A 55921-nucleotide genomic window follows, 5' to 3' on the forward strand; every position below is an offset into this window, starting at 1 on the left:
TGAGTATTTTATTTAATGACTGAATTTAAACCGTTTAATTGGATAAAAATATAGAATTATAAATAATGTTTACATAATATGTTTTCTTCTTTTATTTATGTTTTTGATTTTTTATTAATATGTTTTTAATTTATTTTGAAATTTTTATTTACATTTTAAATAGCATACCAAGTTTCAGTCAATAAAAATTAAAACAATGGGATGGGTTGGTTTTTTTTGGCTGTCTGTTATTTTATTATTCTGTTTGGGTTATTTTAATTTTATATGTGGTTTAATGGGTTTTAATTTGTATTGAGTTTAATTTTATGAAGCAGAGAGTGTGAAAATAATATGGGTTAATAGGGAAGGTTAAGTTCATGAAAATAGTAGTAATTAATATAGGATTATGTTTTTTATTTTGCTTGAATAATGCCTATGCAACGTCCGATGAATGGAGTACGCGTTGGAAAGCTTCTACAGTACGTTCTACAGAGAATTTAGTCCAAGCGAATTTAATTGAGCTCATGGACTCAGATTATTATGAAGGTCTTGGAAAAACCACAATTTATAGCACATCGACCAGCTCAATTGGGACCGTAAATTCATCTACCAGTAACGTTAATGTGAATGGTTCTGAGAACAGCGTTGATATTTCTAGTGATGCTGTGAATGAAGCAGCAGTGAATTCAACCACAAATCAAAATAATCCAGCATGCCCTAATTTGAGCACCCAACAGGGGGTCTCATTATGCTGAGTTTTCAAATCAATAGAAGATTAATATCTTCAGCGAGCGTGTTGGTCGCCTTAAGTCAAGTGCTAACAGGTTGTACGGGACTCGCAGTATCTAATAAACAGCCTGTCACTTTAGTACAAGGTCCTCCAATTACAGATATCTTTACCCCTTTTGATATGGCTTTGTCTTGTTTAAAAGGACAATTACGCACCGATGTTAATTTTTCTGTAGGGGCCATTTTAGACCAGACAGGGAAAGACGTGGTCACCAATGGCGGAAGTGGAAAAATGGTGACCCAAGGCGCAGGGGATATGGTGCAATCAGCCCTGTTCCAAGCTGGTGTTAGCCTGTTAAACCGACGTGATCCGCGGATTATTGAAAGTGAAGCAAAGTGGGGGATTCGAGATCCTCGAAATATTCACGCTTCAGATTATTACGTCACAGGGAGTATCAATAGTTTGGATTTTATTCCTGGCGGGGGTTTTGACATGCAAGTCGGTGGTGTTGGGCCTAGCTATAGCCAAACCCGAATAATGGTTGGTCTGGACTTGTCTCTTACCGATACCCGTAGCAGTCGAGTGGTTGCAAACGTCTCTCTGCAAAAGCAAATCGTTTCACAGGATTATGGTCTGAATGCAGGTCGATTTGCTGGACACACTTTACTGAATATTCAAGTCGGCAAAGGTGAGCGTGAGGCAACAAATTTTGCATTACGCCAAATGCTGAATTTGGCAACCTTTGAGCTGTTAAGCCAGGTCATTCCCCCGAGTACATTTGAGAGTTGCAGAGTGGCGATTCCCCCTGAATTTGGCAGTCTCAATTTAACGCGCAGTTCGGTTGCACTGCATAAATATAAAGAAAGTCAGCAAAACAGCACGATTGAAAACCCCAATAAGAGTCTATTGGATGCCCAACCATACAAGGGGGCAGCGCCCAATGAAAAAAATAAATTAACGGATACACCCAGTAAAGATACACGTCCTCCGAAACAAAGAGAGTCTGAGTTGATTCAGGATCCTGATGCAGAACCAGAAATGAGCAAGCAGGATTTAATTAAATATATCAGCAAGAAAAAAGCTATGCCGTCTAAGTCTGTAGAGAAAGACGATGTGAAAACAGAGGAACCTGCACAACTGCTTTGGGATATCAATCCAGCAGTCACTGAAAATTATTGGTCAACAACGAATCGAGATTAACTGAATTGAAAAGATAGGCTCGCTCCTATTATATAAAAAAGAAGTACTTAGCGAGGAGTACTTTAGAGTGTATAAGGAAATAACGATGAATAAGACTATCAAAACAATTGCCTTATCTGTATCTGTAGCTTTCTTATCAAGTGCTGCATTGGCTGGAGGAGGACACCATGTACAGGTGGATACTGGTTTACAAGACACCCTAGCACTTTTAGCTCAAAATGCTGAAAATGGAAGTGCGTTAAATTTAGCTATTAATACCAATAGCATAGACGCAACGGTGAATACGGCGGGTGGAATCAATGACGTGGGCACAATTGAAACCTCAGCAATTGGTGCTGTAAATACGGGTGAGATCACCCTTGAACAAGGTAGTGTGTATCAAGTGAGTTCTGGTGCATTTAGTGGTGATCTGGAGGCCTCCATGAGTGCTTGGAAAAACATGGATGGTCATCATTATCAACAATTAGACTCAGGTGTTGAAGCTTCTGTGGCAGCAGGTGTGGATACTGAATATTATCAAGAGCTGAATAGCACATTGAGCAATTACGCTGCTGCAAATTTAGCCTTTAATTCAGGTTCTGTTGATGCTTCAGTCAATACCAAAGGCTTCAAAAACACTGTTGAAAGTATCAAAACCTCAGCGATTGGTGCTGCCAATACTGGCAGTATTACGGTCACTGTAAAGTAAGCTCATTCCACGACTTAAATAAAAAATCCAACTATCATCAGATAGTTGGATTTTTTTAATTTTGATGAAGGTCATCTGATGTTATGCAATGCATTTACAAGATGACATCTTCAATTTTAAGCTTAGTAATCAAAGCTAAAGTGTTCAGTTGCCAAGGAAGTCATGGTTTTTGAAGGATTGACCATTGCTTCAGCATGACCTTGGGTACGTGGAAGCATACGCTCAAAGTAGAAGTCAGCCACTTTGATTTTAGCTTTATAAAATTCAGCTGTTTCTTGGCCTTCACCTGATGCCAATTTCGCAGAAGCTACAGCTGCTTGTTGAGCCCAGAAATAAGCCATCATCACATAGCCAGAGAACATCAAGAAGTCTACAGATGCAGAAGACACGATGTCACGGTCTTTACGTGCTGCCAGCATAATACGAACAGTTAAAGCATTCCATTGTGCGCAAAGCTTAGTTAAGTCCCAAGCAAAACGGCGCATGTATTTGTTGCGAGCATGTTGACCACAGAATTTCAGGATTTCAGCGGTGTAGTCACGAATGACTTTACCTTTAGAGGTCAGCAGTACTTTACGACCGATTAAGTCAAGTGCTTGAACACCTGTTGTACCTTCATACAGTGTCGCAATACGTGCATCACGTGCAATTTGCTCCATACCCCATTCTTTAATGTAGCCATGACCACCATAAACTTGCATACCGTGGTTTGCAGCTTCCAAGCCTAATTCAGTTAAGAAGCCTTTTAAAATTGGAGTATAGAAACCTAAGTGATCATCATGTGCTTCAAATGCTGCAGTGTCGCCACGCTCTAAGGCATCGGCCATTTTGTCTGCAATTTGCGCTGCATAATAAATCATTGAACGACCACCTTCAGCAATCGCTTTTTGAGTCAACAACATACGACGAACATCGGCATGGTGAATGATGGCATCAGCGACTTTTTCAGGGTCTTTCTTGCCAGAAAGTGCACGCATTGACATACGTTCTTTGGCATATGGAAGTGCACCTTGGAAAGAAAGCTCAGCATGTGCAATGCCTTGAATTGCTGTACCGATACGTGCGGTGTTCATGAAAGTGAACATGGCATGTAAACCTTTGTTTGGTTCACCAATCAAGTAACCGATAGCATTGTCAAAGTTGAGAACGGCTGTTGCAGAAGCACGAATACCCATTTTATGTTCAATTGAACCACAGGTCACAGGGTTACGTTCACCGAGGCTACTGTCTGCATTGACCAAGAATTTAGGCACAATGAACAGTGAAATTCCTTTGGTGCCTGCAGGTGCATCTGGAAGACGCGCAAGTACGATGTGAATGATGTTTTCAGTTAAATCTTGTTCACCTGCTGAGATGAAAATTTTAGTGCCTGAGATGTTATACGTGCCATCAGCATTCGGTTCGGCTTTGGTTTTGACTTGACCTAAGTCGGTACCACACTGTGGTTCAGTCAAACACATAGTGCCTGACCATGTACCAGCCACTAAGTTCGGCATATATAGATTTTTTTGTTCGTCTGTACCAAACTGCAAAATGGTGTTCATACAGCCGATGCTTAAACCTGGGTACATTTGGAAAGACCAGTTTGCTGTACCCATCATTTCCGATTTAATCAGGTTTAATGATTGTGGCAGGTTCTGACCGCCAAATTCTTCAGGGAAAGACAAACCTTGCCAGCCACCTTGGACAAACTGGTCATAAGCGTCTTTAAAGCCTTTTGGTGTTTTTACTTCACCATTGTCGAAGGTACAACCTTCTTCATCACCCGATTGGTTTAAAGGAGATAAAATATTTTCACAAAAATCTGCTGCACCTTCTAAGATCATATCTACCGTGTCAGCGTCGGCAGCTTCACCATTCGATAGGGTTTGATAATGTGCAGGATAGTCCAGCACTTCATTCATTAAGAAGCGAATATCATGTAAGGGAGCTTTATATGCAGGCATGTGTGTAATCCTAATTTAGAAATAGTATTGGATTATTTAAAACGATCATTTCATTATTCATACATCGTATCAAAATACATTGATAAATCAGACCTAAAAAAATGTCAGAAAGGCGAATTGGTAGATAAAATCATCAATCTAAAAAGACAGTTCTGTTACACTGACTCGATGGTCTTTTGATCATGTACTTTTTTAATAAACTATAATTAACTCAGGTTTTCAGCAAGTATTATGCGCTTAAAATATATAACACTTTGTTTATTGGGTTTGAGTATCAGTGGGTGTACTCAGCATGTCATTAAATCCAATGCTTCTTTAGATCAGCAGTTGGGGCAACAAGCCACGCATGGTCTAAATGCCATGTTTGAAAATGCCAGTTATGATTTTAAAGGGCAGTTCTCGATTCAGTCGGATTTTAATTTTAATGAGTCAAAGCCTAGGGCTCAGTCAAATTCCAAGTCCAATGCTCAATCAAATGCAACGAACTTAGATCCAGAGTTGAAAAAGCAATTAGATCAATTATTAAAAAATCAAAAGATTCCATTTACAGCTAAAGAGAAGCAGGCCTTGTATGATGCGCTTGCGCGTGAACAAAATCCGTATGCATCGCTGTATAGCACGGGTGAGTCACGTTCAGCTCGCACGCAAATTGCAGAATCATTGGTGAATTTACTCAATGATTTGCAGTTTAGTTACAACGGTTCCGTACATTTTCGTCAAAAACTGGCTGCACTGACGTTGCAGTTGAGTTATCAAAAGCCAACCTTACAAGTGCAAGCACAGTTGCCGATGGTGGTTGATTTTAATGACTATAAGTTTTACACCAACTATTTTGCCTTTATGCCATTCATGGTGAACCGTGAAAGTCAGGATCGTTTTGCATACATTGACTTTTCCAAGCATAAAGATGCATTTGGCCATATTGATTTTAAGAAATTTGCAGAATATTTAAAGCAAATGAATGCCTTGCCTTATGCATTGGCAGAGCCAAATCAGGTACATAGTGTGGGTTTGAGTAAACAAGAAAAAGATGCAGGATTGAGTAAGAAAATTCGCTATATCGGCGACTTAGAAACAGCACAAGTACAATTGGGCTTATTTGAATACGTCAACAAACTGCACTATACCCAGCAGATACAAGCTTTTGATGCCGAGCGTCTGATTCAAGACGCTGAAAAAACGCCAAGCGCAGCAGATGATGCGATGCAAGCAGCGAAAGAAGCAGAGATGGCTGCCGCAGGTGTAGCAACTGAAGACCCTGCTTATGCCTCACTTGAGCGTGTCACGAGTTTAGTGAATCAGCAAATACATCATTTAGGTTCACATGATGGGGATGAGCAGGGCATCGCGGTAGATGCTGTCAGTGATGCGGTTACAGATGCGGCTGCTGATGTTGCCTATGCAGAGGATGAGACAGAGGATACAGAAGAAGTCTCTGCTTCTGCATCATCTAATACTCTCTCTGAAGAAGCTTGTGATGCGCTCATCAACACTAAGAATATTCCTATCGGCAAAGTGACGGCATGTCGGGACTATCAAGATATTGATGTGCTTGCGCCTAAAGCCGTGACTCAATCGGTAGATACAGAGAGTTTTGGTCAAGCCGCGATCAATGTTTTGGAAGAGCTAAAACCACTCTTTACGGCATATCAAACTGAGCAACTGGTCGATGCGCAAGGTTTTAAACAACTTTGGCAAAAACATCAGGCTGAAATTACACCGATCATGGCACAATTGGGAACAGAGCGTTCACCATTTGTGATGGATGTTGCACTCGACCAAAAAGGCCGTGCGCAAAATATGGATTACAACATTGTAATCAGCGATGAGCAAATTGGTAAGCTACAAATTAAGAGTACCAATCAGGTGTTTAATTATGGCAATGCCACAGCGATTGACCGTCAAGCTTTAAAAAACGCCAAATCTATTGAGGAAGTGTCTAAAGGTTCATTACTGGAAAACGTAGTGAAAGGCATGCTTGGACCATTAGGTGCAGACGCTAGCGCATCTCAAAGTGTTGAGACAACATTGTCAGATACGGCAGAGCAACCTAAAGACATTTCTGATTATTACCAGCAAGTTTCCAAACAAAGCTATGCACGTCATCATTCAGAGTTAAAAGCATATCAAGCAACCTTTGCCTTGGTATTCGCTGCGCAACGTCCAGAATATATTCGTTATTATAGCCCAGCGACCATCAATGAAATTTCAGAAGTGTATGCCTATGAGTTCATGGATATTGCAGAGCCGAAAGGTTCAGCACTGAAACGTTTGAATCAGTTACGTCAAAAACATGTCCTACAGCACCAACAAGACTTTGACGAATTGGGCGAACGTGTCGCGAATATTGTTGAAGATGCCTTAGACGAAGCACAAGAAAGTCAGCAATGGAAAGACTTGGTTAAAAAATACAAGACCAAGCAGGCACTCTTTGCACATGTCTATCAAGAAAAATTTACCGATAGCTATGAGATTGAGCCAGAGCAAAAAGCAGACTTAGCGCAGGCGGCACAAATTTTTGCTAAAGCATTTGCCGATGACTTAAAAGGTCAATTGACAGAAAAATCATTGCAAGGTTTGAAGCTTGAACATGATGACTTCTTTAGTGAGTCGACTTATTATGAGACGTATAAATCCGTACAAAAGCAGATGAAGTAATGTGAAAAAAGAACCTCTGCGGAGGTTCTTTTTTATTGAGTTTTATAAAAAATCTTTCAGGTTAGGTTTGACGCCATTCCAAATAGAAAAAGATTCAATCGCCTGACCAACAAGCATGCCATAGCCTTCTGAGGTGAGTACGCCACGTGCTTTGGCTTGGTCTAAAAAGGTCGAAGGTTTGCCATAGGCCATTTCATAGGCATGTTGAAACAGGAGTGTCTCGGGCAGAACGAGGGCGTCACCACTTAGGCTGGCGGAGGTTGCGTTAATCACTAGATCAAACTGACCATCGAGTGCATCTAAGCCGATAGCTTGGAGTTCAGCTTGAGGGACAGCTGTTTTTAAGTCACTCACCAGTTGCTCTGCACGTGCAAGGGTACGATTGGCAATCACAATTTTTTTTACCCCTGCTTGTACCAGTGGGTAGATAACGCCGCGAGTTGCACCACCTGCACCGATGATCAGCACATCAGTCTGGTCTAAGTTCCAGTCCAAAGCATGAATAGCATCAACTAGCCCTTGACCATCGGTGTTGTCTCCATGCAGTTGACCATCGACCATCCATAAAGTATTCACTGCTTTTGCGATTTTGGCGCGTTCAGTGAGGACTGCGCAGGCAGCAAAAGCTTGCTCTTTAAATGGAACTGTGACGTTTAGACCTATGCCACCGTGGGCGAAAAATTCTTGGATGTTGGCGAGGAAGCCATCGAGCGGTGCAAGACGTTTACTATAGTTGAGGTCGAGCCCCATTTTTTGTGCAAACGCATGATGCAGTTCAGGTGAGCGAGACTGCTCAATCGGGTTGCCAATGACAGCGAATTGTTTGCTCATCGCACCAAGTCCATGTGAGAAATGCCGTTCAATATACGGCAAATTAGACTCAGGCTAAAGCGTTAGACTATTTTTTCTGAAGCAGAAGGGCTTATGGATTACAGATGTTGTGAATCGTATCAAACAATAGCTTTGCCGCAGTCAGGGTTAAGCCGATACCTGCAAATACGGTGATGCTGATGGAAGCATTATCATTGAATGCACTTTCAGAAAAAATAGTGGTACTGATCGAGCTTAGCAACACTATAGCAAAGCAGAAAAGAACCATGGTGGTCGAGCTAACTCTTTTTGCGAACATGTTTGGGACCTCAGAGAACAGCAAAGGAGGATACTAAATGTTGATGTCATTAAAATGAATACATTGAAAATGACTTAATTTAGCTTACGGTTTTTGCGAACTCAAAAGAACCCAATTGCTGTTTTAAACCTGTGACAATGCTTTAATAAATGCAAAGAAATGACGCTTTGTGTAGTGGTCATTCTACGGGGAATTGATCGGGAAATATATAAAATTTAATGTATAAGCTGCCCTAATCTAGTGAAAAGGGCATGCGTAGAGGGTATAGAATTGTAAGCCTGTGTGTCTATTTGAGCAGGTTGAGCCAATCTTGGGGTTTGAGGTAATAATCGGTGAGTTTTTTCTCAGCGGAATCAAGCTCCCATTCAGGTCGATATGACCAACCCGCCAAATTCGGCAAGCTCACTAAAATCGACTCAATCCGTCCCCCTGTTTGTAGACCAAAAAGCGTACCACGGTCATAGACCAGATTATATTCGACATAACGACCGCGACGATAGATTTGAAAGTCGCGTTGTGCTTCGCTATATGGCTTGTCTTGGTTGCGCTGGAAGATTGGAAGAATGGCATTCAGATAGCCATTGCCCACAGCTTGAATATATTGGAAACAGGTTTCAAAGTCCCATTGATTAAGATCGTCAAAGAACAGTCCGCCGACACCGCGCTGTTCATCACGATGTTTTAAGTAAAAATAGTCATCGCACCATTGTTTATGTTCGGCATAGACTTCAGCGCCAAAGGGAGCACATAAGTCATGCGCCGTCTGATGCCATGACAGTACATCTTCATCGTTGGGATAAAATGGGGTGAGGTCAAAACCACCCCCAAACCACCAAATGGGGTCTTGCCCTTCTTTTTCAGCCACGAATAAGCGCACATTGGCATGTGAAGTCGGGACATTCGGGTTTTTCGGATGGATCACCAAGGACACACCCATGGCTTGTGCTTTGGCACCTGCAATTTGCGGATGGCGTTCAGTCGCTGAAGCGGGGAGTTTAGAAATGTTGATGTGTGAGAACATCACCCCGCCTTTTTCAATCACTGTGCCATTTTGTAAAACGCGTGAACGCCCCCCACCGCCTTCAGGACGTTCCCAGTCATCTATTTCAAATTGCGCTGTTCCACCGCCAGCACACTCTTGTTGTTCAAGTGCAGAGCAAATACGTGCTTGTAAATCGAGGAGAAATTCGCGAACGCGTTGGATATCCGCAGACGTTGGGTGCTGCATGAAAAGCCTCAAGGGAAGAGATGAAAACTGCCTACATCAAAACATAAAATAGCAAAAAGATTAAGAATATTTTCCTGAGAGGCTTACAGCAGATTGAGTCGTCTCGAAGTAATTTAAAAATGAAATGCTACCATGTGAAAAATAATCTGACTAATTCGCTAGGTTGAATTCTGATTCCAAGCTCAGCAGAATAACCCAAATACAGACCCGAGTTTGATGATGCAGAATGGGCTGCATCTTCTGAATGCGGAAGAACTGATGGTAAATATGCGCGATTCATTGATTCAAAAATACAATGTTCCTGGTCCACGTTATACCAGTTATCCAACGGTGCCGTATTGGGAAGAGGCGCAGTTTTCTTTAGAGCAATGGAAACAGACGCTGAAAACATCGTTTGCTGAATCGAATTCGACTGAAGGCATCAGTCTGTATATTCATCTGCCTTTTTGCGAAAGCCTCTGTACTTTTTGTGGCTGCCACAAACGTGTGACTAAAAAGCATGAGATGGAGCAGCCCTATATTCGGGCGGTTTTAAAGGAATGGTCACTGTATTGTGACTTGCTTGAAGAAAAACCCCGCATTAAAGAAATTCACTTGGGTGGCGGAACGCCAACTTTCTTTTCGCCAATGCATTTAACTCAATTGATTGAAGGTATTCTTGCGCAAGCAGAGATTGCTGAACAGTATGAGTTTAGCTTTGAAGGGCATCCCAACAATACCACACGGGCGCATTTACAAGCCTTGTATGACCTAGGCTTTCGCCGTGTCAGTTATGGGGTGCAGGATTATAATGAAACGGTTCAAAAAGCCATTCATCGGATACAGCCTTTCGAACATGTTGAGCAAGTGACGCAGTGGGCACGTGAAATAGGCTATAGCTCAATTTCACATGATTTGGTCTTTGGTCTGCCTTTTCAGAACCTAGATGATGTCCTTAATACCATTAATCAAACCAATCGTTTACGCCCAGACCGTTTGGCATTTTATAGTTATGCGCATGTGCCTTGGATTAAGGGCAATGGACAGCGTGGTTTTAAAGACCATGATGTGCCGAAAGATGAAATAAAACGCCAGTGCTATGAGGAAGGAAAGAATAAATTACTGGCACAGGGATATCATGAAATTGGCATGGATCACTTTGCTTTAGAAAGTGATGCGATGTACCAATCATTTCAGGCAGGCACTCTGCATCGCAATTTTATGGGCTACACCGCTTCGAAAACCCAAGTGATGATTGGTTTAGGGCTTTCCTCAATCAGCGACAGTTGGTATAGCTTTGCGCAAAATGAAAAAAAACTCGAAGATTATTATGCGCGACTCGAAAACAATGAAATTCCTGTCTATCGTGGGCATATTTTAAGTGCCGAAGATTTGATGATTCGTCGTCATATTTTAAATTTGATGTGTGGCTTTCAAACGTCGTGGGCAGAACCAGAGATGCAATTTCCAGAATTGGTTGAGGTCTTGGGACAACTGGAAGAAATGCAGGACGATGGTTTATTAGAGATTAAGCCACAAAGTATACGGGTGACTGAGCAAGGCAAAGCCTTTGTACGCAATATTTGTATGGCGTTTGATTTGCATTTAAAACGCCGCCGACCCGAGAGTCGTATTTTCTCCATGACCATCTAATATGATTGGAGTGCTCTAAGTCGCCCTTTAAAAAAGCAGGCTTAGAGCATGTTTTCAAAGTTTAAAAATCATCTTTCTTGTACAAGTGCGCCATGCGCTCATGTTTGGTCTTTAAATATTCTTCATTGAAGGGATTTAAACCAACCGTCAATGGTACACGATCCACTACATTGATCCCTTGCTCTTGCAGTGCTGCAATCTTCAGTGGATTATTGGTAATCAAGCGCACCTGTTGAATCTTCAGATGATTCAACATAATGCTGACCATGTCATAACGACGTGCATCGGCAGGTAAGTTGAGCATCAAGTTGGCATCAACGGTGTCATGCCCTTGGTCTTGCAGCGCATAAGCACGAATTTTATTGGTGAGACCAATGCCACGACCTTCTTGACGCAAATACAGAATCACCCCTTGTCCAGCTTCATTAATCAGTTTTTGCGTGGCCTGTAATTGTGGGCCACAGTCACACTTTAAGGACGCAAAGGCATCGCCTGTGAGACATTCTGAATGAACACGGACTAAAACGGGTTCTGTGATCGGCTGATCGAGACCTTTTGAGAGTGCAACATGTTCTTCACCGGTCTTAGGATCTTGAAATACGGTGATGTTAAACTCACCAAAAGCAGTCGGTAAACGGGATGTAGCAACAAATTCAATCGGCACAGCTAAACCTGTAAATAGTTCAGAAATTGGCTAAAGTATAGCGTAATGCATCGACATTGGTAGAATTGCATCCATGAATTTATGCAGAAGATTTTCTTTTTTGTATAAAGCGAACGATAATAGTTGATAAATAGTAAGATTATTCAGGATAATCACATCCACTAAACGAACACCCAGTGAGAGCACTGCTCAAAACTGCATCGCTAGAAATATGGCTGATTGAAGGTGATAGCATTCGACGATATGATCGAATTACCCATTTGACCTAGCTAGATTTGCCAGGCTTTAGAAGGCTTTGCCATATTATGTTGTATACAGAAATACCAGCTCATCGCCCTGTAACACCGTTGTTGGATACGATTGATCATCCTCAACAACTTCGCTTGCTTGAGCAAAGTCAATTAGCACAAGTGGCAGACGAGCTACGTCAATTTATTCTGTATGCCGCAGGACAAAGTGGGGGACACTTTGGTGCAAACCTTGGGGTGGTCGAGCTCACCGTGGCATTGCATTATTGTTTTAACACGCCAAATGACCGCTTAATTTGGGATGTTGGTCATCAAGCTTATCCGCATAAAGCCTTGACTGGTCGCCGTGAACAGCTCACCACGATTCGCGCCAAAGATGGTTTAGCTGCCTTTCCTGCACGTGATGAATCGGTATTTGATACCTTTGGAGTTGGACATTCTTCGACTGCGATTTCAGCAGGTTTGGGGATGGCGCTGGCACGTCGTTATCAAAACAATCCTTGTGAAGTGGTCGCAATCATTGGCGATGGGGCGATGACTGCAGGTATGGCCTTTGAAGCCATGAACGATGCAGTTGCGCATGATGCGGACCTGATGGTGGTACTGAATGACAACGATATGTCGATTTCATGTAGTACTGGTGGTTTTGCAAAACATCTGGCTTCAATTTGGGAAAGTGGACAGTCCATTAATATTTCAGATGATGGCGAAGCCTATGTGCAGCCACATCCTGAATGGACTTATAACTCGCGCTTACATAGTGCAGCCACAGATGCGGCCGACAACGTTTTTAAAGCGATTGGTTTTGATTACTTTGGGCCTTTCGATGGGCACGATGTCGAGCAGTTGACACAAGTCTTTACCGCATTGAAAAAACGTAAAGGGCCACGTTTAATTCATGTCTATACCAAAAAAGGCAAAGGCTTTGCCCCAGCTGAAGCTGACCAAATTAAATATCATGCAATTACAAAAATAAATGCTACAGCATCTAGCAATACTGCACCGAAGTACTCAGATGTCTTTGGTCAATGGTTATGTGATGAAGCCGCACAAGATGAGCGTTTGTTAGCGATCACCCCTGCCATGTGTGAAGGCTCAGGTATGGTGGGTTTTGCCAAACAGTACCCACAGCGCTTTTTTGATGTCGCGATTGCAGAACAGCATGCGGTGACTTTGGCAGCGGGTATGGCGTGTGAAGGCTTAAAACCTGTGGTTGCAATCTACTCGACTTTCTTGCAACGTGGCTATGATCAATTGATTCATGATGTGGCCCTACAGAACCTAGATGTTACCTTTGGTATCGACCGTGCAGGCTTAGTGGGTGAAGATGGACCGACTCATGCTGGAGCCTATGACTATGCTTTCATGCGCACCGTACCGAATTTGGTGATTATGGCGCCAAAAGACGAAAATGAATGTCGTCAAATGTTGCATACTGCTTATTTATACAATGGTCCTGCCGCAGTGCGTTACCCGCGTGGCAATGGTCTCGGAGTTGAGATTCAACAACAGATGACTCCGATGGAAATTGGTCAGGCTGAAATTGTCGCGAGTTTTAATGATGCCCAAGATGACGTTATTAGCATTCTTGCCTTTGGTAGTCGTGTTCAGGCCGCAGTAGAAGCAGCACAGAAATTGGCTGAACAAGATTTGGCGGTTCGTGTGGTAAATATGCGCTTTGTGAAGCCGCTTGATGAAAAAATGATTACGACTTTAGCGCCCTCAACGGCTTTATTTGTGACGGTTGAAGAACATGCGGTGATGGCGGGTGCGGGTAGTGCAGTGAATGAATATTTGGCACAGGCTCAAATCGTGAAACCGATGTTAAATCTTGGTTTAGCAGATACCTTTATGCATCAAGCCACGCATGCGCAAATGTTGCATCAGGCCGGACTAGATGCCGAAGGCATTGAACGTTCAGTACGCCAAGCATGGTTAAAACTTGTACATATGGTGTAAACGCCGTTTTTAAATTTTAGAAACATTTTTTCCCTAAAAGCCCCGATCTTTGCTAAGATATGCGGGCTTTTATGCATTATTCTTTATCAATATCTTCAGATTGTAGTGGGTGTTCAATGGAACCTATGGTGGTGATGGCTGCGCGTGCGGCTCAATTAGTCGGTCAAGAGCTTTTAAAAGCGCATCAAAATCGTCATAAGCTCGATCTACAAGTCGAAGAAAAAGGAATTGATGGTCCTGTAACGCGTGTAGACCGTTATTTGGAACAATTGGCGATAGATACCCTACGTAAAAGTTATAAAAATCACAGCTTCCTTGGTGAAGAGTTTGGTCTTCAAGAAGGTAAAGGTCACGACGCAGATTGGTGTTGGATCATTGACCCACTTGATGGCACGCTAAACTTCATTAACGGTGTTCCTCACTTCTGTATCTCTATTGCAGTTCAACATAAAGGCATTACTCAACACGGCGTGATTTACGACCCTGTGAAAGATGAGTTGTTCTCTGCAAGTCGTGGCCGTGGTGCCATGATGAATCAACGCCGTATTCGCGTAAACGTGAAAGACAGTCTTGAAAATACATTCATGTCTGTGGGTCATGCTTACCGTGCAAAACGTAATGGTGAAGTGATTTCTTATGCAAAAAATCATTTTGAGTCATTATTAAATGTGACTGAAGCTGGCGCGCAATACCGTCGTACAGGTTCAGCAGCATTAGATTTGGCGTATGTGGCAGCAGGTCGTTTCGATGCGTATTTCGAACTCGGCTTAAAGCCTTGGGACATCGCAGCTGGCGAGTTGATCGTGAAAGAAGCGGGCGGAACAGTGGTTGATGCACGTGGTGGTAGCGAATCTATGGAAAATGGCCAAGTACTGGCATGTTCTATGAAGCTGTTGAAACCTCTAATGAAAGCAGTTGTACCTGCTTGGGGTGAAGCTGCTAAGTAATAGCATGTAGATCGTGTTTAAGACATTGAAAAAGCCCTCACAAGAGGGCTTTTTCTTTAAGGCTTAAACAACAGATCATTTTAGATCCTTATACTTTTTTTATTTTTGTCATCATTAGACAAGCAATACTGTATTCAAGAAATTGTGAAACGACAAATAGGACGCAGTTATTTAAAGGCAAATAAAGAAAAAGAGAGCATTAAAATCAATAAGCGTATAGATCACTATTTAAGTTTGCCGTGTAGGACCGTCATCACCGATCAATTGCCGTGTCAAATCGTGGCAGCATTAGAGCAAGAGCTAGTACAATTAATTGCGTTTTATGGCTGATAGTGGAGGGGGAGAACGAAGAATGCTATTTAATTTTTTCCTAGATGGTCAAAAAAATTGAAGTGAAAACCTGTATTTATTCAATGTTTGATAAAAATATTGTATCAATTTTAAGAAAAGAGGTGACTTTTGAAAATATCCTGCTATACTCCGCCCACGCACTAAATTTCGTTCATTACCTGAACATTCTCTTCTATCATTGTGTATGCGCGTCCGGTCCAAAGAGAGGACATTATTTCGCGCCCCACCCAATCGCTTAAGCGATTCCTTCAGGTTGCGGCTGTAATCAAATGTGCGTTATACGCATCGTCGTTCTCGGATCGCCGCTGATTCTATATTTTCAGCGATTATTGCTGTGCCGCTTTTTGCCGATGTCCATCTGATTTTATTTTTAATGGAGCACCCATTTTTCGGGTGAAATACTCTATGAGCAAGACTTTTGCTGAATTTCCTTTACACGAATCGTTACAACAAGCTCTACAAAGCCTAGGATTTACGTCTCCTACGCCAGTTCAGGAACAATCTATTCCTGCAGCTTTAGACGGTAAAGACCTTTTAGTATCGAGCCAAACTGGTTCAGGTAAAACTGCAGCGTTTTTATTACCAACGTTAAACGCACTTGCAGGCCAAGAAACTTTCGTTCCGTTCAAAGAACGTATGAAAGCAATTACTCAACCGAATATCTTAGTTCTTTGCCCAACACGTGAGTTGGCGCAACAGGTGAGCCAAGACGCAATTGCATTTGTTCGCCACATGAAAGGTGCACGTATTGCTGCAATCATGGGTGGTATGCCATTTGGTAAACAAATCCAACAGTTAAAAGGTGCGCAAGTTGTTGTTGCAACACCAGGTCGTTTACTTGACCTTGTGAACCGTCGTCAAATCAAATTAGACAAAGTTGATGCTCTAATTGTTGACGAAGCAGACCGTATGCTTGATCTAGGTTTCTCTGAAGACTTAGAAGCGATTAGCGACCTTGCTGCAAACCGTAAACAAACTTTAATGTTCTCTGCAACATTTGCACCACGTATCATCACACTTGCTGAACGCATGATGAATGATCCTGAACGTATTGCAATTGAGACAGGTCATTCTACTAATACAGATATCACTCAGACTTTACACTGGACTGATGGTTTCGAGCACAAGAAAAAACTTTTAACTCACTGGTTGAGCGAAGAAGATCTTGATCAAGCAGTTGTTTTCGCGTCTACACAAGAAGACACAGACATGCTTGCTGAAGAATTGGCTGAAGCGGGTCACTCAGTAGTTGCACTTCACGGTGCAATGCCACAAACTGTTCGTAACCGTCGTTTACGTAGCATCCGCGAAGGTCGTGCAAAAATCTTGGTTGCAACTGACGTTGCTGCACGTGGTTTAGACGTACCAACAATTTCACACGTTATTAACTTCGGTCTTCCTATGAAGAACGAAGACTATGTACACCGTATTGGTCGTACAGGTCGTGCGGGTCGTACTGGTAAAGCAATTACTTTAGCAACTTACCGTGAACGCGGTAAAATCCGTGCTTTAGAAGACTACTTAGATGCACGTTTAGAAGTATCTGAAATTGAAGGTTTAGAGCCATCTCCACCTCCAGCACGTTCTGGTCGTGATGGTGGTCGTGGTCGCAATGGCGGTGGTCGTCGTGATGGCGGTCGTGGCGGTTTTGGTGGCGGTCGTCGTTTTGAAGGCGAAAGTAACTTTAAACGTCGTGAAGGTGGTCGTGATGGCGAACGCCGTTCATTCGGTGGTGAAGACCGTCCACGTCGCGAATTTAACAACGATCGTCCACGTCGTGAAGGTGGTTTTGAAGACCGTCCACGTCGCGAATTTAACAACGATCGTCCACGTCGTGAAGGTGGTTTTGAAGACCGTCCACGTCGCGAATTTAACAATGATCGTCCACGTCGTGAAGGTGGTTTCGAAGACCGTCCACGTCGCGAATTTAACAACGATCGCCCGCGTCGCGAAGGTGGTTTCAACGATAAGCCGCGTTTTGACTCGAATGATGACAACCGTGGTAACCGTGTAGACTATAAACCACGTCGTGAAGGTTCTTTTGGTGACCGTCCTAAACGTGATTTTGGTGATCGTCCACAACGCCGTGAAGGTGGTTTTGGTGACCGTCCACAACGTTCTTTTGGTGAAGATCATCCACAACGTTCTTTTGGTGAAGATCGTCCTAAGCGTTCGTTTGGTGGTGATGACCGCCCTAAGCGTACATTTGGTGAAGATCGTCCAAAGCGTGAATTTAACTCAGATCGTCCACGCACTGAAGGTGGTTTTGACCGCCCACGTCGTAAGTTCAATGACTAATTTGAACTAAAATTAAAAAAACCAGTGGAAACACTGGTTTTTTTTATGTCTATTGCTTTCAATCCGAAAATTAAAATGTATACTGAGTCATATTTTAATTACATTGATAATAATGATGCACAATAATGAGGTTGAATCAATCGCCACTCACTCTGACGCGAAAGAGGTCAATATGGCACATTATCTTGGATTTTTTTTACTGATTTGCAATATCCTTTTCTTTGTCTATAGTCGCTATGGATGAAGTGATCCGCTTTATTTAGGTTGTTTTCTTCCATTAAATAAATATAAATACAACCAATTGAAATCAATTCGTGCACAAAATTAGGCATGGAATACGCTAACATATCGTTTTTTAATCCTTTATAGTATGCATGCTGAAAAAATGCAGGAAAACGCACAGCTATGAATAATCAAGCGCCTCTGACTGCTCAAGCCCTCATTGAGGTCAAAAACCTGAGCTTTAAGCGAGGGGAACGTGTTATTTACGACAATGTCGGTATTACAATACGACAGGGTCAAATCACGGCCATCATGGGACCATCGGGAACAGGTAAAACCACTTTACTGCGTCTGATTGGGGGACAATTGACACCAGATCAGGGCGAAGTGCTTCTAGATGGACAAAACATTGCGAAAATGTCACGCAAAGAGTTATTTGCTGCGCGCGCACGTATGGGCATGTTGTTTCAAAGTGGAGCGCTGTTTACTGACATGTCAGTCTACGAAAATGTAGCTTTCCCAATTCGCGCGCACACGGCATTGCCTGAGCATTTGATTGCAGAGATTGTGTCTTTAAAACTGGAATCTGTCGGCCTGCGCGGCGCAGAGTTGATGATGCCTTCTGAGCTTTCAGGCGGGATGAACCGTCGTGTGGCTTTGGCGCGTGCGATTGCACTGGATCCTGAACTGATTATGTACGATGAACCCTTTGCAGGACAAGATCCGATTGTGAAGGGTGTACTCACACGTCTGATTCGATCATTGCGAGAAGCTCTTGATTTAACAACAATTATTGTCTCACATGATGTGGCTGAAACTTTGTCGATAGCAGATTATATCTATGTTGTCGCTGAGGGCAAAGTACAAGGTGAGGGGACACCTGAACAGTTACAGGCGAATGCATCTCCATTCGTGAAACAATTTTTAACAGGTTCAGTTGAAGGACCTGTCGATTATCAATTTAGCCAAAAGGCATATCTAAGTACTGAGGTGCAAGCATGAATGCGATAGCACTCTTAGGTCGACGTGTGATTGAACGGGTTCGCGGCATAGGTGTTGCGAGCTTAATGTTATTGCAAATCTTATTTTCGATGCCAACGGTACAGGGCGTTCGGTTATTTGTATACCAAATGTACCGTGTTGGCGTATTGTCGCTACTCATTATTGTGGTGTCGGGGCTGTTTATTGGTGCGGTCTTGGGTCTACAGATGTATAGCATCTTGGTGACCTTTGGTAGCGAAGCGATGCTAGGTACTGCGGTTGCATTGACTTTACTCCGTGAGTTAGCACCTGTGGTTGCTGCACTGTTGTTTGCAGGCCGTGCGGGTTCTGCATTGACGGCTGAGATTGGCTTAATGAAAGCCACAGAGCAGTTGTCCAGTATGGAAATGATCGGGGTTGATCCACTCAAACGTGTGATTTCACCGCGACTTTGGGCGGGTATTTTTAGTTTACCGATGCTGTCTGTCATCTTTGCTGCAGTCGGGATTATGGGCGGTAAAATGGTGGGTGTGGACTTCTTGGGTGCAGATGAAGGTTCTTACTGGAGTGGCATTCAAAGTAGCGTAGAGTTCTATAAAGATGTCCTGAATGGCACCATCATTAAAAGTTTTGTTTTTGCTTTAATTTGTACATGGATTGCGGTGTATCAAGGCTATGCCTGTGAACCGACATCTGAAGGTATTGCGACATCAACCACACGCACTGTGGTGTATTCATCGCTCTGTGTTTTAGGTTTTGATTTTGTGTTGACTGCGGTCATGTTTGGAGGTGTTTAATGAAATCACGTGCAAGTGAGCTGGCAGTCGGCATATTTGTCATTCTCTTCGGTATCGCTTTGTTTTTTATTGCGATGCGAGTAAGTGGCTTGGTGGGTTCAAATCTCAGTGATCGCTATGAAATGAGTGCAACCTTCGATAACGTGAATGGTTTAAAACCACGTGCGAAAGTGACGATGAGTGGGGTGAAAATTGGTCAAGTTGATCAAATTAGCTTAGACCCTGTGACACGTTTAGCCACGGTTTCTTTTTCTTTAGATGGGAAGTTGACATCTTTCAATGCAACACAGCTCAAAGAAGTTGAAAAGAATGCACTTGAAGAGCTTCGTTACAGTAGCGACTATACCGCTGCGGATGCTGCGCAACAAAAAGAAATGGAAAAGCAACTTATTGCGAACATGAAGTCCATTACCAGCATTGATGAAGATGCTTATATTATGGTGGCAACCAATGGTCTGCTTGGTGAAAAGTACTTGAAAATTGTTCCGGGGGGTGGCTTGAACTACGTGAAACGTGGTGAAAGCATTGGCAATACCCAAGGTACAATGGATCTAGAAGACTTAATTACTAAATTTATTACGGGTGGGGCAGGTAAATCGCAAGATGCTACAGCAAAGACTGAGCAACCTGAAACCGCTGAAACAACAGATGCCAATGTGTCATTTGTTGAATGATTTGAAGAGGAACAATTGTAGTGAATACTTTATTGAAACAAACACTAACAGCTAGCATTTTATCAACCTTGCTTGCAGGTACTGCTTTTGCAGCGCCAAGTGAAGCACCACCTGCTTTTGTTAAAAAAGTGGCAGATGGCCTGATTGCGCGTTTAAAAGCAGATCATGCCAAGCTACAAAACAACCCAGCTGCTGTGAAAACGATTGTTCGTCAAAATCTAGATCCGTATGTCGATTCACAAGCGTTTTCACGTATCGTGATGGGGACTTATGCGACCAATCAATACAGTACTGCTGCACAGCGTGCGAAGTTTGAAAATAACTTTCGTGAAACTTTGATTGAAAACTACGGTACTGCATTCGCGAAGTTTAGTAATCAGACATATACCATCCGTCCGTATAAAGAAACGAACAGCAAGAACCCTGTGGTGACGATCGACTTTAATAACAAAGGCGAAAAAATCCCAGTGTCTTTCCAGTTGGCGGATAAAGGCAACCAATGGAAAATCCGTAATATTAATGTGTCGGGTATCGACCTTGGTTTACAGTTCCGTAATCAGTTCGCGGCAACGGTTAAACGTAATGGTGGCGACCTAGATAAAGCGATTGCAAACTTCCAACCTGATGCAGAAGCCGCGGTTGAAAAGAAAAAATAAGTAGGTGAAAGGTGATTAACTTTAGCAATCAGGAAATGCAGCTTTCAGGTCAGATTACCTATGACAATGCTGAAAGTTACTATCAGCAAGGTTTGAAGGTGATGCAGTCACAGTCTTATCCTGTGGTGGTTAATTTGGCCCAGCTTGAGCATGGCAGTACATTGGCACTGGCGGTTTTAGTACGTTGGGTGCGTCAAACACCAAATGCGCACAGTTTACATTTTAAAGCGGTGCCTGAAAAAATGATGAAAATCATTCAAGCCTGTCATTTACAGGATGACCTCAAGTTAATCCCTTAAATAAAAAAAGCACCGTGAGGTGCTTTTTTTATGTATTGCATTTCTTAAATCTATGAGGAAAAGCCGTGTCTTAAGGTGTACTCAAATCCATTTTTTCCAGCGGAAGTAAATCAGTGGGCCAATCAAGAAAGCCACCAAAATTAAGCTGACAATCACAAAACTGGTCGTTCCTCTTGCAAAAGGCAACACATCGGTATTCATCCCATAAATACTGGCAATCAGCATCGGTGGAGCGAGCATACTCGGTAAGATGGAGAAGCGACGGATTGTGTCATTCTGCTCGGTGTTAATGAAGCCTGAGGTGGTGTCGAGCAAGAATCGTACTTTTTGGAACAAGAAGGCATCGTGTTCAACCAGTGAGCGGACGTCTTCGCTGAGCTCTCGAATATCCGCATCATAAATATGACTGCCTAAAGCACGTGGACGTGATAAAAAAGTCAGTACACGACGTAAGTCAATCAAACACAGCTGTGCTTTTCCAAGCATATCTTCCAAGTGGGCCAGACGCGTAATCATGTCATCCAAGTCGAGAATCATCTCACGGTGTCGGTTATTCAGCACTTCTGTGGAATACTTTTCCAAGTCCTTGTGGATATCTTCTAAGATATCCGCAAGCTCGTCCAGCTTCGCCTCGAGTAAACCGAGTAAGATCCACGTTGGATCCTTATAGTCGATTTCGTAGTCATTGCGACGTGCACGCGCACGAAAAGCCCGAAATGCGACTAATTTTTCACCACGAAGAGTGAAGAGTCGTTCTTTATGCAAAATGAAAGCCACGGTTTGTACCGTGGCAAGCGCTCCGTTGCTTTCTTCAGTTTCGCCATCGACTTGGTAATTTTTATTTTTCGTTAAAAAATACGTACTGATATGCAAAATACCATCATCATCACGGTAGAATCGAGCTGAAGATGAAATGTCTTCGAGTGATTTTAGCGTAGGTAAATTTTGTTCATATGCATCTAAAATCCACTGTTGTTCTTCTTGTGAGGGAGCAATGAGGTCAAGCCAGACCAAATCGGGCTGAAGATCGAAATCGCCATTAATGGTGATGTCTTCTAAGCTACCGCGCTCTGTGGCGTAAAAGGCTTCAAGCATGCCGTCTTTCTCCTTTGCGCAGTAATGGTTGAGGTGGATGGGTGTATTTTAGACAAGGATTGCAATAAAAACACTGATCGAATGGTTAAATTGCTAAAAAATATCCATTCATTTTAGTGAAGTTGCATGACAATTAAATATCAGAGTAAAAAATGACAAATTCAATTGCGATCTTTTGTGGTTCCGCATTAGGTTCAGATCAAATTTTTTCAGAAACAGCTCGTCAGGTTGGACACACCATCGCTGAACAAGGCAAAACCTTGGTCTATGGTGGGGGTCGTTCAGGCTTAATGGGTATTGTGGCTGACAGTGCTTTAGAAGCGGGTGGTCAAGTGATTGGTGTGATTCCACACGTGTTGGTGGATCGTGAGTTGGCACATCAAGGCCTCACCGAGTTATATGTCGTCAAAGACATGCAAGAGCGTAAACTGAAAATGTCAGCCTTGTCGGATGGATTTATTGCAATGCCAGGCGGCGCAGGGACTTTAGAAGAAATCTTTGAACAATGGACATGGGCTCAGCTCGGTATTCATCTCAAGCCGAATGCCTTTTTGAATGTAAATGGCTTTTATGATGATTTACTTAAATTTCTGAAGATGACTACCGACAAAGGCTTTACCCATGCGCGCTTTACCGACAGCCTGATTGTATCGGACTCAGTGAAAACAATTTTAAAGCAAATGGATCAATTCCACGCGCCTGAACCGAAGTGGGGCATGGTTGATCCTGAGTTGTTGGATGTCAAAGCATGAAGGTGATTACGGTTGCTGCAGCTATTATTGTAAATGCACAACAGCAGCTTTTATTGGTGCGCAAGCAAAACACCACGTGTTTTATGCAAGTTGGCGGTAAGCTTGAGCCAAATGAAGCACCTGAGCAAACCATGCTGCGTGAGATTCAGGAAGAAATAGGCACAGATGCGATTATTAAACAGTTTGTCGGTCGTTTTGAAACAGCCACAGCTAACGAGCCTGATTTTAAATTGGTCAGCTACGTTTATCATGTTCAGCTTCAGCAAGCGCCACAGATTGCGGCTGAAATTGCGGAAATGAAGTGGCTGAACTTGGATGATCAACAAACTGCACTTGCACCGTTAACCACAGAGGTGGTCATCCCTTGGGTGCGCGAACATTTGCTGATTGAAGTCGTTTAACTATTCCAGTGCGTAGGCAATACACGCGGCGCTGACTTTATGACAACCTAAGTGTTCAAGCTGTAAAGTCAGAGCCTGAATGGAGCTGCCCGTGGTCACGACATCATCCAAAATCAAAACACGTCGGTAACGTTTTGCATATTGGCGTTGCTGTGGATCAATTTTAAATTGTTGCTGAATGTGATCTAAGCGTTCTAGTCGACTGAGTCCTTTTTGCGAATGTTGATGTAGCCGAATCACAGGTTGCCAAATGGGAACATTTAGCTGCTTGGCTAAGTCTTTGGCGAGGATCATTGATTGGTTATAGCCACGTTCCGCTAAACGTTGGCTCGAAATCGGCATCGGAACAATTGCTTGCACTTTAGGTAAGCGAATTTGCTGAAGAATGCCTGAAAGTAAAGGTTGCCAATGCAGTTGTTGTTCATATTTGAACTGCTGAATCAAATGATCTAAAGGATATTGATATTGTCCTGCGACATGAATACTCAGCGCTTGTTTTTCAATGGTTTGTGGATGCAGAGGAAGTTGTTGCCAGCAGTCCAGACAGACCGAGTGCAGATCTGCACGTACAATGCCACACAATTGACAAGGCTGTGCTTTGTGTAGCAACTGTTTGGCAGTGTGCAGTAAATGACTAAACATAGGCATAGCGTGGTGCTTCAGGCAGCCAGCGTTTCAGTAAGGCTTCAGCATTTCTAGGATAGTCTTTTAAAATCTGAGCTGCGACAAAATGGGCTTGATTGAGCAAATGATCATCACGCTCCAGTTTCGCTACACGAAAGCCCATATCCCCGGTTTGTTTGGTGCCGAGTAATTCACCTGGGCCACGAATTTCCAAATCTTTTTCGGCAATTAAAAAGCCATCATTGGTTTCACGCATGATGCGTAGGCGTTCTTGCCCATTTTGAGATAGCGGGCTTTTATACAATAGTGCACAAAAACTGGCTTTGGCACCTCGACCAACACGGCCACGTAATTGGTGCAATTGAGACAGTCCTAAACGTTCCGCATTTTCAATCACCATGATCGAGGCATTTGGTACATCGACCCCCACTTCAATCACTGTCGTAGCAATCAACAGTTGTAATTGATTGGCTTTAAACTGTTGCATCACGGCTTGTTTTTCATCGGCTTTCATTTTGCCATGTACGAGGCCAATGTTGAGCTCGGGGAAGCGTTCTTTAATTTCTAAATAGGTCGCTTCAGCGGCTTGAGCATCTAAGGTTTCAGACTCTTCAACCAAGGTGCAGACCCAGTAAGCTTGTTTGCCTTCTAGACAGTTACTGGCAATACGTTGCAGGACTTCTTCACGGCGGTCGAGTGGAATGGTCACGGTTTGAATCGGCGTTCGTCCGGGTGGAAGTTCATCAATCACGGACGTATCTAAGTCTCCATAGGCGGACATGGCTAAAGTTCGTGGAATCGGCGTTGCGGTCATGACCAATTGATGTGGGGTCATATTCTGCGCACCTTTATTACGCAGGGCTAAGCGCTGGTCGACCCCGAAGCGGTGCTGCTCATCAATAATCACCAACCCGAGTTTGGCAAAGCGGACATTGTCTTGAAACAAGGCATGCGTACCCACCACCAGATGCGCCGTGCCGTCAACAATGGCTTGTTCGGCTGTGGCACGGGCTTTGCCTTTTTGTTTACCTGAAAGCCAAGATACACTGAGTCCCAAAGGCTCAAACCATTTTTTAAAATTGAGATAATGTTGTTCCGCCAAAATTTCAGTCGGTGCCATTAACGCCACTTGCCAACCTTCTTCTAAGGCATGACAGGCTGCGACGCCTGCGACCAAGGTTTTGCCTGCACCGACATCGCCTTGAACCAAACGTAACATCGGTTTATTGAGTTTTAAGTCGTGTACAATTTCTTTGGAGACGCGCTTTTGTGCATTGGTCATTTCAAAAGGCAGGCTACTGAGCAGTTGTTTGGCAAACTGACGACTGGCAGAAATACGCGGTGCTTCAATTTGTTGGATATAGGCACGACGGCTTAATAGACTGACCTGATGCGCAACCAACTCTTCAAAAATCAAACGTTGCTGGGCTGGATGCGAACCTTGACTCAATTGCAGCATATTGGCATCTACAGGAGGGTGGTGGATGTAGTCCAACGCCTGTTTAAGTGCATAGCCATTGGTAAATTTTGCGGGCAGTAGTTCAGGTAAATCATCACTGTGCTTGGCGAGAGCCTGTTTGATGTATTCACGAAACTTGGGTTGAGTCAGCCCTTCTGTACTGGGATAAATCGCAGTCAGTTGAGTTTGTGGAAGTGGCGTATGCTCTGTAATGAGTTGAATTTCAGGATGATACATTTCCAAGCCACGCGCGCCCACGCGGACTTCACCAAAAATACGCAGACGATTACCGATCTTTGCGCGGTCCGTTAAACCTTTATAAATATGGTAAAAGCGTAAAGTCACTTTGCCAAAGTCATCTTGCAGTCCAATCGCCATTGATTTACGTTTACCCGGCGGAAAGTCCACACCTTGAATCGTGCCTTCGAGTAAGTAGCTACGCCCCACAGTCAATTGGTTCATGGGGATGATCGTGCTACGATCTTCATAGTCTCGTGGCAGATGAAACAACAGATCATCTGTAGTGAAGAGATTCAACTTTTCAAGTAGTGCAGCAGAGGCAGATCCGACCCCCTGCAACTGATGGACTGCAGCCATGTCCCCTCAACTTTGTCTGTGATTTGGTGCTAAATGCATATTTTATTTATAGGTTATGGTAAAACATCTCAGCGTGTTGCTAAACAGTTATTTCAGCAAGGCCACCAAATTACCACAATTAGCCGAAGTCCGAAATCAGATGATTGGGCTGAGCATTTGACTCAAGATATTCATCAGTTGGATTTATCCCAAGTCGCACCGATTGATGCTGTGTATGTCTTACTCTCGCCTGAGGGCAGTACGGTGGAATCGTATCAGCGAACTTTTGTAGACTCGGTTGCACCCATGCTACATGCCTTAAAAAGCCATCCTCTAAAAAAAGTGATCGTGGTTTCTTCCACACGTGTCTATAGTGAAAGTGCAGGGGAGCGGGTTGATGATGACACGTGTCCCCAACCGAGCGATGCGCAAGGGCAAGTGCTATTGAACATGGAAACTTTGTGGCAACAGGCTTATCCATTTGAATGTGTGATTGTACGTCCAACAGGCATTTATGGAACCTCAGTTACGCGTATGATTAAACTTGCGGAAACCACGAAAACTTATCCCAAACTACATTGGTCAAACCGAATTCATATTGATGATTTGGTGGCTTTTTTAGCGCACTTGCTTCACGTGGAACATACTGAAAAGTCTTACATTTGTAGCAATAGCCAACCACTGCCTTTGCATGAAATTATCCAATGGTTTCAACAACAGTTAGGACTGCCAGCTTTGGTTTTGAAAAGTGATGTGCCATCAGGCAAGCAAATTTATGCTACGCGGATGCAGCAGATGAATTTTGAATTACAGCATCCACATTGTTTTGATGATTATTTGGCATTGTTAGAAGAGCGTGAGTCAAAATAATTTTTTACTTTCACTCATAAAAAATGTGAAGCATCGTTTGGGAAATGGCTGTGGAACGTGAATAATCATGACAAATCCGTTCTAGTGCGATGAACTATAGAACAGATTTAACTAAGATATTGATGCATATGGGAAAATTTCAATAATTTCGTATAAGGTGTATTATGTTAATTTTAGAAAAAATCAACAATCATCTACTAGTTTCAGTAAGAGAACTTTTGCGTCGTAATTATCTAAACACCATTGATGTTTTTTCATAACTTTTTCATTTACTTGACTAGCATCATGCTCAAACTCATTAAAACCAAATCTTTGATAAAAGGTCTTAAGATTTTCAAATGGGAGGCAATATACTGCTTTAAGGTTTTTCTTTTTAGCTGTTTCTACTAAGTAACCAACCAGCTCATTTGCTAAAGATAGACCTCTAAATTCATCCAGTATATAGATTCCCCCAATTTCGACTTCTTCATCATTGAGGTAAACAATCCTGCCAACACCTGCAAAGTCATCGTTATAAGTAACGATAGCAATAATTTCATTGTCGAAAGAGCTTGGGACAAAATCTATCTTTTGATACTGCGCATTTACCCATTCAAGATCGTTTGCAGTTGCTAATTTTATTGCCACTTTTCATTCCACCCATTTAATTCAGTCTTGGATTAAATCATATGCTTATAAATCCATAGATCATCAGTCTAACTAACCAGTATTGAAGTTACAGACAAAATTTATAAAGTAGCCAATATATGTTTAAAAATAAAACGATCTATATATTTACGATTTACTTAACATAATAGAGCTTATACGCAATAGAACTTAATTTTTATTCATAGACTTATAGCATAGGCACCTACATTTTGTAGATACCTATGCTTTAAAAAAGAAATTACTTCTTCTTACGTTTCAAACGCTTCTTCGCTTGTTCAGCAGCCACTTTGTCTAGCGTGTCTTTCAGTTCTTCATCGCTGAAAGTAGTGATGTGTTGCAACATTTGTAATGTGACATCATCTAAAACCAAGTTGGCATATTGAGCAACGTTTTGGAAGTTCTCATCAAACACAATCGCGTTGTCTGAGTTGGTGCTGATATAACCTTGTTGCGTCAGCACTTTAATAAAGCTCTGGAACAAGGCTTTATCAAAGAATTCAGGTGAATTGAACTCATATAGGACAGACAAACGCTGACCCACCAAATGACTGAGTTCTTCCACCTGACGTGCTGAAATATTCCCAGAACCACGCTGTGTAATTAACGCAAGCGTCATGTAGTAACGCTCAAGACTCTGCATGACTGGCGCTGCCAATACCACCAACTGGTTATGATCTTCGCTGTTTGGAGCAGGGGAAATCAAGTGGCCTTCGGCATCTTCAGAAATCAGTTTGGCTTGAATCAAACCATCTACATAGGCACAAATTTGGTCTTTGAGCTCAGCATCTTCCCATTTTAAAAACAGTTCTGCTTTTAAGAATGGATAGAGCGTGCGAATCACATTGATTAAATCACCACGGCCAATGGTTCCATTGTGTTCAACCAAAGCGGCAACGAGTGATGGCAACACAAAGGCATGTAAAATATTATTACGGAAGTAGGTCAGCAGTACTGCTTGATTGTCCGCAATCGCAATAATGTCGCCCAGTACGTGATTGACGCGTTTGATCAGTTTCAGCTTTAAACCATAAGCAATGATTTCTTTACCTGATAATGGCGTGACCAAGAGGCGCTCATCATAAGGAAGTGTGGTCAACAACTTGCGATAGGTATCAAGCTGTTTGATACAGATTTCTTCATCAAGCGTATGCTTCTCAGTAGCCAACAGAACCAAAGACAGTAATGAAACAGGGTTCACCACAGCGGCACGGTTAATATTTTCTAAAATCGCATGTGCAGAACTATTTACAGCATCAGAGACTTCTTGCGGAATTGGATCATCATTTTTAGCAATGTGTACATTCTCAGCGCCATGCTTTTTCAGCATGTCATCTAAGAAGACTGGTTCGCCAAAGTTGAGATGGACTTTACCGAAAATACGTTCAATTTTGCGTAAAGTTTGCAGAATCCCAAAGACAGATTCAGCTTCTTTCGGTTTACCGTTCATCTCACCAACGTAGGTTGCACCTTCCATCAAGCGTTCATAACCGATATAGGTCGGAACAAAGACAATCGGTTTGGCACGACCACGCAAGTGACTGTGCACCGTCATGGCCAACATACCTGTTTTTGGGGGTAGCAGACGACCTGTACGTGAACGACCACCTTCGATGAAGTATTCTAAAGGTGTGTTACGCGACAAAATACTGTATAGGTATTCTTTAAAGACCGAAGTGTAGAGCGCATTACCGCGGAAAGTACGGCGAATAAAGAATGCACCGCCACCACGTAAAATTTGCCCAACAAATGGCATATTCAGGTTATCGCCCGCGGCAATATAAGGCACCATCAAACCACGGTTATACACCACATAAGACAGCAGTAAATAGTCGATATGGCTACGGTGACATGGGGTATACACAATTTCATAATCTTTTGCCAACTCACGAACCGTATTGAAGTTATGGACTTCAACCCCGTCATAGAGCTGCGTCCATAAACGTGCTAGCGCCATTTCAGCAAAACGGATGGTGGAATGTGAATAGTCCGATACGATTTCATTGACATAACCAATGGCACGACGCTCTGCATCCAACATGCTAATTTTGCCGCGGATACTTTCACGACGAATGGCATCTTGTACATCATTGGCTTTAATCAATGAATGCATCACGTTGCGGCGGTCTGAAAGGTCAGGGCCGAGTACTGCTTCACGGTGTGCATCGAGCTGATTATTTAGGGTGTTTAGAATATACGTTGCAGGTGATAAGTTCGGATAGGTGGTTTTTGCAAAGTCAATTAAAGCACGTAAAGACTGACTTTCATGGAACTCTAAAAATGACTGGCGACCATGTAAACCAATATTCATCAGCTGTTTCACTGTACTTGGTGTTGCCCAAGTGTCAGTAAATAACAATTTAAACCAAGAGTCTTCTTTATCTGGTGAACGCCCCCACAGTACCGTCACAGGCACCAGCTCTACGTCTAAGTCGGGTTGTTTTTCTAAAGCTTCAACCAAACGTAAAAGACGTGGTGGAAAGGTGTGGGATGGAGCGTTAAGTAAATTATTTTCATCGTTATGTTGTAGAAACACGATTGATGCTTTTTCTTGATGTGTACCCAAGACTAAAGGGTCTAGTGCAGGGGAAAGCTTTAAGCGACGTGTTTCACCATCCACCAACAGCGCATTACTGCGAGAGTGGTTTTGGAGTACATAACAGACAATTTTTTTGGGATGGTCTGAAGCTGCTGAGTCAGCATCGTTTGCTGTCGGTTCTGTTGGAACCTCACCCAATACATGTGGGGTTACGATTAGGTCAAGAAGCTTACTTGAAAGCTTTCTATACATTTGACCAAAGCCACTTTTGGACATATACACTCCTGCTTAAATGACCAATCCCGCAGTTTGCCTGAAGGGGTATTTATTTTGCGTAATTGTAAACATAAACAGTATGTCATTTCCTGACAAATTTGTTTTATATGGTGAATTTTATCGTTAAAAATCGTATTTTTAGTCAAAAATAACGAAAAAAAGTTGTGACATCTCAGTCAAGCAATCTCTAGGGTTTTAGTCAGAATTTATGGCAAAATAGGTTTTATACTCTATATATGATACCTATTACTTTACAGAAATATTGGGTATCTCACCATTAAGTAGGTTGTTTATGAATGCTTTAACCCAAGAGTTGGTTGAATTACTGAGCCTCGAAAAAATTGAGGAAAACATCTTTCGTGGACAAAGCCGTAATTTGGTTGGGAAGCGTGTTTTTGGTGGGCAAGTCTTAGGTCAGGCACTGCGTGCAGCATCATATACCACAGATCGTCCTGCACACTCTTTACATGCGTACTTTTTATTTGGTGGTGACGTAAACGCACCGATTATCTATGAAGTCGATCGGATTCGTGATGGGCGTAGTTTTGTCAGCCGTCAAGTGCGTGCCATTCAACATGGTAAAACCATCTTTATGTGTATGGTGTCTTTTGCTGACAATGAAGAAGGGCTGAACTATCAAATTAGCGAACCTGAATACCCAGCACCAGAGTCGCTAAAGTCTGAGGCTGAACTGAAAAAAATGATGGTGGAGTTTGTGCCTGAAAATGTGCGTGCAAGTTTCATGCGAGATCGGCATGTGGAGATTCGTCCCATCAATCCACAAAACCCATATCAACCGCAGCCAGAGGCGCCTGTCTATGCACACTATATTCGTACGCATGACCGCATTGCAACTGAGGTAGATGAGGTTTCGTTACATCAAGCGATTGCGGCATTCTATTCAGACTTTACCTTAATGACTACGGCACTGCGTCCACATGGTTTAAGCTATTTGTCTCCAAGTTTGCAGTGTGCGAGTATCGACCATGCTATGTATTTCCATAAACCATTTCGTGTAGATGAGTTTATGCTATATGACATGGACGCCACAGTGAGTGCCAGTTCACGTGGTTTAAACTTTGGTCGGATGTGGCAAAATGGTGAGCTGGTGTGTAGCACTACGCAAGAAGGTTTGATTCGGCTCCGTGAAATTGAAGCCCAATAAAGCCTGAGTATAGGAAAAAGCTGAGTGATATGACTCAGCTTTTTTTATGACTGATTTTACGACTGAAAGGTGGTCAGAGCTGAGCTATGAGTTGAGTTTCAATTGTCATGGTCTCACCTTTGGTGATAGGTATATGGGGAAATGTGCAGTACTTGTGACAAAAAAATCCTCGATTCTAGCCGGTTCACATGGCATAGTTTCCCAAAGAAATCTTTGAAAAGCATGAAGCTATGAGCTTAAACACGCAAATTCTAATTGCAGCGATCTTTGGGGTCGTCTTCGGGTTTGTTTTAAATCTATTTCCTGAAACCGCTTTTTTAGAAATGAGTTTGTATGGAATTGGAGTGGTCAGTAGTATTTTTATCGGTTTATTAAAAATGCTTCTGATTCCCCTCATTTTTAGCTCAATTGTGGTGGGGGTATCCAACTTACAGGCGGGCGGACAGCTCTCTCGTGTTTGGAAAATTACGGTGGCATGCTGTGTCACCACCACCACTTTGGCCTTGATATTGGGTTTAAGCTGCGCGCATTTGTTTGAAGTCGGCAAAGGTGTCGATATCGCGATGTTTCAAGATGCCATGGCGAATCATCAAACTCCAGATACCCTCACTCCATCTTCGTTCTTCACCAACTTTATTCAAAATACGTTGATTAACCCGTTTAAAGCTTTTGCCGAAGGCAATGTTTTGGCGGTGGTGGTTTTTGCGTTGTTCATAGGTGTGGCACTGGTTAAAGGTGGAGAGCAATTCCGTACTGTGCGTAAGCTGAGTCAGCAGTTCTTTGACATCATGATGCTGATGATTGGGTGGGTGATGAAGCTTGCACCACTGGGAATTTTTGCCTTACTTGCCAAATTGATTGCCACTGAAGACATCTCGGTATTGAGCCGTTTGGCCGAGTTTGCAGCTGTGGTAACGGGCACCACCATTTTTCATGGTCTGGTGGTTTTGCCGCTATTGCTGTGGATTTTTGGCAAGATGAATCCGATCACCTTTTTTAAAGGCACGCGTGTGGCCTTAATTACTGCTTTTGCCACCAGTTCAAGCTCGGCGACTATGCCTTTATCACTGAAATGTGCGCAAGAAAATCTCGGTGTACGTCCGCAAACGGCGGGCTTTGTGATTCCATTGGGGACGCAGCTCAATATGGATGGTACTGCACTGTATGAGGCGGCGGCAGCTTTGTTTATTGCCAACTTGATGGGACTTGATTTGACCTTGAGTCAACAGTTGGTGGTGTGTCTGACCGCGATGATTGCTTCTTTAGGAGCTCCCGGGATTCCGAGTGCAGGCATGGTGACCATGATTATGGTATTGCAGTCTGTCGGGCTTCCTGCGGAAGCGATTGCGATTTTATTGCCGATAGATCGCTTACTGGATACCGTGCGTACCGTGGTCAATGTACAAGGCGACATGATGATTAGTGTGGTGGTCGATCGACATACCCAAGACCTGGATGCTCCTTTACCGAATTTATCAAATTCATCTTAAGTCTTGCTCTAGAATAAAAAAGCAGCCGATTGAGCTGCTTTTTTTTATTTTTGGATTTAAGCGACTTTGAGCATGGCACGTTTTGCCGCAGGGGATTGGTCTAAGTAGGTAATCGCATCTTCTGTTTTGGCTTCGTGTACAGGGTCATACCATGGCACCAAATAGCCGAACTGTTGTGACACTAACCAGAGCGGGCTTGGTAGTACTTGATGATTCCGCTTGGAAATAGAGAACCATTCACGCCAAATCCAAGGTTTAAACAGACTGGGTTGAATCGACTTAAAGCGGTCATCTTGTTTCATAATATGGGCTGCACCATCGACCCATAAACCGAGAACGGCAGCAATCACGACGAGACTCAAATAATAACGTGCAATATAGCCACCGCCTAAATGTCGGTACAAATCAAATGCGACGGTACGGTGTTCAATTTCTTCTGCGCCGTGCCATTTCACTAAGTCCAACATAGCAGGGTCTGCGCCCATTTTCTCCCATTCAGTGTTATACAGTGCATATTTGCCAAGTACGCAGGTCATGTGTTCCACCGTCGCAATAATGCCAAGTCGAAACAAATCCCACTGGTGTTCAAGTGCTTTGGGTACAGTTAGATCAAGGGGTTTATCGGCCAGTAATTTTCCAAATAAGAAATCCATCAACTCTAGATTACGGGAGACATCAATCTTTCTTTGGCTGAGATACTCTTTATTGGCTGAGTTGTGTGCTTGCGCATGCATGGCTTCTTGGCGGATAAAGGCTTGTACATCTTGCTTCAGCTTTTCATCGCTAATTTGCGGTAAGACTTTGTTGTAGAGGCGGCAGAACCAAAACTCACCTGCGGGTAGGATCATATTAATTTCATTGATGAAATAACTGGCAAATGGTTGGTTGGGAATCCAATCAATCGGGCTGTCTTGCCATTCAAATTTAACTTTTCGGGGCTTAATGGTGTAGGCAATCGAGGAGCGAATTTTGTTTTTTTTCAATCGAGACCATAATTTCATATGCTGACCTATTTTTATATGTGTTGAACTTTTTCACGAGTTGAATAAATTCAGTATAAAAAAAAGTCCCCGATTGTGATTAGCAATAGGGGACACAGATACAGCAATAGATGATGCTTTTATCGAATGGCGTTTAAAACTTAAGCCTCAGACTGTGGTTTGGTTTCAACATCGCCTTTGGTTTCAATACGATCTTCAGCGTCAATATCCATAGCTACTTCAGTATCTTCATCGAATTCGTCTGCATCCAACTCATCTGCTGTCGCATCTGGAATGCTGCTTAAATCAAAGTGTTGAGCTTGATCTAAAGTGAAATTCAGGCGTCCACCCATCACGCTCGCCAGTTCTTCTAGACCTTGTTTGTTGAGGGAGGAGAACAATTGAATTGAGAAATCCAATTTCATCTTTTTCAATTGGGCTTTAACTTCTTGCAATGCCTTAGAAGCAGGGCCACGGTTGAGTTTGTCGGACTTGGTGAGTAGTACATGCACAAACAATTTACGCGAATAAGCCCATTCCAACATCATCACGTCAAAGTGCTGTAGCGGATGACGAATATCCATTAACAATACTAAGCCTTGTAAGCTTTTACGCTGAATCAGGTAGTTTTCTAACTCTTTTTGCCACACGATTTTCATCGCTTCAGGCACGGCTGCATAACCATAACCGGGTAAGTCGACCAGACGTTGGTCAGGATTCCCCAGACTGAAAAAGTTAATCATCTGCGTACGACCCGGTCTTTTCGAGGCACGAGCTAATTGCTTTTGGTTGGTTAAGGCATTGATAGCACTAGACTTACCTGCATTTGAACGACCCGCAAAGGCAATTTCATAACCTGTATCTTCAACACAAAGATTGAGCTTCGGGGCACTCATTAAAAACTCGGCTTTACGCAGCCAGTTGAGAGCGCGCACAGCATATTCAGTAACTGCAGAATCTACCTTTTTTTCATAGCTAATTTTTTGCTTTGGGGCAGCAGCAATCTTACTGTTTTTGGATTTTCCTCGGCTGTGGTGCATAACTCAACTTCAATTTATGATCTACAATCAGCCATTATAATAGAAGTCGGGCAGGCAATCGACCTTTGCAACATAAAGTCGGCAATCTTGTCGAGAAAAGACTTCAGTCTACAAGATTGATCAAGCTAATCGGGGAGTGTGTTGCAAACTTATTCTGCGAAGGGGTACCAAGCACATCAGCTAGGGTGTATTGGTCTAAGCTGTTGTAAAACTCATCTAAGGCATTATCTAAAATACCTTTCAGACCACAGTTAGAGCGGAGTACACAGGGCGGGGTATTGCATTCAACTATGTTTTGATCGGCTTGTAAAACCCGCACAATCTGCCCTAGTCTTAAATGTAGGGTTTCTGGGTTGAGTCGAATCCCACCACCACGACCGCGTGCGGTAATAATCCATTGCTGCTTTGCCATAAAATGCACGATTTTCATCAAGTGATTTTCAGACACTTGAAGTGCTTGAGCAAGTTCTGCAATGGTATGTGGCAGCGCTTTCGGCTGAGAGACATACATCAGAATTCGCAAAGCATAATCTGTAAATTTATTGAGCTGCATGAGGGTATTAATCGTCGATACGCAAAAAACAAAGGGCTAGTCTAGCATAACCTGACTAACCCACTCTATTTTATGCCGATGGCATCAGTTAGTGATGAACACCACCTGTACCAAAAGCTTCACTGTGGATATTTTCGGCAGGAACACCACGGGCAATCAGAGCTTTTTGTTGCTCAGCCATAAATGGCATTGGACCACATAAATAATAATCTGCTTGCGTTGGTAGAATCGCACTATCAATGGTACTCAAATCAAGACGACCTTTCGCATCAAAGTCTTGACCTAAAATATCACTTTGATGTGGAAACTCGTAAGCAGTAAAGGTACTTAGGCGAGGGTACTTCGCTTTTAAGTCATGAATGTGCTGTTTCATGGCATGCACTTGTTTACTACGACATGCATGAATGAAGGTTACAGGCTGAGGCATATCTAAAGTCACCAATTGATTCAGCATTGCCACCATTGGGGTGAGACCCACACCACCACTAATAAAGACATTACGTTTGTTTGGATCAATCAGGTAGAAGTTACCTGTTGGTGCAGAGACTTCAATTTCGGCACCAACGTCCAGACCATGTAGAGTATTTGAAACCCAGCCTGCAACCAAGTCGCCTTTTTCATCTTCACGTTTAACTGAGATGCGTAAATAATCTGCTTGAGGACTCGTTGAAAGGGTGTATTGGCGTGGTTGTTTTAGGCCAAGTTCTTCAACAAATACACGTACTGAAATGTACTGACCCGCTTCATATTGTGGTAAATCACCACCGTCTACAGGGGCAAGATAGAAAGAGGTGATTTCTTCACTTTCAACCACTTTTTTCGCGATTTTAAAGTTGCGCCAGCCTAACCAACTTCCTTTGGTTTGTTGATGCTGTTCATAAATTGCCTTTTCGGTGCTAATGAATAAGTCAGCCAACTGACCATAAGCAGCAGCCCACGCACCAATTAAAGGGTCTTCCATTGAAATACTTAAAACTTCGCTGATGGAATGTAGCAGATTTTCCCCAACAATATTGTAATCAGGAGCTTGAATATTCAAGCTCACATGTTTATGTGCAATCAGCTCAACCACTGGAAGCAATACAGAAGGATCTTCAATGTTTTCGGCATAAGCTAACACTGCGCCAGCCAAAGCTTGAGCTTGAGCACCGCTACGTTGGTGACCCATATTAAAGGTTTCTTTTAAAGCAGGGTTATTACCTAACATGCGGTTATAAAAATAACCTGTGAGCGCGACACCGTTTTCACGGAGGACAGGAACAGTTGCTTTTACAAGGTCAATTTGCTGCGGAGTCATGGTTGATCTCTCTTGGCTATCATTTATAAGATGTATTAAAAATATACCTTTAAAGATGTAATGTAAATACATCTTTATACTAAAAGGATAAAATATTTTCAGGCGTATAGGAAAGTTTTTGATGTGATGGTGAATTCTTTAACATTTTTAATATCTTCGTTTGCTCTTTTGGGATGTTTATTATTGCGCCTATAGGAATGTTTTTTATATTTCTATGAAACATTATATGGAATTGATGTTTCATTTAGCGTTTCTTCAACTGATTACGTAGATTTTCTTTAGTGTTCAATGGTGACAAGGCGTGAGGTATTGATTCATCAAGAGGTCTTTTTATTATTTGATTATGAATAGCGATGTCGAAAAGCATAGGGCGTTTCGCCTGTCCACTTTTTGAAGGCGCGAGCAAAAGAGTTCACTTCTTGAAAACCGAGTAGATAAGAGACCTCACTAGGGCTAATTGAGGAGCGGGTGAGATAGTGTTCGGCTAGAGCTTGGCGCGTGTTATCCAAAATGCTTTGGAAGTTGGTCTGCTCTTCCTCTAAAAGTCGTTGTAAGCTACGCTTACTGAGCGTCAGTTTTTCTGCGACATCCTCAATTCGGCTAAATCCAGCAGGTAAATATTCTAGTAAAATTGTTTTTACTTTTTCTTGGGTTTGCACCGCATTGTTTAAATTCAGCAGATTTTGTCTGAGATTGGGCTCAAAAAATGCCCACATGGTTGGGTTTGCTGTCAAGAAGGGTTTGGTGCAGTCTACGTGTGAAAAACTGATCGAAATTTTTGAGCCTTTCTTTGGGGTGACACCAAAGTAGTCTCGATAGGGCGTGAGTTGTTCGGGGAGCTCAGGTAAAGTGATTGCTAGTGGTATAATATGGCTACGCAGGCATAATCGTGCCAACTGCGTAAAAAAGACCAATTCTGTCAGTATCAGACTTTGGGGAATGGCTGCGCCGACTTGATAGAACTCAATGTCTAAGCGCATTTGCTGAGCATCGGTTGCTGTATTTAGATGAATAGGGCCAATCAATTTTTTAAACAGCGCTATGCGTTCCAAAGCAACGCTTAAATTGGGGCTGCATATACACGCAAAAATGGCGGGATCGAAAAGTTCTACTGAGAGCATTTGCCCGATTTTAAGCGGTAAATGCTCAATATTTGCAATATGCTCAACAGCTTCCCAAAATTGAAAATAATGTTGTGGTGTGAGTTCCATTTTTTCACGGTTAAACGCATCTAATGGCAGGGCAGCTTGTCGAACTACATCTTCAGGTCGGATGCCTAAATCAATCAAAAAAAGCCTCCAATTAGGTTGCAGTACAAACTTTGTTGCATATTTCATGGCGGCAACCCCTGCATTAGATATTGTGATTTCATGTGAATGAGTCGCTGGCTTTATTTAACGACTGACATGACCATCATATCGAAAATACGATCCCCAAACCATTTGCGCACAAAAATCATGAGTTTGGCATACTTGCCACCCACATATCGGGTCTTTGGTTGCTTTGCATTAACGGCTTTTATCAACATATCGACCACGACTTGTACATCTGAGAGCTCACCTTTACGCACCGATTCATTGGTAGCATGGGCAACCGATTGCGCCATGTGGGCATAAGCACCTGTACCTGAACGTGAGAGCATGGGTTGGAGCATGACGTCGGCAAATTCAGTATTAATCGCACCAGGTTCGATCACAACCACATCAATATTAAAAGCTTTCAGCTCTAGACGTAGGCAATCTGACCAGCCTTCAACAGCATGTTTACTGGCATGATACCAACTGCCGAGCGGCGTATAAATTTTGCCACCCATAGAGGAGATGTTGATGATGCGCCCTTTATTTTTTTGGCGCATGGCGGGCAAAACTTGTTGGGTCAATTCAGCCATGCCAAACAGATTCACTTCAAATTGATAGCGGGCGTCTGCAATCGACGTATCTTCCATGGCACCGTATAAGCCAAATCCTGCACAGTTAATCAGGATATCGACACCTTGGGTTTCTCGTTCAATCTGTTGGATGACTTGATGAATATCTTCAGATCGGCTGATGTCCATTTTTAATGTACGAGCGCCGAGTATTTTTAGCTCATTCATTGCTTCAAGACGACGTGCTACAGCATATACGAGGGCGCCTTGTTGTAATAAGGCGCGTGTAAATGCTCTACCCATGCCTGATGATGCGCCTGTAATTAATACCACTTGTTCTTGGGCTTTATTCATTTCACTATCCTCAATACTTTGTTGATCTAACTTGATGATTGAATTTTAGTGATTGAGTCCAGCTTTCTGACATCCGATCATGCCAAGTTATATGCAGATGACGTCATGTTGTAATGGAGTATTTAATCGTCGTACATAAAAAACGTCACCAAAAATTGGTGACGTTGAATGAAGGTTGTAAGCAGTTAGGCGCGCATTACTTACCAAAAATAGACCCTAAAATACCACGCATAATTTTCTGTCCAGTACTGCCACCCAGACTACGTGCTGCACTTTTGGCAAAGGTTCCGACTGTGTCTTGAATTAGCTTCTCACGCTGTTTAGCTGAGCGCTCAGCTTCTTTTTGCTGTTCTTTGGCAACACGCTCCTGTTCACGCGCTTGTTGTTTGGCAATTGCTTCCGCTTCTTTGGCTTGTTGTTTTGCGAGCTGCTCTTGTTCTTTGGCTTGTTGTTTTTCTTGCTCTATCTGTACCGCTTGTTGTTGGCGTTCAGCGACTTTGTTTTGTAACAATTCAAAGGCACTTTCGCGGTCTAATGTTTTCTCATAAATGCCAGCGACAATACTTTGTGAGATTAAGACCTGACGTTGTTCAGGGCTAATCGGGCTGAACGATGAGTAGGGAGGCATGACCCATGCACGTTCTACAATTTGCGGTGTACCTTGCTCATCAAGGCAGCTAATCAGCGCTTCCCCGACAGCTAGTTCGGTAATGGCTTGTTCAACCTTAAATTCAGGATTGGCACGGAAGGTATCTGCTGCTGTTTTTACAGCCTTTTGGTCTTTTGGGGTGAAAGCACGCAACGCATGCTGAATACGGTTACCCAACTGCCCCAAAACGCTTTCGGGTAAATCAAGAGGATTTTGGGTGACAAAGTAGATCCCCACACCTTTAGATCGAATTAGACGGACCACCTGTTCAATTTTTTCTTGTAGTGCTGCACTGGCATTATCAAACAATAAATGCGCTTCATCAAAGAAGAACACCAGTTTAGGCTTGTCCATATCACCCACTTCAGGGAGCTGTTCAAACAGTTCGGAGAGCATCCACAATAAAAAGGTTGCATACAACTTCGGCGTATTCATCAGCTTGTCTGCAGCTAAAATATTGATATAGCCGTGTCCATTACTGTCGGTTTGAATAAAGTCGAGAATATTTAAGCTAGGTTCACCAAAGAATTGATCACCACCTTGATCGGCTAGAGCCAGTAAATTGCGCTGAATGGCACCAAGACTAGCAGGCGATAGATTGCCATATTCTGCTTTAAACTCAGCAGCATGTTCGCTGACATAGCTAATCATGGCTTTTAAGTCTTTAAAGTCGATCAATAGTAGACCTTGATCATCCGCAATACGAAACACCGCAGAAAGGACACCTTCCTGAGTATCATTTAAATTCAGCATGCGCGCTAGAAGTAATGGGCCAATTTCTGTAATTGTTGTACGAATAGGATGACCTTGTTCAGCAAATAAATCCCAAAACACTACAGGGGATGCGGCAAACGGAATACTATCAATACCTAAGCTTTTGATACGTTCATCAAACTTAGGATTGGCTGTTCCTGCTTGGGCTAAGCTTGAAACATCACCTTTGGCATCAGCCAGAAACACGGGTACACCGAGTCGTGAAAAACTTTCAGCTAATACTTTTAAAGTGATGGTTTTGCCTGTCCCTGTTGCACCAGCAATTAAGCCATGGCGGTTAGCAAATTTTGAATGTAGAACCACGTCTTGTTGGGTATCACTGGTTTTTTTTGCAATGATAATCGGTGTACTCATATTTCTTCCTATTCGGTTTTCTTGTGATGGCTATTCAATTGTTTTAGTGCGTTTTCTATATCTTGAATTAAATCGTTAGGATGTTCCAGTCCTATACAAAAGCGAACCAATAAACCTTGTTGTAAATGTGTATGTTCAAGCAGACGCATGTCTTTGAGATCATAGAGCATCACTAAACTGACGGGACCACCCCAGCTAAAACCCAGTTTAAACAAAGACAAGGCATCACAAAAATGACGAATATCTTGTAAGTTAAACTCTGGTTTAAAAATCACACTGACCAAACCTGCACTGTGTTGTTCTATGCAAATATCTTTCCAAAAGGAGTGACCTGCAGTATTCGGATCTGCTGGGTGTAAAACTTGTACAAATTCAGGTCGTTGCTTTAGCCAAGTGAGGAGTTGTATTGCACTTTGCGACTGTGCAGCATAGCGAACACGCATCGAGGCCAGACTGCGCTGCACTTGAGCAACATCATCTCCCGATACACAAATGCCTTGAATGGCATGCATTCGAAATAATTGATGGTGCAAATGTTGCTTACGTGTGACCACAGAACCCATCAAGATATCACCGCCACCGCTGGGGTACTTGGTTAGGGCATGTACGGTCATATCGACACTTAAATGTGCATCACTAAAATCAAAAGCATTAAAGGCAAGACCTGCTCCCCAAGTATTATCCAAAGCGGTGAGTATGTTATGTGCTTGTGCCTTTTTAACAAGTCCAGCTAAATTGGGAAACTCTAAAGTGACTGAGCCTGCTGCCTCTAACCAGATTAGTTTTGCTTTTTCCGTTGGCTGAAATGAGTTCACATCAATGGCGTTATAGACTTTGACCGTAATGTCATAGCGCTTTTCCAGATTGCGCAGATGCTCCATGTTCGGACCGTAAATATTGTCTGCAACCCAAACTTCATCACCCTGACTGAGAAAACATGAATTGACTAGATTAATGGCGGATAAACCACTGGGTGCCAGTAAGCAATATTTACCCCCTTCAATTTGTGCAATGTTATCGCCCAATGTGAATGTGGTAGGAGTGCCATGGGTGCCATAACTGTAATCATATTCATCTGTCCAATGGCGATTAAATAGTGCATCGGTATTTTTAAAAATGATCGTTGATGCACGATAGAGGGGAGGTTGAATGGTTGAAATGGATTGCGGGGCTTGTCTTGGTGCATGGATTAAAGCGGTTTGCGGATTTTTCTTCACGAATCGACTCAACATAAAGCGCTAAATTGTTTTAGCTTAAGAGAAAGTGATGAAATAGGCTAGAAAATTGAGTAAATGTAAGTAAAGCTCAGCAAAATAAAAAAGTTGGCTTCAATTTTGCTAAACCATCTGAAGAGATAGCATAAAAGAAGGCTTAAGCGCATGAAGTCGCATTTAAAAGTACATTATTTTCAGCATATTGCTGGTGAAGGGTTCGGTAGTTGTTATGAATATTTGAAAAAGCAAGGTGCTGTTATAAGTGCAACGGAGTTTTTTGCATTACCCGTTGATCAGGCTCTGGAAATTGAAGCTTTACCCAACATTGAAGATGTGGATTTACTTATCATTATGGGGGGAACAATGAGCGTTAATGATGAAGTAAATTATCCATGGCTAAAGATAGAAAAACGTTGGTTACGTCGGTATTTGGCATCAGGTAAACCTGTCATTGGGCTATGCTTAGGGGGGCAGTTGATTGCAAATGCACTTGGGGCTGCTGTGAGTCGAAATGAACAACAGGAACTAGGTTGGACAACAGTACGGAAAATTCAACATGTGCCAATAGAATGTTTTGAGCTACCAGAACAATTTAATGTAATGCAATGGCATAGTGAAACGTTTGAAATTCCTAAAGGGGCTATTCATTTGGCAGAAAATACCATCTGTCGTAATCAAATGTACCAAATTGGCAAAAACGTATTGGGTTTTCAGTTTCACCCAGAAATCACACCTGAAACATTAGACTTGTTTTTAGAGAATGATGATGAGTTGAGTAAATTTTCAGGGCGTTATGTCACCGCGGAAACAGAATTGAAAAAAACACCTAAATTAAATTTTATTGAAGGAAATCAGATTCTTAACAGGGCTATTGAATATGTGCTCCGACAAACAATATATTGATGATTTTTTAAGCTACTGAAAATGCAAACAAATTGAAAATATTGTAAAAACTCGAAAATCAATTTGCTTATGCATTAAACAATGGCTATAATGAGCGACCCTTTAATGAAAGGGGGTTGGCTACGAATAAAGTAGTTAACATCGTGACAGTCGTGGCATCGATCATGACCTTAGTGATATTTCACTGCTCTTGACACTTACCTTAAATAGTGGGGTGAGATGCGTCAAGAGTGATTCTTTATATATTTGGCTTGGAGTTTACTGGTATGTCTAACCAGAGAATTCGTATCCGTCTTAAGTCTTTTGATCACCGTCTAATTGATCAATCAGCTCAAGAAATCGTAGAAACAGCAAAACGTACTGGTGCACAGGTTTGTGGTCCAATTCCAATGCCTACACGCATTGAACGTTTTAACGTTTTAACATCACCACACGTTAATAAAGATGCGCGTGACCAATACGAGATCCGCACTTACAAACGTTTGATCGACATCGTTCAACCTACAGACAAAACTGTAGATGCATTGATGAAGTTGGATCTTGCAGCTGGTGTTGATGTTCAGATCGCATTGGGTTAAGGCTTTCGGGTTAATTAACTCTCTAAGTTAATTAGGCCGCTTTTTTAGAGGTTTATGCACATGGCTATTGGTTTAGTCGGTCGCAAGTGCGGTATGACACGTATCTTTACAGATGCTGGTGTTTCTGTGCCTGTTACAGTGATTGAGGTTGATCCTAACCGCATCACTCAAATCAAAACGCTTGAAACTGATGGTTATCAAGCGATTCAAATCACTACTGGTGAACGTCGCGAATCTCGCGTAACTAACGCTCAGAAAGGTCACTTCGCTAAAGCGGGTGTTGCTGCTGGTCGTTTAGTTCAAGAATTCCGTGCAACAGAAGCTGATCTTGAAGGTCGTGAAGTTGGTGGAACTATCGGTGTAGACTTGTTTACAGTGGGTCAAGTTGTTGACGTAACTGGCCAGTCGAAAGGTAAAGGTTTCCAAGGTGGTGTTAAGCGTTGGAACTTCCGTACGCAAGACGCAACTCACGGTAACTCAGTTTCTCACCGTGTTCTAGGTTCTACAGGTCAAAACCAGACTCCTGGTCGCGTATTCAAAGGCAAAAAAATGGCTGGCCATTTAGGTGCTGAACGCGTAACTGTACAGGGTCTAGAAATTGTATCTATCGACGCAGAACGTTCAGTTTTAGTAGTAAAAGGTGCGATTCCTGGCGCTACTGGCGGTGACGTAACTGTTCGTCCTACGATCAAGGCCTGAGGGGAAATAACGTGAATTTAAATACTGTTTCCGGCTCTGCTGTTGAATTATCAGAAGTTGCGTTCGGTCGTGAATTCAATGAAGCTCTTGTACACCAAGTTGTTACCGCTTATTTAGCTGGTGGCCGTCAAGGTTCAAAAGCTCAGAAATCACGTGCAGACGTTTCTGGCGGTGGTAAAAAACCATTCCGTCAAAAAGGTACTGGTCGCGCTCGTGCGGGTTCTATTCGTAGCCCAATCTGGGTAGGTGGTGGTAAAACTTTTGCTGCTCGCCCACAAGATTGGTCTCAAAAAGTTAACCGCAAAATGTACCGCGGTGCAATGCAATGTATCTTAGCTGAACTTGTTCGCCAAGATCGTCTAGTATTAGTTGAAGAGTTTGCTGTTGCTGCTCCAAAAACTAAAGAGTTGCTTGCAAAACTTAACGACTTGAATGCTACTCGCGCATTGATCGTTACAGAAGCTGTAGATGAGAATCTATACCTTGCAGCGCGCAACATTCCACACGTTGATGTGGTTGATGCTGCTGCTATCGATCCTGTTAGCTTGATCGCGTTCGATAAAGTTGTTATGTCTGTAGCTGCTGCTAAGAAAATTGAGGTAGAACTCGGATGAACAACGAACGTATCTATCAAGTCCTACAAGGACCTGTATTCTCAGAAAAAGCACAAGTTTTAGGTGAAACTGCTGGTGTTCAAGTTTTTAAAGTTGCACTTGATGCAAACAAACTTGAAATCAAAAAAGCGGTTGAGCAATTGTTTGGTGTTCAAGTTGTTAAAGTTAACACAACGATCACTAAAGGTAAGACTAAACGCTTTGGTAAAACATTAGGACGTCGTTCTGATGTTAAAAAAGCATACGTCACCCTGAAAGCTGGCCAAGATGTTGAAATGGCTGACTTGGGCGATACCGCTGAAAGCGCAGCGGAATAAGGACGAGAATTATGCCAATTCAAAAATGTAAGCCAACGTCTCCTGGACGTCGCTTTGTAGAGAAAGTCGTTCACGACCATCTTCACAAAGGCGCGCCTTATGCTCCGTTGGTTGAAGCTAAAAAACGTACTGGTGGTCGTAATAACAACGGTCACATCACGACTCGTCACGTTGGTGGCGGTCACAAGCAGCACTATCGTCTAGTTGACTTCAAACGTAACAAAGATGGTATTCCTGCAACTGTAGAGCGTATTGAATACGATCCTAACCGTACAGCACACATTGCACTAGTATTGTATGCTGATGGTGAGCGTCGCTACATCATCGCGCCTAAAGGCCTTCGCGCTGGCGATAAAGTTCAATCTGGTAACGATGCACCAATTCGTCCAGGTAACTGTTTACCGCTTCGCAACATGCCTATCGGTTCTACTCTTCACAACATTGAACTTAAAATTGGTAAAGGCGCGCAATTAGCTCGTTCTGCTGGTACTTCAGTTCAGTTGTTGGGTCGTGACGGTTCTTACGCCATCGTTCGTTTACGTTCTGGTGAAATGCGTAAAATTCACGTTGAGTGCCGTGCAGTTCTTGGTGAAGTTTCTAACCAAGAAAGCAACCTTCGTTCACTTGGTAAAGCAGGTGCAGCACGCTGGCGTGGCGTTCGTCCTACCGTTCGTGGTATGGCGATGAACCCAGTAGATCACCCGCACGGTGGTGGTGAAGGTCGTAGCAAAGGTATTCAACCTGTAAGCCCATGGGGTCAAAAAGCTAAAGGGTACAAAACACGTACCAATAAGCGTACGACTAAGATGATTATTCGCGACCGTCGCGTTAAGTAACAAGTAAAGGAATCTGACAATGCCTCGTTCTCTGAAAAAAGGCCCATTCGTCGATGCGCACTTGTTCGCTAAGGTTGAAGCGGCTATCGCGGCTAATAACCGTAAGCCGATCAAAACTTGGTCGCGTCGTTCGATGATCCTCCCAGATTTTGTTGGTTTAACAATTTCTGTACATAATGGCCGTAACCATGTTCCAGTGATCGTATCTGAACATATGGTTGGTCACAAACTTGGTGAATTCGCGCCAACTCGTACCTATCGTGGTCACGGTGTTGACAAGAAATCTAAACGTTAAGGTGCTATGATGGAAGTTACTGCTAAATTACGCGGTGCCGCTATCTCGGCACAAAAAACTCGTTTGGTTGCAGACCTAATCCGTGGCAAATCTGTTGCTCACGCGCTTAATATTCTTAACTTTAGCAACAAAAAAGCTGCAGTTTTGGTTAAAAAAGCATTGGAATCTGCGATTGCAAACGCTGAACACAATAACAGTTTAGATGTAGACGACCTTAAGGTTACTACGATTTACGTTGATGAAGGCACTAGCCTTAAGCGTATTATGCCACGTGCTAAAGGCCGTGCAGATCGTATTACTAAGCGTACTTGTCACATTACCGTTAAGGTAGGGGTTTGATATGGGTCAGAAGGTTCATCCAATCGGTATCCGCCTTGGTGTTGTAAAACGTCATAACGCCAACTGGTATGCGAGTCCGAAACAATACGCTGAATACTTGCTTAAAGATCTTCAAGTTCGTGAGTTTTTAACTAAAAAACTTAAGAATGCGATGATCAGCAATATTCTTATCGAACGTCCTACGGGCGCTGCTAAAGTAACAATTAGCACTGCACGTCCTGGTATCGTGATCGGTAAAAAAGGCGAAGATATTGAGAAATTACAGCGTGAACTTACTCAGATTATGGGTATTCCAGCGCAAGTAAGTATCAATGAAATTGATCGCCCAGACTTAGACGCTCGTTTAGTTGCTGAAGCAATCGCTTCTCAATTAGAAAAACGTGTAATGTTCCGTCGTGCTATGAAGCGTGCGGTTCAAAACACAATGCGTGCTGGTGCTAAAGGTATTAAAGTTGAAGTATCAGGCCGTTTAGGTGGTGCTGAGATTGCTCGTACTGAATGGTATCGTGAGGGTCGTGTACCTTTGCATACACTTCGTGCAGACATCGACTATGCAACTATGCGTGCTGAAACGACTTACGGTACCATTGGTGTTAAAGTTTGGATCTTCCGTGGTGAGATCTTGGGTGGCATGAAACAAGTCATGAACCCAGCTCCAGCTGAAGAACGTCCAGCTAAACGTGGTCGTGGTCGTGGTGAAGGTCAAGAGCGTCGTGGTCGTCGCAATGATCGTTCTGCTGAAAAAGGAGAATAATCCATGTTACAACCTAAACGTACTAAATTCCGTAAAGTGCAGAAAGGCCGTAACACTGGTCTAGCTCACCGCGGTAGCTCGGTATCTTTTGGTACAATCGCACTTAAATCTGTTGAGCGTGGTCAAATGACTGCTCGTCAAATTGAAGCAGCGCGTCGTACAATCAGCCGTCGTATTAAACGTGGTGGTAAGATCTTTATCCGTGTTTTCCCAGACAAGCCGATTACTTCTAAGCCTCTTGAAGTGCGTATGGGTAAAGGTAAAGGTTCTGTGGAATACTGGGTTTGCCAAATCAAACCAGGTAAAGTCTTGTACGAAATTGATGGTGTTAACGAAGAATTGGCTCGCGAAGCGTTTACGCTTGCAGCTGCTAAACTTCCGTTTAAAACCACTATCGTGACTCGGACGGTAATGTAATGAAAACTAAAGATCTACGTGAAAAGTCGGTAGAAGAGTTGACAGCTTTGCTTGATGAGCAACAGCTAAACCAATTCCGTCTTCGTATGGCAAAAGCAACTAGTCAATTGGGTAAATCGCATGAAGTTGCGCTTACTCGTAAGACAATTGCTCGTATCAAGACACTCCTTACCGAAAAACAGGGGAACGGACAATGAGTGAACAAACAGTTCGCACGTTAACCGGCAAAGTAGTAAGCGACAAGATGGACAAGTCTATCGTAGTACTTATCGAACGCCGCGTTCAACACCCGTTGTATGGCAAATCAATCCGCCGTTCAACTAAATTACACGCTCACGATGAGAACAACACAGCTAAAACTGGCGACGTTGTGACTATCAAAGAAAGCCGCCCAATTTCTAAAACTAAGTCTTGGACTCTAGTTGAAGTTGTTGAAGCTGCTGCTGAGTAATTAGACGTATCTGTTGCATCATCGGTTAATTTCGAGTACTCTTTGAGCCTTTCGAAATTGAGACCGGTGATGCTCGGTTTTGGAGTAGGGCAATGATTCAAACCGAAAGTATGCTAGACGTAGCAGACAATAGTGGTGCTCGCCGCGTACAATGTATTAAAGTACTTGGTGGTTCACATCGTCGTTATGCTTCTGTTGGCGACATTATTAAAGTTACTGTAAAAGAAGCTATTCCACGCGCACGTGTTAAAAAAGGTGACGTGATGAATGCTGTAGTTGTACGTACAAAATTCGGTATCCGTCGTCCAGACGGTTCAGTGATTCGTTTCGACGATAACGCTGCTGTTATTTTGAACAACAACAAAGCGCCGATTGCAACTCGTATTTTCGGACCAGTGACTCGTGAACTTCGTACTGAACAGTTCATGAAAATTATTTCACTGGCTCCTGAAGTTCTATAAGAGGCAATCATGGCTAAGATTAAAAAAGGCGATCAAGTAATTGTGATCGCAGGTAAAGAAAAAGGCAAACAGGGTACTGTTCTGTCTGTTTCAAATGACCGTGTTATGGTTGAAGGCCTTAACTTGGTTAAGAAGCATCAAAAGCCAAACCGTGCAACAGGTGCTGAAGGCGCTGTCGTTACACAGGAAGCTTCGCTTCATATTTCTAACGTGGCAATTTTTAATGCTACAACCCAAAAGGCTGACCGTGTTGGTTACCAAGTGATTGATGGCGCGAAAACTCGTGTTTATAAATCAAATGGTGAATCAGTGGCGGTAGCGAAGTAATAGGTTGAAAAGGCAATGGCCAGACTTAAAACGCGTTACAACGACGAACTTAAGGCTCAATTACAAGAGACTTTAGGCGTTAAAAATGTGATGGATATTCCTCGCATTACTAAAATCACGATCAACATGGGTGTTGGCGCAGCTGCTGCTGACAAAAAACTCCTTGATGGTGCTCTTGCTGATATGCAAGCTATCGCTGGTCAAAAACCAGTTCTTACATTAGCTCGTAAATCAATCGCGGGTTTCAAAATCCGTGATGGTTGGCCGATTGGTTGTAAAGTTACTTTACGCGGCGAACGTATGTACGAATTCTTAGACCGTTTGATCTCGATTGCGATCCCTCGTATCCGTGACTTCCGTGGTTTCTCTTCGAAATCATTTGATGGTCGTGGTAACTACTCAATGGGTCTTAAGGAACAAATTATGTTCCCTGAAATCGATTTTGATAAGATTGATCGTATTCGTGGTATGGATATTACCATCACTACGACTGCTCGCACCGATGACGAAGGCCGTGCGCTTATGCGTGCATTCGGCTTCCCGTTCAAATAAGAGGTCGATATGGCTAAGAAAAGTATGATTAATCGCGAATTGAAACGCGAAGCTACTGTTGCTAAATACGCTGCAAAACGTGCTGAATTAAAAGCTGTTATTGCAAACGTAAATGCAAGCGACGAAGAGCGTTTCGAAGCGATGATGAAATTACAAGCATTACCACGTAATGCATCTCCAGTACGTTTACGTAACCGTTGTGGTTTAACTGGTCGTCCTCATGGTTACTTCCGTAAGTTCGGTTTAAGCCGTAACAAATTACGCGATACAGTAATGCAAGGTGATGTACCGGGCGTTGTTAAGGCAAGCTGGTAAGGAGCACTATAGATGAGTATGCAAGATACCGTTGCCGACATGTTAACTCGTGTTCGTAACGCACAAATGGCGAAGAAGCAAACTGTTTCTATGCCAAACTCTAAGTTGAAGGTTGCAATTGCAAATGTTCTTCAACAAGAGGGTTACATTTCAAATGTAGAAGTTGCTGATGCTGAAGGCAAAGCGACGCTTACTTTGACTTTAAAGTATTTCGAAGGCAAACCAGTTATCGAAACTGTGAAACGCGTAAGCCGTCCTGGTCTACGTCAGTATCGCGGTAAAGATGCACTTCCAAGCGTTAAGCAAGGTTTAGGTATTGCAATTGTTTCTACAAGCAAAGGCATCATGACTGATCGCGCTGCACGTGCTGCAGGTATCGGTGGTGAAGTTATTGCTTTTGTTTCTTAATAGGTGATTCCTCATGTCTCGTGTGGCTAAAGCCCCAGTAACTGTACCTAACGGTGTAACAGTTACTCAGAACGGCCGGCAGGTCGAAGTGAAAGGTAGCAAAGGTACTTTGTCTTTCACCCTGCATGCGCTGGTCGAGCTTAAACAGGAAGACGGTATTCTAGCGATTGCTCCAAAAGCTGAGTCGAAAGACGCTTGGATGCAAGCTGGTACTGCTCGCGCTGTGCTTAACAACCTTGTAAAAGGTGTGAGCGAAGGCTTCGAACGTAAGTTACAACTTATCGGTGTTGGTTATAAAGCTGCGGTTAAAGGTAACATTGTTAACCTTAACCTTGGTTTCTCTCACCCGATCGACTATACGCTTCCTGAAGGTGTAACTGCTGAAACTCCTACAGCAACTGAAATTATTCTTAAATCTGCTGATAAAGCACGTTTAGGTCAAGTTGCTGCAGATATCCGTGGTTACCGTCCACCAGAGCCTTATAAAGGTAAAGGTGTTCGTTATTCTGACGAAGTTGTACTTCGTAAAGAAGCTAAGAAGAAATAAGGCGCGAGGTTCTTATGAACGAAAAGAAACAATCCCGTTTGCGTCGTGCGAAAAGCACACGCTTGCACATTCGTGCATTGGGTGCGACTCGTTTGTGTGTAAACCGCACTCCGCGTCACATCTATGCTCAAGTTATCTCAGCAGATGGTGGCAAAGTTTTAGCGCAAGCTTCAACTTTAGATGCTACTTTACGTGCTGGTACAACTGGTAACGTTGAAGCAGCTACTAAAGTAGGTGCTTTAATCGCAGAACGCGCTAAAGCAGCTGGTGTTACTAAAGTTGCATTTGACCGTTCTGGTTTCAAATATCATGGTCGTATCAAAGCCTTGGCTGATGCTGCTCGTGAAAACGGCTTGGAGTTCTAATCATGGCTAAAGTTGAACAAAACGAAGGTCTTGTTGAAAAGCTGGTTGCCGTTGATCGTGTAGCCAAAGTTGTTAAGGGTGGTCGTATCTTCTCTTTCACAGCACTAACTGTGGTAGGTGATGGTAATGGTCGTGTAGGTTTTGGTCGTGGTAAAGCACGTGAAGTTCCAGCTGCTATTTCTAAAGCACTTGAAGCTGCTCGTCGCAACATGATTACTGTTGACCTTGTTAACGGTACTGTACAACACCCTATTAACGCGCGTCACGGTGCAAGCCGTGTTTACATGCAGCCTGCTTCTGAAGGTACTGGTGTAATCGCTGGTGGTGCTATGCGTGCAGTTCTAGAAGCTGTTGGCGTACGTAACGTATTAACAAAATGTTATGGTTCTACTAACGCTGCGAACGTAGTAAACGCGACTTTTAATGGTCTGCGTGATATGACTTCTCCTGAGAAGGTTGCTGCGAAACGTGGTCTTACAGTAGAACAAATTCAAGGGTAATCAATCATGAAAACGATTAAAGTTACCCAGACTAAATCTTCATCGCATCGCTTGAAAAATCACAAGCTTAGCCTTAAAGGTTTAGGTCTGCGTCGTATTGGTCATACTGTAGAAGTGCAAGATACGCCTTCTAACCGTGGTATGATCAACCAAGTCTACTATATGGTTAGTGTAGAGGAATAAGCCATGACTCTGCGTTTAAATGAGCTTGCACCTGCTGAAGGTGCAAAACGTGAAAATCGTCGTCTAGGCCGTGGTATCGGTTCTGGCGTTGGTAAGACTGGTGGCCGTGGTGTCAAAGGTCAAAATTCACGTAAGAGCGGTGGTACTCGTCCGGGCTTTGAAGGTGGTCAAACTGCGTTATATCGTCGTTTACCTAAATTCGGTTTCACTAGCCAAATCGCTTTAAAAACTGCTGAAGTACGTTTATCTGAGCTTACTAAAGTTGAAGGCGACATCGTTAGCCTAGAAACTTTAAAAGCTGCAAACGTTGTACGTAAAGATATGTTACGTGCTCGTATCGTACTTTCTGGTGAAATTACTCGTGCATTCACTGTTCAAGGTGTTGCTGTGACTAAAGGCGCTAAAGCTGCTGTTGAAGCTGCTGGCGGTAAAGTCGAGGAGTAATCGCTAGTGTCTATGTCTCCTAGTTCTTCAGGTCATGTCAATATGATGAAAGGCCAGCCATTTCATGTGAAATACCGTGAAATTATACGCCGTATGATGTTTCTCATCGGTGCATTATTGGTTTTTCGACTAGGAGCACATATTCCAGTACCAGGCATTAATAATGCCGCACTTGAAAATCTTTTTAATGCAAACCAAGGCACGATCCTTGGTTTGTTTAACATGTTTTCAGGTGGTGCATTAGAGCGTATGTCCATTCTTGCTCTTGGGATCATGCCGTACATTTCTGCATCGATTATCGTGCAGTTAATGTCTACAGTTATTCCTTCGCTGGAAGCTTTAAAAAAAGAAGGCGAACAAGGCAAGCGTAAGATTAATCAGTATACGCGACAAGGTACATTGTTCCTTGCACTTGTGCAGGCAATTGGGATGTGTGCTGGTCTGATCAGTCAAGGCATTACCTTAACTGCAGGTCTGGCTTTCTACGTACCAGCTGTAACCTCTTTGGTTGCAGGTACAATGTTCTTGATGTGGTTGGGTGAGCAAATTACCGAACGTGGGGTGGGGAATGGTATTTCCATGATCATCTTCGCCGGTATTGTTGCAGGATTGCCGAATTTGATTCTGCAATCACTATCATCAGTAGATAATGGTCAAACCAGTCTAATTGGCTTGGTTATTTTTGGTGTGTTATCTCTGGCTGTATTAGCTGCAATTGTGTTTATTGAGAAGGCGCAACGTCGTATTCCAGTAAACTATGCTCAAAAACAACAAGGACGTCGTGTGTTTACTGCACAACAGTCGCATTTGCCATTAAAAATTAATATGGCGGGTGTGATCCCGGCGATTTTCGCAAGTTCATTGCTTTTGTTCCCTGCGAGCTTAGGGCAATGGGTGGGTAGTGCAGATCCGAATGCGGGTATTATCAAACGTAGTTTGCAAGATTTGGCATTGGTGCTTTCGCCTGGTCAGCCGTTGTATTTGGTGCTCTTTGGTGCGTTAATTATCTTTTTCTGTTACTTTTATACAGCGCTTGTATTTAGCCCGAAAGAAGTATCGGAAAACTTGAAACGCAGCGGGGCTTATGTACCTGGTATTCGTCCAGGTGAGCAAACTGCTCGTTACTTAGATCATATTCTTAACCGTTTGACATTTATTGGTGCGATTTATATCACCATCATTTGCTTAATGCCGATGATTTTACAAAGCTCATTTGGTATTCCATTTTCTTTAGGTGGAACATCTTTGCTGATTGTTGTGGTGGTAGTGATGGACTTTATGGCTCAGCTGCAAGCACATCTCACCTCGCATCAGTACGATAATCAAACGTTAATGAGAAAAACGACTGCTCATCCTAAGGGATAAGCGCACTTGAGGTTTCATCATGAAAGTACAAGCTTCTGTAAAGAAAATTTGTGGTAGCTGTAAAGTTATCCGTCGTAATGGGGTTATTCGCGTAATTTGTAGCGCAGAACCTCGTCATAAGCAGCGTCAAGGTTAATCTGATCAAGACCTGTTGATTTCAGTAGGCTAATTAGGTTATTATCCGCCCCTCAAGATTTTTGTGGGGCGGTTGATTGTCTTAACTGCCTTTTTGGAGAAAATTGAATGGCTCGTATTGCCGGTGTAAACATTCCGGATAACAAGCATGCTGTTATCTCTCTAACGTACATCTTTGGTATTGGTCGCCACACTGCTAAGAACATCTTAGCTGCTGCAGGCATCGCTACTACTACTAAGATCCGTGAATTAGATGACGCTCAGCTTGATGCGATTCGTGCAGAAGTTGCTAAGGTTCCAACCGAAGGTGATTTACGTCGCGAAATTTCCATGAACATTAAACGTTTAATGGATTTAGGCTGCTACCGCGGTCTTCGTCATCGTCGCAGCTTGCCTGTCCGTGGTCAACGCACCAAAACTAACGCACGTACCCGTAAAGGTCCGCGCAAACCTATTAAGAAATAAGATTTCTGGAAGCTAAAAGATGGCTAAAGATACTCGCGCACGCAAGAAGGTCACTCGTACCGTCTCTGAAGGTGTTGCACACATTCACGCTTCTTTTAATAACACCATTGTGACTATTACCGATCGTCAAGGTAATGCACTGGCTTGGGCTACCTCTGGTGGACAAGGCTTCCGTGGATCACGTAAATCAACTCCGTTTGCTGCTCAGGTAGCTGCTGAAGTTGCTGGTAAAGCTGCTTTAGATTACGGTTTGAAAAACTTGGACGTCCTTGTAAAAGGTCCTGGTCCTGGTCGTGAGTCTGCGGTTCGTGCTTTAGGTGCAGTGGGTTATAAAATTAACAGCATTACCGATGTGACGCCAATCCCGCACAACGGTTGCCGTCCACCTAAAAAACGTCGCGTGTAAGGAGAAACATTCATGGCTCGTTATATTGGTCCAAAATGCAAACTCTCTCGCCGCGAAGGGACAGACCTGCAATTAAAATCTGGCGTTAAACCATTTGACGTCAAAACTAAAAAAGCTGCTAAAGCTCCTGGCCAACATGGCGGAGCTCGTGGTGGTAAACAATCTGAGTATTCACTACAATTACGTGAAAAACAAAAAGTACGTCGTATGTACGGTGTTTTAGAGCGTCAATTTAGTAATTACTATAAAGAAGCTGCTCGTGTTAAAGGCGCAACAGGTGAAAACTTGTTGAAATTGCTTGAAAGCCGTCTTGATAACGTCGTTTATCGCATGGGTTTTGGTTCTACACGCGCAGAAGCTCGTCAGTTAGTATCTCACCGCTCAATCACTTTGAATGGCCGTCGTGTTAACATCGCGTCAATCCAAGTTAAAGCTGGTGATGTAATTGCTGTACATGAAGGTGCTAAACAACAATTGCGTATCAAAAACGCAGTTGAATTAGCTGCACAACGTGGTATCCCTGCTTGGATGGAAATTGACCATTCTAAGTTGGAAGGTACGTTCAAAGCTGCACCAGATCGTTCAGATTTACCTGCTGAAATCAACGAAAGCTTGATTGTAGAATTGTATTCTAAATAATCCTTGAGGTAGCAATAATGACGCGTACTGCAAATGAGTTTCTAACTCCGCAAGCGATCAAGGTCGAAGCGGTTAGCGGGACCTCGGCAAAAGTTATTCTAGAACCCTTAGAGCGTGGCTTTGGTCATACTCTGGGCAATGCTTTACGTCGCATCCTTCTTTCTTCTTTGCCTGGCGCTGCTGTGGTTGAAGTTGAGATTGAAGGTGTCGAGCACGAGTACAGTACTTTGGAAGGCTTGCAGCAGGACATCGTCGAGCTCTTGCTGAACCTAAAAGGATTGTCTATTAAGCTGTTCGATCAAAATGAAGCTTATTTGACATTAGAGAAACAAGGTCCTGGCGACGT

General features: G+C 42.9%; 63 protein-coding genes and 1 pseudogene (1 of these 64 cut by a window edge). 46 read left to right on the top strand and 18 right to left on the bottom strand.

Translation table 11 applies throughout. The features are described 5' to 3' along the window. The first annotated feature begins 356 nt into the window (after nucleotides 1-356). The 3 genes from GBI16_RS03005 (at nucleotide 357) to GBI16_RS03015 (ending at nucleotide 2597) form a co-directional block, all read left to right on the top strand. Complete coding sequence (locus GBI16_RS03005) at nucleotides 357-734, top strand: hypothetical protein (RefSeq protein ID WP_086208990.1); 378 nt, start codon at nucleotides 357-359, stop codon at nucleotides 732-734. Beyond that, a complete protein-coding gene (locus GBI16_RS03010; protein WP_151706509.1) occupies nucleotides 728-1909 on the top strand; it encodes a CsgG/HfaB family protein in 1182 nt (393 codons plus the stop codon). The genes GBI16_RS03005 and GBI16_RS03010 overlap by 7 nt, the downstream gene beginning before the upstream one ends. An 85-nt stretch (nucleotides 1910-1994) precedes the next feature. Then, entirely contained in the window at nucleotides 1995-2597 is a 603-nt protein-coding gene (locus GBI16_RS03015; RefSeq protein WP_086208988.1) for a hypothetical protein, read from the top strand. A gap of 122 nt (nucleotides 2598-2719) precedes the next feature. On the opposite strand, the gene GBI16_RS03020 is transcribed toward GBI16_RS03015, so the two are convergent. Continuing rightward, on the bottom strand, nucleotides 2720-4543 hold the full coding sequence (locus GBI16_RS03020) for an acyl-CoA dehydrogenase C-terminal domain-containing protein (protein ID WP_151706510.1): 1824 nt from the start codon (nucleotides 4541-4543) through the stop codon (nucleotides 2720-2722). A 231-nt stretch (nucleotides 4544-4774) separates the two neighbouring features. On the opposite strand from GBI16_RS03020, the gene GBI16_RS03025 reads away from it, so the two are divergent. Then, nucleotides 4775-7201 (top strand): hypothetical protein, encoded by a 2427-nt coding sequence (locus GBI16_RS03025; RefSeq protein ID WP_151706511.1) that lies wholly within the window; start codon nucleotides 4775-4777, stop codon nucleotides 7199-7201. Nucleotides 7202-7243: 42 nt separating this feature from the next. Here the strand turns inward: GBI16_RS03025 and aroE are convergent, their stop codons facing one another. The 3 genes from aroE to hemF all read right to left on the bottom strand — a co-directional run bounded on the left by aroE (nucleotide 7244) and on the right by hemF (nucleotide 9558). Then, nucleotides 7244-8032, bottom strand: a complete 789-nt coding sequence (gene aroE / locus GBI16_RS03030; RefSeq protein WP_086208985.1) for a shikimate dehydrogenase — start codon at nucleotides 8030-8032, stop codon at nucleotides 7244-7246. A 91-nt stretch (nucleotides 8033-8123) separates the two neighbouring features. Continuing rightward, nucleotides 8124-8330, bottom strand: a complete 207-nt coding sequence (locus GBI16_RS03035; protein ID WP_086208984.1) for a hypothetical protein — start codon at nucleotides 8328-8330, stop codon at nucleotides 8124-8126. A 286-nt stretch (nucleotides 8331-8616) separates the two neighbouring features. After that, nucleotides 8617-9558, bottom strand: a complete 942-nt coding sequence (gene hemF / locus GBI16_RS03040) for an oxygen-dependent coproporphyrinogen oxidase (RefSeq protein ID WP_086208983.1) — start codon at nucleotides 9556-9558, stop codon at nucleotides 8617-8619. A 267-nt stretch (nucleotides 9559-9825) separates the two neighbouring features. Here hemF and hemN point away from each other — a divergent pair, with 267 nt between their 5' ends. After that, nucleotides 9826-11190: an oxygen-independent coproporphyrinogen III oxidase gene (gene hemN, locus GBI16_RS03045; RefSeq protein WP_110974095.1), complete on the top strand. Its 1365-nt coding sequence runs from the start codon at nucleotides 9826-9828 to the stop codon at nucleotides 11188-11190. A 61-nt stretch (nucleotides 11191-11251) separates the two neighbouring features. On the opposite strand, the gene ribA is transcribed toward hemN, so the two are convergent. Then, complete coding sequence (gene ribA, locus GBI16_RS03050; RefSeq protein WP_086208982.1) at nucleotides 11252-11854, bottom strand: GTP cyclohydrolase II; 603 nt, start codon at nucleotides 11852-11854, stop codon at nucleotides 11252-11254. Nucleotides 11855-12159: 305 nt separating this feature from the next. Here ribA and dxs point away from each other — a divergent pair, with 305 nt between their 5' ends. The 8 genes from dxs to GBI16_RS03090 all read left to right on the top strand — a co-directional run bounded on the left by dxs (nucleotide 12160) and on the right by GBI16_RS03090 (nucleotide 21286). Continuing rightward, nucleotides 12160-14061 carry a 1-deoxy-D-xylulose-5-phosphate synthase gene (dxs, locus tag GBI16_RS03055; protein WP_119064770.1) on the top strand — a complete coding sequence of 634 codons (1902 nt, stop codon included), beginning with the start codon at nucleotides 12160-12162 and terminating at the stop codon, nucleotides 14059-14061. Nucleotides 14062-14177: 116 nt separating this feature from the next. After that, nucleotides 14178-15008 carry an inositol monophosphatase family protein gene (locus GBI16_RS03060; protein ID WP_151706512.1) on the top strand — a complete coding sequence of 277 codons (831 nt, stop codon included), beginning with the start codon at nucleotides 14178-14180 and terminating at the stop codon, nucleotides 15006-15008. 756 nt (nucleotides 15009-15764) lie between these two features. Continuing rightward, on the top strand, nucleotides 15765-17657 hold the full coding sequence (locus tag GBI16_RS03065; RefSeq protein ID WP_151706513.1) for a DEAD/DEAH box helicase: 1893 nt from the start codon (nucleotides 15765-15767) through the stop codon (nucleotides 17655-17657). 405 nt (nucleotides 17658-18062) lie between these two features. Beyond that, complete coding sequence (locus tag GBI16_RS03070) at nucleotides 18063-18881, top strand: ABC transporter ATP-binding protein (protein WP_086208978.1); 819 nt, start codon at nucleotides 18063-18065, stop codon at nucleotides 18879-18881. Then, on the top strand, nucleotides 18878-19657 hold the full coding sequence (gene mlaE / locus GBI16_RS03075) for a lipid asymmetry maintenance ABC transporter permease subunit MlaE (protein WP_086208977.1): 780 nt from the start codon (nucleotides 18878-18880) through the stop codon (nucleotides 19655-19657). Before GBI16_RS03070 ends, mlaE begins: the two co-directional genes overlap by 4 nt. Then, on the top strand, nucleotides 19657-20331 hold the full coding sequence (locus GBI16_RS03080) for an outer membrane lipid asymmetry maintenance protein MlaD (RefSeq protein ID WP_086208976.1): 675 nt from the start codon (nucleotides 19657-19659) through the stop codon (nucleotides 20329-20331). The genes mlaE and GBI16_RS03080 overlap by 1 nt, the downstream gene beginning before the upstream one ends. 20 nt (nucleotides 20332-20351) lie before the next feature. Further along, nucleotides 20352-20987 carry a phospholipid-binding protein MlaC gene (locus GBI16_RS03085; protein WP_086208975.1) on the top strand — a complete coding sequence of 212 codons (636 nt, stop codon included), beginning with the start codon at nucleotides 20352-20354 and terminating at the stop codon, nucleotides 20985-20987. 11 nt (nucleotides 20988-20998) lie between these two features. Continuing rightward, the gene (locus GBI16_RS03090) at nucleotides 20999-21286 is read left to right on the top strand and encodes a lipid asymmetry maintenance protein MlaB (RefSeq protein ID WP_086208974.1); all 288 of its coding nucleotides are present in this window, start codon (nucleotides 20999-21001) and stop codon (nucleotides 21284-21286) included. An 81-nt stretch (nucleotides 21287-21367) separates the two neighbouring features. Here GBI16_RS03090 and GBI16_RS03095 read toward each other — a convergent pair whose 3' ends face one another. Further along, nucleotides 21368-22381, bottom strand: coding sequence for a CorA family divalent cation transporter (locus tag GBI16_RS03095; protein ID WP_086208973.1), 1014 nt, complete (start codon nucleotides 22379-22381; stop codon nucleotides 21368-21370). Between the two features lie 152 nt (nucleotides 22382-22533). On the opposite strand from GBI16_RS03095, the gene GBI16_RS03100 reads away from it, so the two are divergent. Both GBI16_RS03100 and GBI16_RS03105 read left to right on the top strand, forming a co-directional pair. After that, nucleotides 22534-23133 carry a TIGR00730 family Rossman fold protein gene (locus GBI16_RS03100; protein ID WP_086208972.1) on the top strand — a complete coding sequence of 200 codons (600 nt, stop codon included), beginning with the start codon at nucleotides 22534-22536 and terminating at the stop codon, nucleotides 23131-23133. Continuing rightward, entirely contained in the window at nucleotides 23130-23534 is a 405-nt protein-coding gene (locus GBI16_RS03105) for an NUDIX domain-containing protein (protein WP_086208971.1), read from the top strand. The genes GBI16_RS03100 and GBI16_RS03105 overlap by 4 nt, the downstream gene beginning before the upstream one ends. Here the strand turns inward: GBI16_RS03105 and GBI16_RS03110 are convergent, their stop codons facing one another. Further along, complete coding sequence (locus GBI16_RS03110) at nucleotides 23535-24182, bottom strand: ComF family protein (RefSeq protein ID WP_086208970.1); 648 nt, start codon at nucleotides 24180-24182, stop codon at nucleotides 23535-23537. Further along, nucleotides 24169-26214 (bottom strand): ATP-dependent DNA helicase RecG, encoded by a 2046-nt coding sequence (recG, locus tag GBI16_RS03115; RefSeq protein WP_086208969.1) that lies wholly within the window; start codon nucleotides 26212-26214, stop codon nucleotides 24169-24171. The genes GBI16_RS03110 and recG overlap by 14 nt, the downstream gene beginning before the upstream one ends. Before the next feature lie 33 nt (nucleotides 26215-26247). Between recG and GBI16_RS03120 the strand changes: the two genes are divergently transcribed. After that, the gene (locus GBI16_RS03120; RefSeq protein WP_086208968.1) at nucleotides 26248-27063 is read left to right on the top strand and encodes an NAD-dependent epimerase/dehydratase family protein; all 816 of its coding nucleotides are present in this window, start codon (nucleotides 26248-26250) and stop codon (nucleotides 27061-27063) included. 183 nt (nucleotides 27064-27246) lie between these two features. Here the strand turns inward: GBI16_RS03120 and GBI16_RS03125 are convergent, their stop codons facing one another. Both GBI16_RS03125 and plsB read right to left on the bottom strand, forming a co-directional pair. After that, entirely contained in the window at nucleotides 27247-27690 is a 444-nt protein-coding gene (locus GBI16_RS03125; protein WP_086208967.1) for a GNAT family N-acetyltransferase, read from the bottom strand. Nucleotides 27691-27949: 259 nt separating this feature from the next. After that, nucleotides 27950-30523, bottom strand: coding sequence for a glycerol-3-phosphate 1-O-acyltransferase PlsB (gene plsB, locus GBI16_RS03130; protein WP_086208966.1), 2574 nt, complete (start codon nucleotides 30521-30523; stop codon nucleotides 27950-27952). A 292-nt stretch (nucleotides 30524-30815) separates the two neighbouring features. On the opposite strand from plsB, the gene GBI16_RS03135 reads away from it, so the two are divergent. Then, the gene (locus tag GBI16_RS03135) at nucleotides 30816-31688 is read left to right on the top strand and encodes an acyl-CoA thioesterase II (RefSeq protein WP_086208965.1); all 873 of its coding nucleotides are present in this window, start codon (nucleotides 30816-30818) and stop codon (nucleotides 31686-31688) included. 230 nt (nucleotides 31689-31918) lie between these two features. Continuing rightward, nucleotides 31919-33178 (top strand): dicarboxylate/amino acid:cation symporter, encoded by a 1260-nt coding sequence (locus tag GBI16_RS03140; RefSeq protein WP_151706514.1) that lies wholly within the window; start codon nucleotides 31919-31921, stop codon nucleotides 33176-33178. A gap of 56 nt (nucleotides 33179-33234) precedes the next feature. Here GBI16_RS03140 and GBI16_RS03145 read toward each other — a convergent pair whose 3' ends face one another. The 8 genes from GBI16_RS03145 to GBI16_RS03180 all read right to left on the bottom strand — a co-directional run bounded on the left by GBI16_RS03145 (nucleotide 33235) and on the right by GBI16_RS03180 (nucleotide 42263). After that, complete coding sequence (locus tag GBI16_RS03145; RefSeq protein ID WP_110974067.1) at nucleotides 33235-34179, bottom strand: metal-dependent hydrolase; 945 nt, start codon at nucleotides 34177-34179, stop codon at nucleotides 33235-33237. A gap of 140 nt (nucleotides 34180-34319) precedes the next feature. Then, nucleotides 34320-35198 carry a ribosome biogenesis GTP-binding protein YihA/YsxC gene (yihA, locus tag GBI16_RS03150; RefSeq protein WP_119064786.1) on the bottom strand — a complete coding sequence of 293 codons (879 nt, stop codon included), beginning with the start codon at nucleotides 35196-35198 and terminating at the stop codon, nucleotides 34320-34322. Nucleotides 35199-35301: 103 nt separating this feature from the next. Continuing rightward, the gene (locus tag GBI16_RS03155; protein WP_086208961.1) at nucleotides 35302-35751 is read right to left on the bottom strand and encodes an Rrf2 family transcriptional regulator; all 450 of its coding nucleotides are present in this window, start codon (nucleotides 35749-35751) and stop codon (nucleotides 35302-35304) included. A gap of 88 nt (nucleotides 35752-35839) precedes the next feature. Beyond that, nucleotides 35840-37048: an NO-inducible flavohemoprotein gene (gene hmpA, locus GBI16_RS03160; RefSeq protein ID WP_151706515.1), complete on the bottom strand. Its 1209-nt coding sequence runs from the start codon at nucleotides 37046-37048 to the stop codon at nucleotides 35840-35842. A gap of 341 nt (nucleotides 37049-37389) precedes the next feature. Further along, a complete protein-coding gene (locus tag GBI16_RS03165) occupies nucleotides 37390-38385 on the bottom strand; it encodes an AraC family transcriptional regulator (RefSeq protein ID WP_151706516.1) in 996 nt (331 codons plus the stop codon). A 53-nt stretch (nucleotides 38386-38438) separates the two neighbouring features. Beyond that, entirely contained in the window at nucleotides 38439-39269 is an 831-nt protein-coding gene (locus GBI16_RS03170; RefSeq protein ID WP_086208958.1) for an oxidoreductase, read from the bottom strand. A 196-nt stretch (nucleotides 39270-39465) separates the two neighbouring features. Beyond that, nucleotides 39466-41046 (bottom strand): helicase HerA-like domain-containing protein, encoded by a 1581-nt coding sequence (locus tag GBI16_RS03175; protein WP_086208957.1) that lies wholly within the window; start codon nucleotides 41044-41046, stop codon nucleotides 39466-39468. Nucleotides 41047-41054: 8 nt separating this feature from the next. Continuing rightward, nucleotides 41055-42263 carry a PLP-dependent transferase gene (locus GBI16_RS03180; RefSeq protein WP_086208956.1) on the bottom strand — a complete coding sequence of 403 codons (1209 nt, stop codon included), beginning with the start codon at nucleotides 42261-42263 and terminating at the stop codon, nucleotides 41055-41057. Nucleotides 42264-42425: 162 nt separating this feature from the next. Between GBI16_RS03180 and GBI16_RS03185 the strand changes: the two genes are divergently transcribed. The 28 genes and pseudogenes from GBI16_RS03185 to GBI16_RS03320 form a co-directional block, all read left to right on the top strand. After that, a complete protein-coding gene (locus GBI16_RS03185; RefSeq protein WP_086208955.1) occupies nucleotides 42426-43163 on the top strand; it encodes a type 1 glutamine amidotransferase in 738 nt (245 codons plus the stop codon). Between the two features lie 266 nt (nucleotides 43164-43429). Continuing rightward, on the top strand, nucleotides 43430-43741 hold the full coding sequence (gene rpsJ, locus GBI16_RS03190; RefSeq protein WP_000070912.1) for a 30S ribosomal protein S10: 312 nt from the start codon (nucleotides 43430-43432) through the stop codon (nucleotides 43739-43741). A gap of 60 nt (nucleotides 43742-43801) precedes the next feature. Beyond that, complete coding sequence (gene rplC / locus GBI16_RS03195) at nucleotides 43802-44440, top strand: 50S ribosomal protein L3 (RefSeq protein WP_086208954.1); 639 nt, start codon at nucleotides 43802-43804, stop codon at nucleotides 44438-44440. Between the two features lie 11 nt (nucleotides 44441-44451). After that, complete coding sequence (rplD, locus tag GBI16_RS03200) at nucleotides 44452-45054, top strand: 50S ribosomal protein L4 (RefSeq protein WP_086208953.1); 603 nt, start codon at nucleotides 44452-44454, stop codon at nucleotides 45052-45054. Beyond that, nucleotides 45051-45371, top strand: a complete 321-nt coding sequence (gene rplW, locus GBI16_RS03205) for a 50S ribosomal protein L23 (protein ID WP_004691323.1) — start codon at nucleotides 45051-45053, stop codon at nucleotides 45369-45371. Before rplD ends, rplW begins: the two co-directional genes overlap by 4 nt. An 11-nt stretch (nucleotides 45372-45382) precedes the next feature. Further along, entirely contained in the window at nucleotides 45383-46207 is an 825-nt protein-coding gene (rplB, locus tag GBI16_RS03210; RefSeq protein ID WP_004691322.1) for a 50S ribosomal protein L2, read from the top strand. Between the two features lie 19 nt (nucleotides 46208-46226). After that, entirely contained in the window at nucleotides 46227-46502 is a 276-nt protein-coding gene (gene rpsS, locus GBI16_RS03215) for a 30S ribosomal protein S19 (protein ID WP_004281508.1), read from the top strand. 9 nt (nucleotides 46503-46511) lie between these two features. Then, complete coding sequence (rplV, locus tag GBI16_RS03220; protein WP_004691320.1) at nucleotides 46512-46841, top strand: 50S ribosomal protein L22; 330 nt, start codon at nucleotides 46512-46514, stop codon at nucleotides 46839-46841. 1 nt (nucleotide 46842) lies between these two features. After that, nucleotides 46843-47659 (top strand): annotated as a pseudogene (rpsC, locus tag GBI16_RS03225) (30S ribosomal protein S3). Further along, nucleotides 47599-48012, top strand: a complete 414-nt coding sequence (gene rplP / locus GBI16_RS03230) for a 50S ribosomal protein L16 (RefSeq protein ID WP_004691317.1) — start codon at nucleotides 47599-47601, stop codon at nucleotides 48010-48012. The pseudogene rpsC and the gene rplP overlap by 61 nt, the downstream one beginning before the upstream one ends. Then, the gene (gene rpmC / locus GBI16_RS03235; RefSeq protein WP_151706517.1) at nucleotides 48012-48209 is read left to right on the top strand and encodes a 50S ribosomal protein L29; all 198 of its coding nucleotides are present in this window, start codon (nucleotides 48012-48014) and stop codon (nucleotides 48207-48209) included. Before rplP ends, rpmC begins: the two co-directional genes overlap by 1 nt. Beyond that, entirely contained in the window at nucleotides 48206-48463 is a 258-nt protein-coding gene (gene rpsQ / locus GBI16_RS03240; RefSeq protein WP_004691314.1) for a 30S ribosomal protein S17, read from the top strand. The genes rpmC and rpsQ overlap by 4 nt, the downstream gene beginning before the upstream one ends. A gap of 92 nt (nucleotides 48464-48555) precedes the next feature. Then, on the top strand, nucleotides 48556-48924 hold the full coding sequence (rplN, locus tag GBI16_RS03245) for a 50S ribosomal protein L14 (RefSeq protein ID WP_004657680.1): 369 nt from the start codon (nucleotides 48556-48558) through the stop codon (nucleotides 48922-48924). 9 nt (nucleotides 48925-48933) lie between these two features. Then, on the top strand, nucleotides 48934-49251 hold the full coding sequence (rplX, locus tag GBI16_RS03250) for a 50S ribosomal protein L24 (RefSeq protein WP_086208951.1): 318 nt from the start codon (nucleotides 48934-48936) through the stop codon (nucleotides 49249-49251). A 15-nt stretch (nucleotides 49252-49266) separates the two neighbouring features. After that, entirely contained in the window at nucleotides 49267-49803 is a 537-nt protein-coding gene (gene rplE, locus GBI16_RS03255) for a 50S ribosomal protein L5 (protein WP_086208950.1), read from the top strand. A gap of 9 nt (nucleotides 49804-49812) precedes the next feature. Continuing rightward, on the top strand, nucleotides 49813-50118 hold the full coding sequence (gene rpsN / locus GBI16_RS03260) for a 30S ribosomal protein S14 (RefSeq protein WP_005180266.1): 306 nt from the start codon (nucleotides 49813-49815) through the stop codon (nucleotides 50116-50118). Between the two features lie 12 nt (nucleotides 50119-50130). Beyond that, entirely contained in the window at nucleotides 50131-50526 is a 396-nt protein-coding gene (gene rpsH, locus GBI16_RS03265) for a 30S ribosomal protein S8 (protein ID WP_004691308.1), read from the top strand. Between the two features lie 13 nt (nucleotides 50527-50539). After that, on the top strand, nucleotides 50540-51073 hold the full coding sequence (rplF, locus tag GBI16_RS03270) for a 50S ribosomal protein L6 (RefSeq protein ID WP_086208949.1): 534 nt from the start codon (nucleotides 50540-50542) through the stop codon (nucleotides 51071-51073). 14 nt (nucleotides 51074-51087) lie between these two features. Beyond that, nucleotides 51088-51438, top strand: a complete 351-nt coding sequence (rplR, locus tag GBI16_RS03275; protein WP_004650473.1) for a 50S ribosomal protein L18 — start codon at nucleotides 51088-51090, stop codon at nucleotides 51436-51438. 2 nt (nucleotides 51439-51440) lie between these two features. Then, complete coding sequence (rpsE, locus tag GBI16_RS03280) at nucleotides 51441-51938, top strand: 30S ribosomal protein S5 (protein ID WP_004691304.1); 498 nt, start codon at nucleotides 51441-51443, stop codon at nucleotides 51936-51938. A gap of 6 nt (nucleotides 51939-51944) precedes the next feature. After that, nucleotides 51945-52121, top strand: a complete 177-nt coding sequence (gene rpmD, locus GBI16_RS03285; RefSeq protein WP_005012961.1) for a 50S ribosomal protein L30 — start codon at nucleotides 51945-51947, stop codon at nucleotides 52119-52121. A gap of 3 nt (nucleotides 52122-52124) precedes the next feature. Continuing rightward, entirely contained in the window at nucleotides 52125-52565 is a 441-nt protein-coding gene (gene rplO / locus GBI16_RS03290) for a 50S ribosomal protein L15 (protein WP_004691300.1), read from the top strand. Nucleotides 52566-52610: 45 nt separating this feature from the next. After that, entirely contained in the window at nucleotides 52611-53930 is a 1320-nt protein-coding gene (gene secY / locus GBI16_RS03295) for a preprotein translocase subunit SecY (RefSeq protein ID WP_171264445.1), read from the top strand. 19 nt (nucleotides 53931-53949) lie between these two features. Then, nucleotides 53950-54066 (top strand): 50S ribosomal protein L36, encoded by a 117-nt coding sequence (gene rpmJ / locus GBI16_RS03300; RefSeq protein ID WP_000867907.1) that lies wholly within the window; start codon nucleotides 53950-53952, stop codon nucleotides 54064-54066. A 107-nt stretch (nucleotides 54067-54173) separates the two neighbouring features. Continuing rightward, nucleotides 54174-54530 carry a 30S ribosomal protein S13 gene (gene rpsM, locus GBI16_RS03305; RefSeq protein ID WP_005012957.1) on the top strand — a complete coding sequence of 119 codons (357 nt, stop codon included), beginning with the start codon at nucleotides 54174-54176 and terminating at the stop codon, nucleotides 54528-54530. A gap of 19 nt (nucleotides 54531-54549) precedes the next feature. Next, complete coding sequence (gene rpsK / locus GBI16_RS03310) at nucleotides 54550-54936, top strand: 30S ribosomal protein S11 (RefSeq protein ID WP_004281491.1); 387 nt, start codon at nucleotides 54550-54552, stop codon at nucleotides 54934-54936. A gap of 12 nt (nucleotides 54937-54948) precedes the next feature. Further along, the gene (gene rpsD / locus GBI16_RS03315; RefSeq protein WP_086208947.1) at nucleotides 54949-55575 is read left to right on the top strand and encodes a 30S ribosomal protein S4; all 627 of its coding nucleotides are present in this window, start codon (nucleotides 54949-54951) and stop codon (nucleotides 55573-55575) included. Nucleotides 55576-55592: 17 nt separating this feature from the next. After that, nucleotides 55593-55921, top strand: partial view of a DNA-directed RNA polymerase subunit alpha gene (locus GBI16_RS03320; protein WP_004691292.1) — the 5' end (the start) only. It continues 679 nt past the right edge of the window; 329 of the gene's 1008 nt are visible here — the first part of the coding sequence; the start codon lies at nucleotides 55593-55595; its stop codon lies off the right edge, out of view.

This window comes from Acinetobacter sp. TUM15064 (assembly GCF_008980265.1).
Classification (GTDB): Bacteria; Pseudomonadota; Gammaproteobacteria; order Pseudomonadales; family Moraxellaceae; genus Acinetobacter.

Excerpts from the sequence above, each read along its gene's own strand:
- GBI16_RS03005 (WP_086208990.1), top strand. The coding sequence starts at position 357 with ATGAAAATAGTAGTAATTAATATAGGATTATGTTTTTTATTTTGCTTG.
- GBI16_RS03010 (WP_151706509.1), top strand. The coding sequence starts at position 728 with ATGCTGAGTTTTCAAATCAATAGAAGATTAATATCTTCAGCGAGCGTG.
- GBI16_RS03015 (WP_086208988.1), top strand. The coding sequence starts at position 1,995 with ATGAATAAGACTATCAAAACAATTGCCTTATCTGTATCTGTAGCTTTC.
- GBI16_RS03020 (WP_151706510.1), bottom strand. The coding sequence starts at position 4,543 with ATGCCTGCATATAAAGCTCCCTTACATGATATTCGCTTCTTAATGAAT.
- GBI16_RS03025 (WP_151706511.1), top strand. The coding sequence starts at position 4,775 with ATGCGCTTAAAATATATAACACTTTGTTTATTGGGTTTGAGTATCAGT.
- aroE (WP_086208985.1), bottom strand. The coding sequence starts at position 8,032 with ATGAGCAAACAATTCGCTGTCATTGGCAACCCGATTGAGCAGTCTCGC.
- GBI16_RS03035 (WP_086208984.1), bottom strand. The coding sequence starts at position 8,330 with ATGTTCGCAAAAAGAGTTAGCTCGACCACCATGGTTCTTTTCTGCTTT.
- hemF (WP_086208983.1), bottom strand. The coding sequence starts at position 9,558 with ATGCAGCACCCAACGTCTGCGGATATCCAACGCGTTCGCGAATTTCTC.
- hemN (WP_110974095.1), top strand. The coding sequence starts at position 9,826 with ATGCGCGATTCATTGATTCAAAAATACAATGTTCCTGGTCCACGTTAT.
- dxs (WP_119064770.1), top strand. The coding sequence starts at position 12,160 with ATGTTGTATACAGAAATACCAGCTCATCGCCCTGTAACACCGTTGTTG.
- GBI16_RS03060 (WP_151706512.1), top strand. The coding sequence starts at position 14,178 with ATGGAACCTATGGTGGTGATGGCTGCGCGTGCGGCTCAATTAGTCGGT.
- GBI16_RS03065 (WP_151706513.1), top strand. The coding sequence starts at position 15,765 with ATGAGCAAGACTTTTGCTGAATTTCCTTTACACGAATCGTTACAACAA.
- GBI16_RS03070 (WP_086208978.1), top strand. The coding sequence starts at position 18,063 with ATGAATAATCAAGCGCCTCTGACTGCTCAAGCCCTCATTGAGGTCAAA.
- mlaE (WP_086208977.1), top strand. The coding sequence starts at position 18,878 with ATGAATGCGATAGCACTCTTAGGTCGACGTGTGATTGAACGGGTTCGC.
- GBI16_RS03080 (WP_086208976.1), top strand. The coding sequence starts at position 19,657 with ATGAAATCACGTGCAAGTGAGCTGGCAGTCGGCATATTTGTCATTCTC.
- GBI16_RS03095 (WP_086208973.1), bottom strand. The coding sequence starts at position 22,381 with ATGCTTGAAGCCTTTTACGCCACAGAGCGCGGTAGCTTAGAAGACATC.
- GBI16_RS03100 (WP_086208972.1), top strand. The coding sequence starts at position 22,534 with ATGACAAATTCAATTGCGATCTTTTGTGGTTCCGCATTAGGTTCAGAT.
- GBI16_RS03105 (WP_086208971.1), top strand. The coding sequence starts at position 23,130 with ATGAAGGTGATTACGGTTGCTGCAGCTATTATTGTAAATGCACAACAG.
- GBI16_RS03110 (WP_086208970.1), bottom strand. The coding sequence starts at position 24,182 with ATGCCTATGTTTAGTCATTTACTGCACACTGCCAAACAGTTGCTACAC.
- recG (WP_086208969.1), bottom strand. The coding sequence starts at position 26,214 with ATGGCTGCAGTCCATCAGTTGCAGGGGGTCGGATCTGCCTCTGCTGCA.
- GBI16_RS03120 (WP_086208968.1), top strand. The coding sequence starts at position 26,248 with ATGCATATTTTATTTATAGGTTATGGTAAAACATCTCAGCGTGTTGCT.
- plsB (WP_086208966.1), bottom strand. The coding sequence starts at position 30,523 with ATGTCCAAAAGTGGCTTTGGTCAAATGTATAGAAAGCTTTCAAGTAAG.
- GBI16_RS03135 (WP_086208965.1), top strand. The coding sequence starts at position 30,816 with ATGAATGCTTTAACCCAAGAGTTGGTTGAATTACTGAGCCTCGAAAAA.
- GBI16_RS03140 (WP_151706514.1), top strand. The coding sequence starts at position 31,919 with ATGAGCTTAAACACGCAAATTCTAATTGCAGCGATCTTTGGGGTCGTC.
- GBI16_RS03145 (WP_110974067.1), bottom strand. The coding sequence starts at position 34,179 with ATGAAATTATGGTCTCGATTGAAAAAAAACAAAATTCGCTCCTCGATT.
- yihA (WP_119064786.1), bottom strand. The coding sequence starts at position 35,198 with ATGCACCACAGCCGAGGAAAATCCAAAAACAGTAAGATTGCTGCTGCC.
- GBI16_RS03155 (WP_086208961.1), bottom strand. The coding sequence starts at position 35,751 with ATGCAGCTCAATAAATTTACAGATTATGCTTTGCGAATTCTGATGTAT.
- hmpA (WP_151706515.1), bottom strand. The coding sequence starts at position 37,048 with ATGACTCCGCAGCAAATTGACCTTGTAAAAGCAACTGTTCCTGTCCTC.
- GBI16_RS03165 (WP_151706516.1), bottom strand. The coding sequence starts at position 38,385 with ATGAAATATGCAACAAAGTTTGTACTGCAACCTAATTGGAGGCTTTTT.
- GBI16_RS03170 (WP_086208958.1), bottom strand. The coding sequence starts at position 39,269 with ATGAATAAAGCCCAAGAACAAGTGGTATTAATTACAGGCGCATCATCA.
- GBI16_RS03175 (WP_086208957.1), bottom strand. The coding sequence starts at position 41,046 with ATGAGTACACCGATTATCATTGCAAAAAAAACCAGTGATACCCAACAA.
- GBI16_RS03185 (WP_086208955.1), top strand. The coding sequence starts at position 42,426 with ATGAAGTCGCATTTAAAAGTACATTATTTTCAGCATATTGCTGGTGAA.
- rpsJ (WP_000070912.1), top strand. The coding sequence starts at position 43,430 with ATGTCTAACCAGAGAATTCGTATCCGTCTTAAGTCTTTTGATCACCGT.
- rplC (WP_086208954.1), top strand. The coding sequence starts at position 43,802 with ATGGCTATTGGTTTAGTCGGTCGCAAGTGCGGTATGACACGTATCTTT.
- rplW (WP_004691323.1), top strand. The coding sequence starts at position 45,051 with ATGAACAACGAACGTATCTATCAAGTCCTACAAGGACCTGTATTCTCA.
- rplB (WP_004691322.1), top strand. The coding sequence starts at position 45,383 with ATGCCAATTCAAAAATGTAAGCCAACGTCTCCTGGACGTCGCTTTGTA.
- rpsS (WP_004281508.1), top strand. The coding sequence starts at position 46,227 with ATGCCTCGTTCTCTGAAAAAAGGCCCATTCGTCGATGCGCACTTGTTC.
- rplV (WP_004691320.1), top strand. The coding sequence starts at position 46,512 with ATGGAAGTTACTGCTAAATTACGCGGTGCCGCTATCTCGGCACAAAAA.
- rplP (WP_004691317.1), top strand. The coding sequence starts at position 47,599 with ATGTTACAACCTAAACGTACTAAATTCCGTAAAGTGCAGAAAGGCCGT.
- rpmC (WP_151706517.1), top strand. The coding sequence starts at position 48,012 with ATGAAAACTAAAGATCTACGTGAAAAGTCGGTAGAAGAGTTGACAGCT.
- rpsQ (WP_004691314.1), top strand. The coding sequence starts at position 48,206 with ATGAGTGAACAAACAGTTCGCACGTTAACCGGCAAAGTAGTAAGCGAC.
- rplN (WP_004657680.1), top strand. The coding sequence starts at position 48,556 with ATGATTCAAACCGAAAGTATGCTAGACGTAGCAGACAATAGTGGTGCT.
- rplX (WP_086208951.1), top strand. The coding sequence starts at position 48,934 with ATGGCTAAGATTAAAAAAGGCGATCAAGTAATTGTGATCGCAGGTAAA.
- rplE (WP_086208950.1), top strand. The coding sequence starts at position 49,267 with ATGGCCAGACTTAAAACGCGTTACAACGACGAACTTAAGGCTCAATTA.
- rpsN (WP_005180266.1), top strand. The coding sequence starts at position 49,813 with ATGGCTAAGAAAAGTATGATTAATCGCGAATTGAAACGCGAAGCTACT.
- rpsH (WP_004691308.1), top strand. The coding sequence starts at position 50,131 with ATGAGTATGCAAGATACCGTTGCCGACATGTTAACTCGTGTTCGTAAC.
- rplF (WP_086208949.1), top strand. The coding sequence starts at position 50,540 with ATGTCTCGTGTGGCTAAAGCCCCAGTAACTGTACCTAACGGTGTAACA.
- rplR (WP_004650473.1), top strand. The coding sequence starts at position 51,088 with ATGAACGAAAAGAAACAATCCCGTTTGCGTCGTGCGAAAAGCACACGC.
- rpsE (WP_004691304.1), top strand. The coding sequence starts at position 51,441 with ATGGCTAAAGTTGAACAAAACGAAGGTCTTGTTGAAAAGCTGGTTGCC.
- rpmD (WP_005012961.1), top strand. The coding sequence starts at position 51,945 with ATGAAAACGATTAAAGTTACCCAGACTAAATCTTCATCGCATCGCTTG.
- rplO (WP_004691300.1), top strand. The coding sequence starts at position 52,125 with ATGACTCTGCGTTTAAATGAGCTTGCACCTGCTGAAGGTGCAAAACGT.
- secY (WP_171264445.1), top strand. The coding sequence starts at position 52,611 with ATGAAAGGCCAGCCATTTCATGTGAAATACCGTGAAATTATACGCCGT.
- rpmJ (WP_000867907.1), top strand. The coding sequence starts at position 53,950 with ATGAAAGTACAAGCTTCTGTAAAGAAAATTTGTGGTAGCTGTAAAGTT.
- rpsM (WP_005012957.1), top strand. The coding sequence starts at position 54,174 with ATGGCTCGTATTGCCGGTGTAAACATTCCGGATAACAAGCATGCTGTT.
- rpsK (WP_004281491.1), top strand. The coding sequence starts at position 54,550 with ATGGCTAAAGATACTCGCGCACGCAAGAAGGTCACTCGTACCGTCTCT.
- rpsD (WP_086208947.1), top strand. The coding sequence starts at position 54,949 with ATGGCTCGTTATATTGGTCCAAAATGCAAACTCTCTCGCCGCGAAGGG.